This is a genomic window from Bacillus sp. AFS023182, from assembly GCF_002560575.1.
GTDB classification, from domain to species: domain Bacteria; phylum Bacillota; class Bacilli; order Bacillales; family Bacillaceae_G; genus Bacillus_A; species Bacillus_A arachidis.
On record NZ_NTRO01000083.1, the window covers coordinates 1 to 55,370 of the forward strand.

Sequence of the window (55,370 nt, forward strand, 5' to 3'; positions counted from 1 at the left end):
CGCCTTTTCTTCTGATGGGGGTTCACTTTCTTTTGCTTCCTGCTTCGCTAACGCAACCTCTACGGCATGGTGTTTTGCTTCCTCTATACTGACCTCGCTATCTTTTGGTAGCGCTTTCTTCTTTTCTTCTTGTACTCCATTAGACATTTCCATCTCATGCTTAGCAGCAAGCCGTTTCCGCGCTTCTTCTTTCGCATGTCTTGCAGCCTCTTTTTTCATATCCTCTATCTCTTTATTTGAATCGCTCATCTATTCGTCACCTGCTTTCCAGTCTTTGCTTCGTAACGAATCTTCTCTTTCAATTTATTAATCCCATAAATTAAAGCCGCCGGGTTCGGGGGACAGCCTGGAATGTACACATCTACTGGTACGATTTGGTCCACTCCTTTCACAACAGCATACGAGTTCACATATGGACCACCAGCTGTTGCACAGGACCCCATTGCAATAACCCATTTTGGTTCCGGCATTTGGTCGTATAAACGACGCACAATTGGCGCCATTTTCTTTGTTACTGTTCCTGAAACAATCATGACATCTGATTGCCTCGGCGATGTTCGAAAAAATGATCCAAATCGATCTAAATCATAATGTGATGAGCCAACTCCCATCATTTCAATCGCACAGCATGCAAGTCCAAATGTCATCGGCCATAAAGAATTGCTCCTTGCCCATCCCTTTACTTGCTCTAATGTCGTAAAGAAAATATTCCGCTCTAATTCCGCCCGTTCCTGTGGATGTAATTCTTCGAAATTTATAGCCATTGTAACACCTTCTTTTTCCAAGCATATGCCAGGCCAACAAGCAACATAATGACAAAGATTAACATTTCAACAAGCGCAAACAAACCAAGCTTGTCATATGCGACAGCCCACGGATATAAAAATACAGTTTCCACATCAAAAATTACAAACAATAACGCAAAAATATAATAACGAGCATGAAAACGAACATTTGCATCATGATAAGGTTCCATTCCGCTTTCATACGTCGTTCCCTTTGCTGCGCTTGGTTTATGTGGGCGCAGCAGCTTGCCTAATGTAAGAGCCACTACTGGTAGCAATATGCCCAATAGTAAAAAGATGCCAACAATCATATAACTATTTTCATATACATTCGCCACCCTGAAACCCTCCCCCTTAAATTCGGAACAAGTTCACTTAGTAAACAATATGTCTCATCTGCATCATTTATTATTTTTAAATTTTTCTAAATAATGAGATTATTGTCATTATAACAAACTTCAAATTCCCATGTCGATATATCGAGGAAAAGAAACGTTATTGAAACTTATACTATTAAAAATTTCTACAAGAAAAATGATTGTTATCATAAAAAAAGAAGTACATATTCGTACCTCTTTTCTCTATGTATTCGTATTATGATTCACTCTTTGATATCTTTTGATAAAAATGAGCTGTTGTTGTACTAAAGTATGGAGAAAGCCAAAGAAATCCAAGTCCAAAAGGAATAAATGCTAATATTGCCCAACCGATAAAGCTAAGCCATAAAAGAAATAAATCCATTTTATGTCCCTTCATGATTTTTTTACTTTCCTTCATCGCTTGTAAAGCACCATATTCCGGATGATCGATCATCACATAATATGTCATTGCATATGAAAAATAGGCAATAATAATAGCAACGAATGAAATAAATAATAGAACAAACAGGGCAATAACTAACCCTTCGCCAGAACCTCTTCCACTTTCTTCTAAGAAACCCACAATAAATAGTAAAACGAGTGGAATCCACATTCCAGAATATAAACAGATTAAGAGCATTGCCTTTATCGTATTCATCATTCTTTTAAAACCACGAAACCCCTCAAATAAAGCATCTATTGTAGCCCCTTGTCTTCTGCTAATCTCTAACGACACGTTCGTGTAGCCATATGCTGTGATTCCGTATATCCCAAGGCTAACAATTACCATTAAAAAATAATAAAGACAAAAAACAGCAATAAACCCCATCGTCACTGTTTCTTCTTCCAATAAATTGATTGAATCACCAAATGACGCCAGTACAATTCCAAAAGTAATCATAACAATAAAGACTGCAATTGCTGATATAACATAACTTAAAATAACATATAAAAGTGTTGAACCTACACCAAGCCCCCATTTCCCTTTTAATGATTGTAAAGCTTCTCGTTTCATGTCACCAATCACTTTCTCATCTCCTTCTCCCATCCAAATTGGACCACCCACATACTTCACTCTATAAGCAGAATAATTATACCAGTTTTGGAAATAATTTTGGATCATATCATTTTAAAAAATACAGTACAATATAATCCTTTTTATTTCAATAACACTTTGACAAAATAAAAAAATCCGTAAAGNNCTTTACGGATTTTTTTATTTCATATCAGAAACATTCAAACGGTTAACCGCACGTTTTAGTGCAAGTTCTGCACGCTTGAAGTCAACATGTACTTGTTTATCTTGCATACGTTGCTCAGCACGACGCTTCGCTTCGTTTGCACGATGAATATCGATATGGTTTGCTTCTTCAGCAGATGGTGCTAATACTGTCACTTTATCTGGACGAACTTCGATAAAGCCACCACTTACCGCTACATAATCAGTGTGACCGCCATTTTTCAAACGAACCGCACTAATTTTTAGTGGTGCAACAGTAGGAATGTGACCTGGTAAGATCCCCATTTCCCCACTTTCTGCTTTCACGCTTACCATTTCTACTTCTTTTTCGTAAACCGGTCCATCAGGAGTTACAATACTGACTGGAAATGTCTTCATAATTCGTCCCTCCTAAGGCCTTACGCCATCATTTTCTTCGCATTTTCAATAACTTCTTCAATGCCACCAACTAAGCGGAATGCATCTTCTGGAAGGTCATCATATTTTCCTTCTAGAATTTCTTTGAAACCACGAACTGTTTCTTTTACAGGTACATAAGATCCTTTTTGACCTGTAAATTGCTCCGCTACGTGGAAGTTCTGTGATAAGAAGAACTGAACACGACGAGCACGATGTACAACTAATTTATCTTCTTCAGATAACTCGTCCATACCTAAGATAGCGATGATATCTTGAAGCTCTTTATAACGTTGTAGAGTTTGCTGAATTTGACGAGCAACTGAATAATGCTCTTCTCCTACGATTTCCGGAGAAAGCGCACGAGATGTAGATGCCAATGGATCTACCGCTGGGTAAATACCCATTTGTGTTAAACGACGCTCTAGGTTTGTTGTTGCATCTAAGTGAGCGAACGTTGTAGCTGGTGCTGGGTCAGTGTAGTCATCGGCTGGTACATATACCGCTTGGATAGACGTGATAGACCCTTTATTTGTAGATGTAATACGTTCTTGTAATTGACCCATTTCAGTTGCAAGTGTTGGTTGGTAACCTACCGCAGATGGCATACGACCAAGAAGGGCAGATACTTCAGAACCCGCTTGCGTGAAACGGAAGATGTTATCGATGAACAATAGTACGTCTTGTCCTTGCTCATCACGGAAATGTTCAGCCATTGTTAAACCTGTTAATGCAACACGTTGACGTGCACCAGGTGGCTCGTTCATTTGTCCGAATACCATCGCTGTTTTCTTAATTACGCCAGAATCGCTCATTTCATGGTATAAGTCGTTACCTTCACGAGTACGCTCACCTACACCAGCGAATACAGAGATACCACCGTGCTCTTGTGCGATGTTGTTAATTAACTCCTGGATTAATACTGTTTTACCTACACCGGCACCACCAAATAGACCGATTTTACCACCTTTAATGTATGGAGCAAGTAAGTCTACTACTTTAATACCAGTTTCAAGAATTTCTACTTTTGTAGATAGCTCTTCGAATGCAGGTGCTTGACGGTGAATTGGATCACGGCGTACATCCGCTGCAACTTCACCATCTAAGTCAATTGCATCACCTAATACGTTAAATACACGACCAAGTGTTGCATCACCAACTGGAACAGAAATTGGTTTACCAGTATCCTCTACTTCTGTACCACGAACAAGTCCATCTGTAGAAGACATTGCAACCGTACGAACTGTGTCATCACCTAAGTGAAGTGCAACTTCTAAAGTTAAGTTAACTTCATCTTTTTTAATTCTAAGGGCATTGTAGATTTCAGGTAGCTTTCCGCCGTCAAACTTAACGTCTACAACCGGACCCATGATTTGCGTAACGCGCCCTTTGTTCATCGGGTTCCCTCCTAGCTTTCTCTAAATTAGCCAGCTTTTTATGAGCAGTCGGCTTTCATTTTTTATTAGTGTAGCTTAGGCGACTCTTATAATAGAGCCGCTTCCACCTTTTATTCAATCTAGCTCCAGCGGTTAGAATGCTCGGTGGCTTCGCTTTTTCCTACGAGGCAAAAGCTCCATCCCCCTCCCATTCTGAACGAACCGCTTCTACTTTATATTACTATTCTAGCGCTGCTGCTCCACCAACGATTTCCGTAATTTCTTGCGTAATCGCTGCTTGGCGAGCACGGTTGAATGAAAGTGTAAGTGTATCGATAACTTCCATTGCGTTGTCTGTAGCACTCTTCATTGCTGTCATACGCGCTGCGTGTTCACTTGCTTTACCGTCTAGTAATGCACCGTAAACTAAGCTTTCTGCGTATTGTGGCAATAATACTTTTAAAATATCTTCTTCAGAAGGTTCAAACTCATAAGCTGTCGTCGGTTTGTCCGACTTCACGTCCGTAAGCGGTAAAATTTTATTTTCCGTTACTTCTTGTGAAATTTTACTTACGAAATGGTTGTAGTAAATATACAGCTCATCATAAGCGCCATCTGCAAACATCGCAATTGCTCGAGAAGCAAGGTCTTTAATATCCGTAAATGACGGGTGGTCAGATAATCCAACTACTTCATCAATAATATTAAAGCCACGACGTTTTAAATAATCACGTCCTAGTCGTCCAAGCACAATAATTGAATATTGGTTTGAATCCATATTATGACGTTCGCGAATTACGTTACTTACCGTACGTAATACGTTACTGTTATAACCACCTGCTAGTCCGCGATCAGACGTGATAACGATGTATCCTGTACGTTTTACAGGACGCGCTGTTAACATTGGATGATTAATTCCTTTGCTACCTTGCGCAATACTCGCTACTACTTCTTGAATCTTTTCCATATACGGAACGAAAGATTTAGCATTTTGTTCTGCACGGTTCAATTTCGATGCAGATACCATCTCCATCGCTTTCGTAATTTGACTCGTTTTCTTAGTCGAGTTAATTTTCGCTTTTATATCGCGTAAAGATGCCACAGGTTTTCACCACCTTTTTTCCGGAAGTTGGCACGATTAGTAAGAATCCTTGTCGTTCATCTTTCTAATCTACGTTGCAAGATCTTCTTGCTCATGATTGAAGGAAAAGAATAGGTGCACCTACTCTTTTCCTTTACATAACCGTTAGCAATTCCCTAAAGAATCACCTTTTATATAATCTAGCTCCAGTGGCTAACAAGCCACTTCCGCCTTTTATTATTCAGAAGCTACGAATACTTTCTTAAATCCGTTGATTGCTGCAGCAAATTTCTCGTCATCCGCAAGTTTTTTTGTTGTACGGATTTCGCTTAATAATTCAGCTGCATTTGAATCTAACCACGCATGGAGTTCTTCTTCAAAACGAGTGATATCTACTACTGGGATATCATCTAAGAATCCACGTGTTAGAGCGTAAAGAATGATAACTTGTTTCTCTACTCGCAGTGGTTTGTGTAATCCTTGTTTTAATACTTCAACTGTGCGAGCACCACGGTTTAATTTCGCTTGTGTTGCTTTATCAAGGTCAGAACCGAACGCAGCGAACGCTTCTAACTCACGATAAGATGCAAGGTCAAGACGAAGTGTACCTGATACTTTACTCATCGCTTTAATCTGAGCAGCTCCACCAACACGAGATACCGAAGTACCTGCATCGATCGCTGGACGTACACCAGAGAAGAATAAATCAGATTGTAAGAAGATCTGTCCATCTGTGATAGAGATTACGTTTGTTGGGATGTATGCTGATACGTCCCCTGCTTGTGTTTCGATGAAAGGTAAAGCTGTTAAAGAACCGCCGCCTTTTGCATCACTTAATTTTGCTGCACGCTCTAGTAAGCGAGAATGTAAGTAGAATACATCCCCTGGATACGCTTCACGACCTGGAGGACGACGTAATAGTAATGAAAGCTCACGATAAGCAGCCGCTTGTTTCGATAAGTCATCATATACTACTAATACGTGTTTACCATTGTACATGAACTCTTCACCCATTGTTACACCAGCGTAAGGAGCTAAGTATAATAATGGAGCTGGTTGAGAAGCTGATGCTGTTACAACGATTGTGTACTCTAACGCACCGTGCTTACGTAGTGTTTCTACTACGTTACGTACTGTAGATTCTTTTTGTCCAATTGCAACGTAGATACAAATCATATCTTCATCTTTTTGGTTCAAGATTGTATCAAGTGCAACTGCTGTTTTACCTGTTTGACGGTCACCGATGATTAACTCACGTTGACCACGACCAATTGGTACAAGAGCATCGATCGCTTTAATACCTGTTTGAAGTGGCTCATGAACAGATTTACGATCCATTACACCTGGTGCTGGACTTTCGATTGGACGAGTTTTTGTTGTATTGATTGGGCCTAAACCGTCTACTGGTTGACCTAATGGGTTTACAACACGACCAATTAGTTCTGCCCCTACTGGTACTTGCATGATGCGACCAGTACGACGAACTTCATCACCTTCACGGATTTCTGTGTAAGGTCCTAAAATAATGATACCTACGTTGTTTTCCTCTAAGTTTTGTGCTAGTCCCATAACGCCGTTAGAGAACTCTACAAGTTCACCAGCCATTACGTTATCAAGACCATGAGCACGCGCGATACCGTCACCAACTTGGATAACTGTACCAACATCACTAACTTCGATTTCAGACTGATAGTTCTCGATTTGTTGCTTTATCAGTGCGCTAATTTCTTCAGCTCTGATGCTCATGTGCTTCACCCCTATCTATTCTTCATAAGTTCACGCTGAATACGTGCTAACTTTCCTTGTAAACTACCATCATAAATGCGATTTCCAATGCGTACTTTAATGCCGCCTAGTAAATCTTCATCTACAACATTTTTAATACGAATTGCATCTTTTCCTGTTCTCTTTGCGAATGATTCTGCAATGCTAAGCTTTTCATCTTCTGATAGCGGACGAACTGAATATACAGTTGCATCAGCAACGTTACGCTCGTCATTAGCAAGAACAACATATTCATTTGCAATTTCAGGTAGAATTTCAATGCGTTTGTTATCAATTAAAATATATAACGTATTTAAAATTGATTCAGAAACAGAAGAGAATACGTTCGAAAGGAACGTTTTTTTCTGCTCCTTTGAAATGTTTGGTTGTGTTAAAAAGCTATGTAGTTCTCCGTTTTTTACAAAAACGTTTTGTACAAGGCGTAATTCCTCTTCAAACATTTCTAATACGTGTTTTTCTTTTGCAATTTGAAAAAGAGCGACAGCATAACGTTTTGCTACAATCTCATTGCTCATCGCGCTTCTCCTACTTCTTTAATATAATCGCGAATTAACTTCACTTGGTCTTCTTCTTTTAATTCTTTCTCAATTACTTTAGAAGCAATTTGAACAGATAAAGAAGCGACTTGTTCTTGCAGAGCAGCAATTGCTTGCTCTTTTTCGCGTTGAATTTCTTGTACAGCAGATGCTTTGATAGATTCTGCTTCTTCTTTTGCAGCGGCAACAATACCATCTTTTTGATCTTCTGCTTGTTTTTTCGCTCTTTCGATTAACTCTTGTGCTTCAACACGTGATTGTTTTAACATTTCACGTTGTTCTTCTACTAACTTTTTCGCCTCTGCATTATTTTGTTCTGCAGCGTCGATTTCGCTAGCAACATGCTCTTCACGTTCCTTCATAATTCCCATCAAAGGACCCCAAGCAAATTTACGTAGCATTACTAATAAAATTAGGAAAACGACCAATGTATAAGCGATCGTTCCAAATGGAATGGCAGCTCCTAACATTAAAGTTGGCACAAGGATTCACTCCCTTCGTGATATCTAAATTTACTATATGAAAAAAAAAGACATACATTTCGTTCATAAAGCAATGGCGAAGAAAGTCCAAAAACACTCTTCGCCATCTATGTAAGGGGAGTCTCCCTTATTTGTTCATTACGATGAATGCAATAACTACACCGATGATTGGAAGTGCCTCAACTAATGCAACCCCGATGAACATAATTGTTTGAAGTGCGCCTTTTAATTCTGGTTGACGAGCAACACCTTCGATTGTACGTGATACGATAAGACCGTTACCAATACCTGCACCTAATGCTGATAAACCAATTGCAATTGCAGCTGCGATTACACCTAAACTCATTTAATTTGTCCTCCTTTGTATTATAAAAAAATAGATTTTTTTACTTACTTATTAAAGTATATTAATGGTCATGACTTACTTTATGAGCCATGTAAACCATCGTTAACATTGTAAAAATGAACGCTTGGATTGAACCAACGAACACACTGAATCCCATCCACGCTAACATCGGCACAATAGCACCTAATGCTCCAAGTACTGTACTTCCACCTAATTTAGCAAGTAATCCTAACAAAATCTCACCTGCATAAATGTTACCGAATAGACGAAGACCTAACGTTAATGTGTTAGCAAACTCCTCAATAACCTTTAAAGGAAATAAGAATGACATAGGTTGGAAGAAACCTTTGACATATCCTTTTGTACCCTTCATCTTAATTCCATAATAATGGGTGAGGGTAACTACCATCACGGCTAATGTTAATGTAACTGCTGGATCAGACGTTGGCGATCTCCACCATGCAATGTGTTCACCAGCCTCAGTTGTTGAATACATGAATGGTAAACCTAGCATGTTTGATACGAAAATAAACATCATAAGTGTTACGCCAAGTGTTAAAAAGCGCCCACCTGTTTTCCAGTCCATTGTACTGTTAATGATCCCTTTCACGAAGTCTAAAATCCATTCCATGAAGTTTTGCATTCCGGTAGGACGAAGAGCTAAGCTGCGAGTTCCAATAACAGCGATTAAAAAAACAATAACTGCTGAAATAGTGACCATCATAACTGATGATAAATCGAACGTTAAACCTAGAAATTCAACTAATTTACCGTGTTCCACTAGTAATTCACCTCTCTTCCCTGCTCTTATACTCTAAATAAAGAAAATCTATGATCATGACAAGATATCCTGTCAGCAATCCTACACCTAAGCTCCACATCGCAATTAAATGCTGATATTTTGCCGCAAATAAAATTAATAATCCAATCGTGGCAAATCTCGAATATGTACTGACAGCCGTTGCTTTAAATTTCACGTTCTCTCCATTGGTAACGCGATCTAATAGCTTGTCTGTTCTACGTGCAATGATGCGCAAACTAAGAAAACTGAAAATCGTTCCGATAATCAGCCCAAGAAATACATCCTTGTAAGAGGTAAATCCCCATCCTAGCACTAGAAGCGCAAGCAAGTAGTACATATATTTCTTTTGTCTTTGGACAAGTCCATGTACGTCTATCATCATTGCTCTCCCGAATAATAATGTCGAATGAGTCGAATCATTGCGTAAATCCCTGTTCCTAATCCTAGCAATAAGCCTAGAATGAGAAACAACGGAAACGTTCCAACCTTACTATCAATCCATTGCCCACCAAAAATTCCAACAAGAATGGAACCGACTAGCTGAGCAAGAATTCCTGACATTAAAGCATATGCTTTGACTGGGTTGCGATCGTTTTTTTGCAAGGATTCATCCCTCCAATATGTAACCCTCATTCACGATGTGTTAATAATAACTCATTTTTTTGTATAAATTCTATACAAAATAAAAAGTTTACTTTTTTGTCACGGAATAGATGCAAATTTGTCACTGAAAGCCCTACCATCCATCCCCGTAGTTAGCATACAATAGGGTATTAGCACTGTCAACGAGAAATCGTAAAAAATCTAAAAATTTGAGTATTAGTCATTTCCTGCCAAAAATGAAAACGTTCCCCTTCTAAATACTGGCCAAAGATATCAAATTTCTTCAAGTTTTCTCCTTATAATAGAAGAAAAAGTTCACAAGTTTGTCACGATTATATTTTTACGATATAACGTTTTTCCTCTACAATACAGAGCTTATTAGACGTTCGACTTCTATATTATATGTGAAAGATATGCAAGTTATGTTGCATATACAAAAAATACCATCGCCCCTCCCCTCTCCATGTTTTTACATAAAAAAAGACGAGCAGGAACCCCCTCTCGTCTGTTGTCTTACTTCGTTCCAAATAAACGGTCACCAGCATCGCCAAGACCTGGAACAACATAACCATGGTCATTTAATTTCTCATCTAATGCCGCTACATAAATATCAACATCAGGATGTTCTTCTTGTACTACTTTTACTCCTTCTGGTGCAGCTACGATACACATTAATTTAATTTGCTTCGCACCGCGCTTTTTCAGAGAGTTAATTGCTTCCGCCGCAGAACCACCTGTTGCTAACATCGGATCAAGTACGATAAAGTCACGTTCTTCTACATCCGTTGGAAGTTTCACATAGTATTCTACCGGTTGCAATGTTTTCGGGTCACGATATAAACCAACGTGTCCCACTTTTGCTGCTGGGATTAATTTCAGAATTCCGTCTACCATCCCTAAACCTGCACGTAAAATCGGAATTAGACCAAGCTTTTTACCAGCGATCACTTTTGTTTTCGCTTTGCTTACAGGGGTTTCAATCTCGATTTCTTCAAGTGGAAGATCACGTGTAATTTCAAATGCCATTAAGCTTGCTACTTCATCCACTAATTCACGAAATTCTTTTGTACCTGTATTTTTATCGCGAATATATGTAATCTTATGTTGAATTAGCGGGTGATCAAATACATACAGTTTTCCCATGTGAATCTCTCCTTAAGATGATATTCATGCGTGTGCACACGCCGTTTTACACTATTTACGATTGTAAAGAAAACGCTACTAATATTCAAGGGCAAATTTGGAAAAGTTTCAATTTGATTATGAACATACCTAATATCTTTACCATTTATGGAATTCGTATCCTTCATTATATATCCAAAATTTATTCACGTTTTGTATACATACTAAAAGAGTACTGTATGCTCTTCTGTCCATCATTATTACTTTTCTACATTATGAAGCAAATCTTCATCACATTACATCCCGAAAACTATATATTGAAATTTAGATTCAGAAATAAAAAAGACTGTTAAAACAAGATGTGTTTTAACAGTCTTCATTCAATTTATTATAGACCTGTATACATTGGGAATTTTGCTGTTAATGCTTCTACACGTTTACGTGCTTCTTCTAATGCCGTTTCATTCTCATGATTTTTTAACGTATGAGCAATGATTGCTGCAATTTCATCCATTTCTTCTAAGCCAAACCCGCGAGATGTTACCGCCGCTGTACCAATACGTACACCGCTTGTTACAAATGGGCTTGCTGTTTCAAATGGGATTGTGTTCTTGTTTACAGTAATACCAACTTCATCTAATATGTGCTCTGCAACTTTACCTGTAATATCTAGGTTACGAACATCGATTAAGATAAGATGGTTGTCCGTTCCACCAGAAACAAGTGTAAGTCCTTCTTTTTGAAGACCTTCCGCTAGGCGCTGCGCATTATTAATGATGTTTTGTGCATATATTTTAAAGTCTTCTTGAAGTGCCTCACCAAACGCAACAGCTTTCGCAGCAATTACGTGCATTAGTGGTCCACCTTGAATACCAGGGAAGATTGATTTATCAATTTGCTTTGCAAATTTTTCTTCACATAAAATCATACCGCCGCGTGGGCCACGTAATGTTTTATGTGTTGTTGTTGTAACGAAATGTGCATGTGGTACTGGGTTCGGATGTAAGCCTGCTGCAACTAAACCTGCGATATGTGCCATATCTACCATTAAGTATGCACCTACTTCGTCTGCGATTTCACGGAATCTCTTGAAATCGATAACACGAGGGTATGCACTTGCACCTGCAACGATTAATTTTGGCTTGTGTTCTTTTGCTTTTGCTAACACATCATCATAATTGATGCGGTGTGATTCAGCATCTACGCCATATTCTACGAAATTGTATTGTACCCCACTGAAGTTAACAGGGCTTCCGTGTGTTAAGTGACCACCGTGGGATAAGTTCATACCAAGTACTGTATCGCCTTGCTCTAAAATCGTGAAGTATACAGCCATGTTCGCTTGTGCACCAGAGTGTGGTTGAACGTTTACATGCTCTGCGCCAAAGATTTCTTTTACACGATCACGTGCGATATCCTCTACTACGTCTACATGCTCACAACCGCCATAGTAACGTTTACCAGGATATCCTTCCGCATACTTGTTTGTTAAAACAGAACCTTGCGCTTCCATTACAGCTTCACTTACGAAGTTTTCTGAAGCAATTAACTCAATCTTTGAACGCTGTCTTCCTAGTTCTGCCTCAATTGCAGCAAATACTTTTTCATCTTGACGTTTTAAATGATCCACCAAAATCCCCCTTTTCTGAACGAATTACACCGATTCCCAACAGTTTTTTCTTATTTATTCAGAAAAAACGAAAATTCAAGTTGTAATTCCTTCGAACCTTCATGTTTTCAACTACATTCTAACATGACTTTCTATATCATAAAAGAAAAAAAGACCGAGTTCGGTCTTTTCTTTTTATCCTTTATGAAGTCAGACTACATACGTCTTTATGAAAGATACTGTATCCCTGTTTCTTCTACTTCCGCATGAACGGGCAGTAAGACCTTCACCTCAAAATTCAGCAAAAGCAAAAGGTTAAGTGGGGAATCAACTGCCCGTAAAGGTCCGATTGGTCGAGCTAATAATCAACGAGAGATGAAGCCCCCCACTGATTAAAATTTTACTTTATTTTTAGCTACAAGTAACTGTTTCTTCTACTTCCGCATATACAGCACGTGCCCCACCAATAAGTTTCGCACGTGTTTTGGCCATCGTTACGTGCGCACTTCCAATCTCTTTTACACGTGTACGAATTGGAACTGCAACATGTTTTAGATGCATACCAATAAATGTATCACCGATATCCATACCTGCATCTGCTTTTATAAACTCCACTACTACAGGATCCTTTAGATTATGATAGGCGTATGTTGCTAATGCACCACCAGCTGATCTAACAGGCGTAACGGTTACAATTTCAAATTGATACTTCATTGCTACTTCTCTCTCTACTACTAAAGCACGATTTAAATGCTCGCAACATTGGAATGCCAATTCTATGCCAGTTTGCTCTTGAAATTGTTTTAGTTCAGAAAAAATCGCTTCTGCCACTTCCATCGTTCCTGATGTTCCAATTTTCTCTCCTAGCACTTCGCTCGTGCTACAGCCCACTACAAAAATTTGCCCGCTTTGTAAAGAAGCTTGCTCTTGAAAATCAGAAAGCGATATTTGTAGCTGCTCTTTCACCTTTACTATTTCCGTCATGACGCCTCTTCCTTTCACAGGTTGGTTCAACAAATGATAGTATGTCCTAATAAAAGATTACTTCGCTTCGTATGTTTTAATTTTCCCTACGCGATTTTCGTGACGTCCACCTTCGTAATCAGTTGTCAGCCAAATTTTTGCAATATCACGCGCTAAACCAGCACCAATCACACGCTCACCCATCGCTAACATGTTTGTATCATTATGTTCTCTTGTTGCTTTTGCACTAAATGTATCATGTACTAACGCACAGCGAATACCGTGTACTTTATTTGCTGCAATTGACATACCAATACCTGTTCCACAAACTAAAATACCACGGTCTACTTCACCATTTGCAACCATTTCTGCCGCTGGAAATGCAAAATCAGGATAATCAACAGATCCTGCTTCACATTCACATCCTAAATCAACATATTCAATATTTAGCTCTTCTAATAAACTTACGATTTCTTTGCGGATATTCATTCCACCGTGATCAGATGCTACTACTACTTTCATTTTGACCCCTCCAAAATTTTAGTGAAACTTCTATCAAGTAGGGTTCTTCCCCCCACTGATGAATGATTGCAAAAAAACTGATACTCACTTGCTCATTCCGAGCAAGATCATCTCCAATATCGTATTATACACGAAACATTAACCTTCTGAATGTTTTTCCAATAAAGTTTGTATAAGTTCTTCCATCTCTACTAATGTTGATTGATAAATAGATAGAGAACCACCAAATGGGTCTGAAATATCTTTACTTGTACCTTCTACAAATTTATATAATGTATGCACTTTCTCCCCCGCATTCGGATAGTACCCAAGCACAAGTTGCTTATGGCTTTCCGTCATCGTGAGAACCATATCCGCCCACTCAAGTAATTCTTCCGTTATTTGCTGCGAAGCATGCGCTATTTTAACCCCTTTTTCTGCCAATGCATCTTTTGCATGTAAAGATGCGTCACTTCCAGGATTGGCAAAAACACCAGCAGACTTCGCCTCAAACTTCCCTTCTCCATAGTGACGAAGCAACGCCTCTGCCATTGGGCTACGACATGTATTTCCAGTGCAAACAAACAACACTCGCTTCATCTAAGCTCCCTCCTTATGGTGAATGTCCTACACTCATCATAACGTAGATTACAATGGAACAAAAGAAATGTGAATATACAAAAGGCGCATTTCTCCTTTATTTTTTCTTAGAGAAATACGCCCTATCCACATATATGTGAAACCCTAGTTCCAAGTGCCCTCAATATAGTACCATACATAACTGAAACATCCCACGAAAAAAACTTATAACTAAATAAATTAAGGAATCCATTTCATATGAAATAGATTCCTTACAAAACATCATTATTTCATTGTAACTTTCATTACTTCAGTTGCACCTTTTGTAGCTGATACGCCTATAGTTGTATGAATAGATTCTGTTGCATCCGTGTTTGTAATAACGATTGGAGTAATTGTGCTTTTTGCTTTTTCGCGAATTAATTCTAAATCGAAAGAAATTAATTTGTCGCCAGCTTTCACAGCTTGTCCTTCAGATACGTGAGCTTCGAAACCTTCGCCTTCCATTTTTACAGTTTCTAAACCAACGTGAATTAAAATTTCTGTACCATTTTTCGCTTTAATTCCAACAGCGTGTTTTGTATGGAATAATTGTACAATTTCACCGTCTACTGGTGATACAACTACACCTTCAGTTGGAACGATTGCAACACCGTCACCCATCATACGACCAGCAAATACTGGATCTGGTACTTCTTCAATATTTTTCACTTCTCCAGTTAATGGAGCTACGATTGTTTCTGCATTTGTTTTTGAGCCAAGACCAAATAATTTTTTAAACATAGGATGGTCCTCCTTATAATTAGATTAAAAATGTATAGGGTACTCCCTAGTAAAGATTGCGATACATGTAAGACTTCATACTTCAAATATTATAGTGTAAAAACGCTTTCGAAAAAAATTGCGTACTTACTAATAGAGCCTTATTGTATCGCCTTGTAAAATTCCAGTCAATTCAAATTGTCTGAATAACAATAATAGAAATAAACTTCTTACGTATATTTTCTCCTTTTTTTCACAACTCGTCTAGAGGTCTTTACAACATTTTATTTTTTGTTATTGATTTGTAAAATTTCTTTATGTTTTTTTCGAAAGTAACTTGACTAAAGTAAGTAACTAATTTATTATAACTTACATAAGGTAAGTAAATAACTTTTTGGAGGTTTTATAGATGATGAACATCGGTCTTCTTATTATTCGTCTTATTATTGGAATTACATTCATGGGCCACGGTGCTCAGAAATTATTCGGTTGGTTTGGTGGTCACGGCCTAAAAGGAACAGGCGGCTGGATGGAATCAATTGGCTTACGCCCTGGCGTATTCATGGCATTTATGGCTGGTGCAACTGAACTATTAGGCGGTTTCTTATTCGCGGCAGGTATCTTCACTTGGGTTGGCTCATTATTTATCGTTGGTACAATGCTAGTTGCAATCTTTACTGTACACGGAAAAAATGGCTACTGGGTAACACAAAACGGTTTTGAATATAACATGATCTTAATCGCTATCGCAGTTGGTGTTGCATTAACTGGGCCTGGCGCTTATGTTTTACTTTAATTAATCATTTTGGTTTCAAGGTATTTTTTTACACCATCGGAATATACATTTGCAGTTAGATTGATAAATTTCTAACACTCAAGCTCATTAAAATAGTAAGACCACCAAGTAAAAAAACTTGGTGGTCTTTTGTTGTCCTTACAACTTTAATCCGTATAGATTTTCATTACTTTATCTTTCCTAAAATAGTAGATAATTATCTTCTTAAGGATTTCTACCAATATTCCTTCCTTGTACTCACCAATTCCCTTTTTATGTTTTGCATATGAATGTATTTCATAAGTTTTTCATCGCGTCAACTAGCGAATTATTGAAATGAAAACAATCATAGTAATTTAGTTGGGACTGTTGTGTCATAAGCCTAAGACATAAAAGTCCCAACTTGATGTACATACGATACAAAGTCCCCAACTCAGTAGAAACAAAACTCATAAAAAGAGTGCTTATAATGAGCCTCCATTGCCATTAAACTAAGCTTAAATAAAAATTAATTTAACTAGATTTTCTTTTGTAATAGTCTTGTGAAACTTTCTCATAAAACGCCGCTTTTGTAGTATAAAAATATGGGATTAACCACAAGAAACCGATTCCTAAAGTAAAGACACTTAATATAAACCAGCCAATAAAACTTAAACACATTACGAAATAATCCATTTTATTTCCGTTCATCATACGGCGACTTTCAGCAATAGCTTGGTTCATTGAAAATTCTGGGTGGTCATTTAAAATAAAGTAGGTCATGGTATAAGAGAAACATTTAACAATTCCCGGAATGATAAATAACAATATCCATAAAGCCAGATAGATACTAATTAGTAAATGTATTAAAATTGATTTAATGTATTTTTTGACCCCTGTACACCATTCAAATAATTGCCCAATTCCAACTGTTTTTTCTCGAACTGTATTTAAAGCAAGATGATAGGCACCTAGAGTTAAAGGGCAAACCATTAGTATTACAATAATATCTATCACAAGCGATTCTATCACTTCGCTCCAGCCACAAGTCCATAGGAAAGGAAACGTAAGGATCAATGTAATCCCTACTGCTAATCCCCATTTTCCATCAAGCTCATCAAGTGCTTGTTCTTTCAACTCACTAATCATGTAAGAAGCCTCCTAAATCTAATGAGTATTTTAACTCATACCAGTATACAACTCTCGTAGAGATTACAATAGCAATTTAGAAAATATATATTTAATTCAGCCTAAATTAACATAAGGTTTGTTCCGTTAAAGGTGTAACGAAATAATAAAGTCATTTCATTCTTCCCATCAATGCAGAGAGTTGAAATTCTTTAAAAGTTAATGCTTGTTTGGATTATTTTTCTTAATAAATTCTTTTCGTCAATTGATTCACCTATCGCTTAATTTTTCGATGTATCAGGTACATCATGCCGAACACCTTCGCCAATAAGATGAATTTAGCCAGTTCCATTCACTCGACATCCATCTATTAAATAAAAAATATTAAGTATGCCATGTAAAATTGCGGCTGACGTTACAGAAAGACTCTACTCTCTTGTATATTTCAAAATCATTGATTACAAAAACCGTCAAAAAAAATTTTTTTAGCAGGAGTTTCCCTCCATTATCTTGTAAACAAACAAAGAAGTATTCATATCAAGGAAGGGAGATTCTAAATATGCTTTCGATTAATCCAAATGAACAAACAGAAAAAGATAATTACAAATTATTAACGGGGAGTATTATTCCGCGCCCAGTCGCATTCGTTACTTCTATAACAAAAGACGGGGTTTTGAATGGAGCTCCATACAGCTATTTTAATATTGTTGCTGCTAATCCACCGCTCATCTCAATTTCTGTGCAGCGAAAAGGAGGAGAGCGAAAAGATACTTCTCGAAACGCAATTGAGAAAGGTGAATTTGTTGTACATATTTCCGATGAATCCTATGTGGAGGCCATCAACGAAACTGCTGCAAACCTCCCTCCAACTCAAAGTGAAATTGAATTAGCTAAGCTAACCCCTATCGAAAGCGATGTCATCTCCGTACCAGGTGTAAAAGAAGCAAATATTCGAATGGAATGCGTATTAGAACAAGCCATCCCACTAGGAGGAACAGAAGACTCTCCCGCATGTGACCTACTAATCGGCCGCATTGTCCGTTTCCACATCGCAGAACATTTATATGAAAACGGACGTATTCACGCAGAAGAACTAAAACCAATAAGCCGACTAGCCGGACACAACTACGCCAAATTAGGAGAACAATTTGAGCTTGTAAGGCCAATTTAAAAGCGAAAGCGGCTCGCTCATTTTATAACACAAAAAGACCAGCCTAGGCATCACACAAGCTGGTCTTCTTCTATATATTATACTTCCCCGCGCTTTTTCTCTAACACAGGCGCACTTTCCTTTTTCGGATTCCCAAGCTTTATAACAAAGAAATAGAGCGAAAGTAATGTAATAAGAAAAACGATTACAAATGGGTAAGGAGAATAAAACATACGAGCTGCTTCTGTTCTCCCCTGAATGAATTTTAAAGAATCTATATTTAGAAATTCCGCAAACATTTGTACACCGAGCACACTAAACCAAAATACGAAAAAACTAATAATAATACCAAAAACTTGTTTTATCCTTGTCATTCCTATCATCCTTTTTACCATATAAGATTTTCCATTAGAATAACAACTGTTAGAAAAAATGTTTTGTACAGAAAGGAATTAATTTATATTCACCGTTCACGAATGAATCTAGTTTAGTCCAGCACTGTTATTTGTAAAATAACCGCAAAACAACAAGCATGTGTAACTATCTTGAAAAAAATATAAACAAAACAGATGTACCATTTTCTTATATCGTAGCAAGATTATATTGGAAAAAGAAGACATAATCCAAAACCAACAAGAATGATACCCCCGATTACTTCACCGTACATACCAAGTAAACGCTTTGCATGTCTTCCAATTAGTAAACCACTCCAGGCTAATATCATACTAACCAGTCCAAATAGTAAGATTGTTACAATCATTTGTGCTCCGTAAATCCCAAGGCTGAGCCCAACCGAAAAACTATCAACACTCACACTAAACGCAAATACAAGTAAACTTATCCCCACCGGAGCAGATCTTGTCTCTTCCCCTTCTAAAATTGCAGAGTATACAATATAAAACCCTAATCCAATTAATAAAATAGCCCCGGCAACAGTTGCCATATGACCAAATGTCTCCGATAAAAAACGTCCTAGTATCATACCAAGAAACGGCATAACAATATGAAACACCCCTATTGTCATACCGATATACATGATTTGTCGCATTCTAAGGGCTACCATCCCCATGCCGAGGCTTACAGAAAATGCATCCATTCCTAAGGCAAATGCCATTATAAACAACGGTAGTATTTGTTCGATCGTCATTCTCGTCCCTCCTCGGACTCGCTACTTCACAATATGCTCATCCGAGGAAAAATAGAATCTACGAATTTCTTCTAGATAACTTGAAACTTCCAGCAAAATCTTTACAGGATACCTTCGTTTCAATTGTTCAATCTTCTCATCACGAGTTATGAAAACAAAAGGTAAACCACACTCGTTTTCTCCTTCTGGTTTCACTTGGCATGTGGCTAAAAAAGGTGGTAACCGCTTCTATACATAAGCGGATCCTCTCTCCCACCTTAAAAAATAGGTTTTTATCTCATTTTTCAACCCATCTACTCTTCAATAATAATATGATGCCCCGCTGCTTTCGTTAGACGGTTCATAATTGCATTTCCAATTCCTTCATTCGGAAATGACTCACTAAAAATCATATCCACTTTACTAGCATCGAATGTTCGAAGCACATCGTATAATTTCGTCGCAACGCTTGCTAAATCACTTCGCATACCACAAGATAACACAACATCTGCTTTATACACATGTTGATTCTCTTCTGTCGTTAATACACCGACTGCATAACCTTCACTTTTCTTCTTATCCACAAGCTGTTGAATAAAATCACGTGATCCTTCTACAATACTAAGTGGTGCTTTCGGTGCATAATGGGTATATTTCATTCCTGGCGCCTTCGGTTTCTCTTTTTCATCTTTTAGCGCAGGATCCAAAGAAACTGTTCCGATCACGTCTTCTAATTGCTCCTTCGTAATCCCGCCTGGACGTAAAATCGTTGGCACGTCACTTGTACAATCTATTACTGTTGATTCAACGCCAACACCTGTTGCACCGCCGTCAACAATACCAGCAATTTTCCCATTTAAATCTTCATATACGTGAGATGCAAGTGTTGGACTTGGGCGTCCAGAACGATTAGCACTTGGCGCTGCGACAGGTACATTTGCTTCCTCAATAAGAGCAAGTGCCACTGGATGATCCGGCATTCTCACTCCAACCGTATCTAAGCCCGCTGTAACCTTCTCTGAAATCCCATCTTTTTTAGGCAAAATAATCGTTAATGGCCCCGGCCAAAAATGCTTCATTAATTCTTCCGCAACCGGCGTAATTTCTCTAACAATTTCTCCTAATTGTGATTTTGCACCAATGTGGACAATAAGTGGATTATCACTCGGTCTGCCTTTTGCTTCAAAAATCTTCGCAATCGCTTCATCATTCATCGCATTTGCTCCTAGTCCATAAACCGTTTCAGTTGGAAAGGCAATTGCTTCATTTTCTCTTAATAATCTTGCTGCTTCTTGTAATTGTGGATAATCTTTTTTTATTTCCACAACATTATCCACAACCCACATATTTGTATGCATTTTTTCACACGTCCTTTTCTTCCATGAAATACTTGTCTATTGTTAGTTTACTATGACATTTATCCAAAAGACAAACAAGGTTTATCCACAAAATGTGGATAAACCTAATTAATCCGTGGATAACTTTGTGAATAGCTGACAATTTAGTATTATTACATCCTGCTGTTTTATATTTTCACAAAAATGTTCTAGTTGCTGAATATCATCTGACACTTGATCTTTTTCCACAGATATAAAGTTGAAAAACTGAAATATAGTCACAGATTGTGGATGATTTGTGAGTAAATATACTTGCCAGATATTTTTCTCTTTCATATACTGCAAAAACATTTCAAAAAAATATAAGAAAGTCTCATTATCCACAGCAGGTGTGAACAAACAAGAACGAATGAGTGCGTTCTCTCCTTTTTGTTCATAACCAATGACAGCCTGGATTTCTCCGTTATCTTCCATTATCATAAATTGCCCGTATAACTCATTTATTTTATCATCTTTTTTATTAGCTTGTCCGAAAAAAGAATGTAACCTATCAACATCATCTTTTGTAGCAAAATAAGTTTTTTTCACAGCAAATCCCTCCTCATTTCTATATATGGGGAAGGATTCAAAAATAGTACTTATTTAGAAAATAATGAGGAAAATACTTCTACAATAAATAATTTAACTTCTGGCTTGTCCTCTTGCTCTTCTACTTCTACTGTTTCAATTGTTTGCTCTTGTTTCTTTTCAGCCGTTTTTTCTGTTTTTTCCACCAGCTGTTTTTCTTCCTGTTTCACGCTTTTTTCTTGCGCAGGCTTTTTACTTGTCTCTTTCACAGCAGTTTGCACTTTTGAAGCAACCTCTTTTTTCGATGTTTCTTGTCCTATTGTTTGCTTCGATACTTCTTCTTTTTCTTCCTTCAGTGCTACTGGTTGTTCTTCCTCATCAATTGATTCCGCTTTTACAACATGCTCTTCTTTTTTTACCGCTGATCCACTTGAGAAGTCTAGAAAACACATCGGTGGGAATAACACGCACCACCAATTTGCACCTTCACCCTTTCCAATTGAAATGAGTACTGCTTCATATTCCCCTGCTGGATAAATAAAATTCCCATATACTTTTGTAGGAAATTTAATGTTTTTCCCAAATGTAACTTGAAAGGATTCTTTACTTCCTTCTCGCTTTAATGTTTCAGCAACTGTTTTTTCAATTTCCGGGATGTGACTTTGAATGACACGACGTGCATCCTCAAATGATTTCAAATCTGCTACCCAGCCATCAATTTGTGCTTTTACTTCGTCGCGCACTTTACGCTTTAACGCTTGATCTTTATCTGAATCGCTATTTGCTAAAATACGTAATCGTACAGCTTCTTTCGGGATAACAGTATTCCCCTTCGCATCAGCTTTCATATATCCAAACTGCACAAGTAGCTGTGCACCAATTAATAATAAAAGAAAATAGGCAATCACTTGTTTTTTCATGTCTTTGCACCGTCCCTTCTGGTAAACAGTGTAGACACACTTACCTCTTTCTAAACTATTAAATTCTAAATCTATAGAAAAACTTTCGAGGATATAAAACCTTTCTTTGTGGATGGGAAAGAGCATCTAGCCATGTACAGATGCGGTCAGGGCCTTTTCCTACCCCGTTCCACATGAAAACAAAAGGAGAAAACGAGTGGAGAACTTCTTTTGTTTTCATAACCGTGATGTATATGCAACAAATCAACATAAAAAAATGGAGTAAGGTTCTACCTTACTCCATCTCTGCAAAGACCATACGATCTTTTCCGTTAATATCAAAGACAACTTCTACATCTGCATGTGGGAATGTCTGTTTCAATAATTCTTTTACATCCTCACCTTGCCCTACACCTATTTCAAAAGCAACAATCGCTTTCTTGTGCAAAACGTTTGGCAACTCTTCCATAAAACGACGATAAAAATCAAGTCCATCTTCCCCGCCTACAAGTGCACGCTTTGGTTCATGCTCTTTTACAACCGGAGAAAGACCTCTCCAGTCTTCTTCTGGAATATAAGGCGGATTGGAAACAACAACATCTAATTTTTGTCCTGTTTCATAAAACGGTGATAATAAATCACCATGATAGAAGGTTACATTGGCGCCTAATGCTTTTGCATTTTCTTTCGCAACTTCAATCGATTCCTGCGCAATATCTACTGTATATACATGAAGATTTTGATTTTCTAAGGCAAGTGTAATTGAAATAGCTCCACTCCCCGTACCAATATCAGCTACATGTAGTTCCCGCTTCCCAAACATACGCTGGACTCTATCTAGCACACCTACTATAAGCTCTTCTGTTTCTGGCCTCGGTATTAACACCTCTTCATTTACAAAAAACGAACGACCATAAAACATTTCATATCCAATCATATATTGAACAGGAATCCCATCAACGTGTTTGTGAATAAATTCCGTAAAAGTCTTCTCTTGTTCCTCAGATATTGCTTCGCGCATATTCATCATTAAACCTGTTCGGTTCGTCTTTAATACATGACAAAGGACGATTTCTCCCGCATTTTCATCTCGCCCATTTTCTTGTAAAAAAGAAGAAGCCCATTTCAGGGCTTCATAGACACGCATTACTCAGCTGCCTCCATCTTTTGCGCTTGATCTTCCATCACTAAGGCGTTAATGAAATCATCTAACTTACCTTGTAAGATTTGATCTAGCTTTTGAATCGTTAAACCGATTCGATGGTCTGTAACACGGTTTTGCGGGAAGTTATACGTACGGATACGCTCTGAACGGTCTCCCGTACCAACAGCTTGCTTACGGTTTTGATCGTACTCAGCCTGAGCTTCTTGCCTAAACTTATCATAAACACGCGCACGTAATACTTTCATTGCTTTTTCTTTGTTCTTAATTTGTGACTTTTCATCCTGACAAGATACAACTACACCAGTCGGTAAATGCGTTAAACGTACCGCTGACATCGTTGTATTAACACTTTGTCCACCAGGTCCACTAGAAGCAAACGTATCAACACGAACATCTTTTTCATGAATATCGATTTCCACTTCTTCCGCTTCTGGTAATACAGCTACAGTTGCTGTAGAAGTATGGATACGTCCCCCAGATTCTGTTTCCGGAACACGTTGCACACGGTGTGCACCATTTTCAAATTTCAATTTTGCGAAAGCACCTTTACCGTTGATCATAAAGATAATCTCTTTATATCCACCTAATTCTGTATAGCTTGCCTCGATAATTTCAGTTTTCCAACCTTGCACCTCAGCATAACGGCTATACATACGGTATAAGTCACCGGCAAATAAAGCAGCCTCATCGCCACCAGCAGCACCACGTACCTCTACGATAACGTTTTTATCATCGTTCGGGTCTTTTGGAACAAGTAAAATTTTCAGACGCTCTGATAATTCCTTCTCTTGCCTCTCTAGCTCAGAAACTTCTTCCTTTACCATTTCACGCATGTCAGCATCTAACTTATCTTCTAACATTGCCTTCGCGTCTCGTAATTGCTCACGAACATCTTTATATTCACGGTACACCTCTACTGTTTCTTGAATATCAGATTGTTCCTTTGAATATTCACGAAGTTTATTCGAATCACTAATAACCTCTGGATCACTTAATAATTCGTTTAACTTCTCATAACGATCTTCTACAGCTTGCAAACGATCTAACACACCATTCACCTCAACATCCTAGTATCTAATACAAATAGTATATGGTACTTAATCAAAAAAACGCAAATTATTATTTTAAAAGCGCAGGCGGCTCGCTTAGTTCTGACACACAAAGAGCTTGCCCCAATCTTCATCTATTTTCGAAAAAAACCCGCCCTATGTAGCGAGTTTCACTTATCTTTGTTTTGTAGGTACCGCATGACAATGACGGCAACGCGGCTCATATGACTCTGAAGCTCCAACTAAAATAATTGGATCATCAAAAGAAGCTGGTTCATTATCAATCAAGCGCTGTGTACGACTTGCTGGAGATCCGCATACAGAACAAACTGCTTGCAGCTTCGTTACATATTCGGCAATCGCCATCAGCTGAGGAACTTGTCCAAATGGTAGACCACGGAAATCTTGGTCTAAACCGGCTACAATGACACGATAGCCACGATTTGCCAATATTTGCACCACTTCCACAATGTCCCCATCAAAGAACTGCACCTCATCAATTGCAATAACGTCCATTTCTTCTGTTATATGATTAAATATATCTTTTGAAGCTGAAACAGGAACTGCTCTTACCTTTAATCCATTATGTGAGACAACATCTTCTTCACTATAACGGTTATCAATACATGGTTTAAATACAATCGCCTGTTGCTTTGCAAATTGCGTACGACGTACGCGGCGGATGAGCTCTTCTGATTTCCCAGAAAACATACTTCCGCAAATCACTTCAATCCAACCGTTTTGATTTATTAAGTACATGGAGCTCTCCTTTCATCTACTTTTTATCCAAAGTAGGGTAAAGGTTTAATATTTTCGCAAAAAAAACAGACAAGCGAATAGATACACTTGCCTGTTTTATGTTTTTTATTACTTAAGACCGTATTTCTTATTGAAGCGGTCAACACGTCCGTCTGCAGTAGCAAACTTCTGACGTCCAGTGTAGAATGGGTGAGAATCAGAACTGATCTCAACTTTTAGTAATGGATAAGTGTTTCCATCTTCCCACTCAATTGTTTCGCTAGAACCTTTAGTAGATCCGCTTAAGAATTTGAAGCCTGTGTTTGTGTCCATGAATACAACTTTCTTGTAATCTGGATGGATTCCTGCTTTCATTCTTTTCATCTCCTTCCGCCCTGAATCATTTTCGAAACAGAGTTTTTCATCTTTAGCTGCAATCACAACTATATTGATGAAACACATATGATGAAATTATAACAAGGCTAACTTCATTTTGCAACTACCTGTTTTTGTCTTTTTAAAATAAAAGTGCAAGCGGCTCATCCAGCTCTGATTGGCTAAATTTCTCTCATAAAAAAGCATGGAAAAACTCGCTTAGTATAAAAATAAGCGAGTCATCACCGTTTCCCTTTACTTCGTTGTTACATATCTTTTTGAGTCCGCAACAATGTTTTGTAAAAATTCTTCATTTGTTTTCGTTTGACGCAGCTTACGTAAGAAGCTCTCAACAAAGTCTGGTGTATCACGCATTGTTTTACGAATACCCCATAGCTTGTCTAGATGTTCTTTAGGAATTAATAGATCTTCTTTACGTGTACCAGAGCGGCGAATATCAATCGCCGGGAAGATACGACGTTCAGCTAACGAGCGATCTAAATGAAGTTCCATATTACCAGTTCCTTTAAATTCTTCGTAGATTACATCATCCATACGAGAACCTGTATCAACAAGTGCTGTTGCTAAAATCGTTAAGCTACCGCCCTCTTCGATGTTACGAGCTGCCCCGAAAAATCGTTTTGGTCGATGGAACGCAGCTGGGTCTATACCACCCGACAATGTACGTCCACTTGGCGGGATAACGAGGTTGTAAGCACGTGCTAAACGGGTAATACTATCCATTAAAATGATAACGTCTTTCTTATGTTCTACAAGACGCATCGCACGTTCTAATACAAGCTCAGCTACCTTAATATGATTTTCCGGCACTTCATCGAACGTAGAACTTACAACATCACCTTTGACAGAACGTTCAATATCCGTTACTTCCTCTGGACGCTCATCAATTAAAAGCACAATCAGTTCCGCTTCCGGATGATTTGTTGTAACACTGTGAGCAATTTCTTTTAACAGTATCGTCTTACCAGCCTTAGGAGGCGCGACAATTAAACCACGTTGTCCAAATCCAACTGGTGCGATTAAATCCATGATGCGTGTTGATAATTTCTTTGTTTCTGTTTCCAATTTCATTTGACGATTTGGATATAACGGTGTTAATGCAGGGAAATGCACACGCTCTTTTGCTGATTCCGGATCATCACCATTTACCGCTTCAACTTGTAACAATCCAAAATAGCGTTCATTTTCTTTCGGAGGTCGTACTTTACCAGAAACTTTATCTCCATTACGCAAATCAAAACGACGAATTTGCGAAGCTGAAATATAGATATCTTCTGAGCTTGGAGAATAGTTGATCGGACGTAAAAATCCGAATCCTTCTGATTGAATAATTTCTAGTACACCTTCCATGAAAAAGAAACCTTCTTTTTCTGCGCGAGCTTTTAATATAGCAAAAATTAACTCTTTCTTTGTTAATTTGCTGTAATACGAAATCTTAAATTCTTTCGCAAGCTCATATAATTCTTTTAACTTCATGTTTTCTAATGCTGCAATTGACAAATTCATTCAGACACCACACTTTAATATTATTCTCTTTTCACATGGGTAAAGGGAAAAAATACGGAAGGCAAATACATAATAATGAAAGGCAATAAGTTCAAGTAGGATAATATCCACTATTGTAACCCTTTTATCTAGTTTTAATCAATACGTTGTAACACAAATACAAGAAGCGAAGACAAGAAAAGTTGTCTCCGCTTTTTATATCGCTTCTGTTTTTTTCTTTACACCATTTGGATGAGGGCAAAATCAAAGCTGATTGAGCCATTTTCACTTTTTATTTAATCCAGCTCCGGCAGCTAGAATGGTCGGTGGCTTCGCGTCTTCCTACGAGGCAAAATACGCCTCTTCGTCAGAAGCTCCATCCCCCTTCCATTCTGATCAAGCTGCTTCCGCTTTTTATTTAATAACCAAATTCGGTTTTTTATTTAAGCTGTGACGTCCGTCAACAAAGCGAACTGTCCCAGATTTTGCACGCATAACAAGGGATTCTGTTGTACCAACGCTACCTTTAAATTGAACGCCGCGTAGTAATTCTCCATCTGTTACACCTGTTGCTGCAAAGATTGCATCGTCACCTTTTACTAAGTCCTCCATACGAAGAATACGATTAGTATCTTCAATACCCATCTTTTTGCAACGAGCTAATTCTGCTTCGTTTTGAGGGAGAAGTTTCCCGTGAATTTCTCCACCTAAACATTTTAATGCAACTGCTGCAAGAACGCCTTCAGGTGCACCACCAGAACCGAATAAAATATCAACACCTGTACGATCAAATGCTGTATTAATCGCTCCTGCTACATCGCCATCATTAATCAATTTAATACGAGCGCCAGCTTTACGAATTTCTTCAATAATCGCTTGGTGACGTGGTCGGTTTAGCACTGTTGCAACAACATCTTCAATATCTTTATTTTTTGCTTTTGCAACGGCACGTAAGTTATCAATAATAGGTGCATCAATATCAACTGCACCTACCGCTTCTGGCCCAACCGCGATTTTATCCATGTACATGTCAGGAGCATGTAACAAATTACCGTGATCCGCAATCGCAATAACAGCAAGTGCATTCCAGCCTCCAGCTGCTACAATATTTGTTCCTTCTAACGGATCAACCGCTACATCAACACGTGGACCGTATCCTGTACCTAATTTTTCCCCGATGTACAGCATTGGCGCTTCATCCATTTCTCCCTCACCAATTACAACTGTACCTTTCATCGGAATTGTATCGAATACATCACGCATTGCAGATGTTGCTGCACCGTCTGCTTCATCTTTTTTGCCGCGTCCCATCCAACGCGCTGATGATAATGCTGCAGCCTCTGTTACACGTACTAACTCCATAGATAAACTTCTTTCCACAATAATCCCTCTCCTTTAAGTCTTAATATTTATGCCGTATTTTGTGAACTGTTTCTTTCTATGAAAACTCCCCCATTTAACTCCTTTGGATCTTAAAGTAGGGGTTTCTCGTGCATCTTAACAGATCATTAACACGAGTGGAGTTGACATAGTTGCCTAATGGCTCAACCCCTCTATTCCATTAGCAAATACCTTTGGAACTACTTTTTTTGTACACAGCGTTCAAGAATGCAGTTACTAACAATGCTACTCTATCCCCAGACCTATTCCTTAAGGATAGAGTTCTCTTTCTTGTTTTTTCATAAAGAGCAACTTCCGTCAGCAGCGATTTTCGTTCCCCACTAACGAAAGCGCCACCACTTTGCCTTTATTCTGCAATAACAGTACATTGCTAGCAATCATTGCAATTTATGCATTTTTCATTTCTTCAATCTCTTGCTGCGTCATTTGTTCTCGCCAAATGTTTGCACCAAGACCTTTAAGCTTGTCTACTATATTTTCATAACCTCGGTCAATATGCTCAAGCCCTGTCACTTCTGTAATACCATCAGCCATTAATCCTGCAATTACAAGTGCAGCACCTGCTCGTAAGTCGCTCGCTTTTACCTTTGCTCCTTGTAACGAGACAGGCCCAGTCACAATAGCAGAACGGCCTTCTACCTTAATTTGTGCATTCATTCGGCGCAATTCATCGATATGTTTGAAACGAGCGCCATAAATCGTATCCGTTACAACTCCCGTACCATGCGCCTTTGTTAAAAGAGTTGTAAAAGGTTGTTGCAAATCTGTCGGAAATCCTGGATACACAAGTGTTTTTATATCAACTATTCGGAGTTTACGATTCCCATTCACCGTAATTTGATCATCGTTCGTCTCGACTTGTACACCAGCTTCTCGTAATTTTGCGGTGATTGACTCTAAATGTTGCGGGATTACATTATCAACTGTTACTTCTCCACCAGATGCCGCTCCTAAAATCATGTACGTACCTGCTTCAATTCGGTCTGGAATAATAGAATGATGACAACCGTGAAGAGAATTCACACCATCAATGCGAATTACATCTGTACCAGCACCTTTAATTCGTGCTCCCATACTTGTTAGTAATGTCGCTACATCAATAATTTCTGGTTCTTTCGCAGCATTTTCAATCACTGTTCTACCTTTTGCACGCACAGCTGCTAGCATAATGTTAATTGTTGCTCCTACACTCACAACATCTAAATAAATACGAGCTCCTCGTAATTCATCCGCTCTTAAATAGATTGCACCTTGCTCATTTGTCACATGTGCACCTAATGCCTCAAATCCTTTAATGTGCTGATCGATTGGCCTTGGTCCTAAGTGACATCCACCAGGAAGCCCAATTACAGCTTTTTTAAAGCGGCCAAGCATAGCGCCCATCAAGTAATAAGAAGCACGTAATCTTTTTACCTTCCCATTTGGCAAAGGCATAGCAACCATTTTGGAAGGATCAATTGTCATCTCTTCCTCCTGATTGTATGTTACAACTCCTCCAATTTCCTCTAGTAGATCTCCTAACATCTTCACATCTGAAATATTAGGTACACCACCGATGGTCACTGGAGTATCAGCTAGAATGGTCGCTGGAATTAGAGCAACAGCACTATTTTTTGCACCGCTCACGCGAATTGATCCATTTAAAGGTCGTCCACCTTCAATCAGCAACTTTTCCATGTTGAGCTCCCTTCTTGTGAATGTATTTACTTTCAGCTCCCCTTTCAAAGAAAACAGAAAGCCTTGCCTTAAGAATCTCATTCGTTCAACAAACTATCAATAAAATATTCTCTAGTCTAAACTTAACAAGCAGTAAGGCCTCACCAAAAAAATAATGATATTTTAAGTGAGTAGATGAAGACTAACTGCCTGTCAAGATTTGTTCATCACTTACTTTAGATACGTTATTACATTTATTAATAGGACTATGCACATTCTGTTCCACTTTTATCTTTAATAGAAGTAGAAAAATCCTTTAGTATATAAGAAATGTAGAAATTTAATTAATCTTAAGACTTGTTCACGCTTTCATTATACAACGAAAGGAAACCGTCTAAAAGACTAGACGGTTTCCAAAACGGAATTTTATTCTTACGCTTTACCGTTAGAACCGAATTCACGAATTTTACCAACAACAGTTGCTTTGATAGCTTCGCGGCCAGGTCCGATAAATTTACGAGGATCGTAAACTTCTTGGTCTTTGTTTAATACTTCGCGAACAGCTTTTGTAAACTCGATTTGGTTCTCAGTGTTTACGTTGATTTTTGAAGTACCTAAAGAAATAGCTTTCACGATATCAGCAGTTGGGATACCAGTACCACCGTGAAGTACTAAAGGTACACCAGTGAAGTCGCGAACTTGTTCCATTTCTTTGAATCCTAAGTTAGGCTCACCTTTGTAAGGACCATGTACAGAACCTAAAGCTGGAGCTAGGCAGTCGATGCCAGTTGCTTCAACAAGGTGTTTACACTCTTCAGGATCAGCGTAGATAACGCCTTCAGCGATTACGTCGTCTTCTTGTCCGCCAACTGTACCAAGTTCAGCTTCTACAGATACGTTACGAGCGTGTGCGTATTCTACTACTTTTTTAGTAGTTTCTACGTTTTCTTCGAATGGATGGTGAGAAGCGTCGATCATTACAGATGTGAAACCTGCATCGATTGCTTCTTTACATTTTTCGAAGCTTGAACCATGGTCAAGGTGAATCGCTACAGGAACAGTGATGTTCATTTCTTCGATTAAAGCTTTAACCATAGCTACAACTGTTTTGAAACCAGTCATATGACGAGCTGCACCCTCAGATACACCTAGGATTACAGGAGATTTTTCTTCTTCTGCAGCAGCTAAAATAGCTTGCGTCCACTCTAAGTTGTTCATGTTGAATTGACCAACTGCGTATTTTCCTTCTAGTGCTTTGTTTAGCATTTCTTTCATGGAAACTAAAGGCATGGTGAATCCTCCTAAAAAACGTTTTTTGTATCCGATAAGTTCTTATCGCTGGTAGTATGACCAGAATAAGGTAAAATATGTATATCTACATACCGGACTTTTTTCTACACTCAATAGGATAACAACTTGTATCCAAAAACTCAACTGTATTCACCTGCTCATCAGCCCATGTAAACGCTTTTTTCCATTTTTTTTATAAAAAATTCATTTTTTAAGCCTGTACAGCAATTTCATTTCGTACTGCTTGACGAATTTCGTCAATATCAAACGGCTTAGCAAAGTGCATGAGAGCCCCTAGATCTTTCGCTTCCTGAATCATATCAAGCTCTCCGTAAGCAGTCATTAAAATAACTTTAATATCTTCATTAATTTCTTTTACATGTTTTAAAATCTCTATACCATCCATACCTGGAATTTTCATATCTAAAATAACTAAATCTGGATTATCCTTTTTCACGATATCTAAAGCTTGAAATCCATTTGCTGCTTGGAACGTTTGATAACCTTCTTTTTGGAACACTTCATGCAATAACACACGAATGCCGTATTGATCATCAACGATTAAAATTTTCCCTTCCATAATCCCCAACCTTTCTGTGTAAATACAAGATTAAAAGCTTCTTATATCCTATTCGATTATTTTCGCTACTGTTTACCAAATTCCTTCCTGTTCTTTCTTATTTTATCGTCTACTATTTTGTTATGCTACCCCTATTACTTCGCCTTTCTAAAAAAATAAGCTATAATGAAAGCCGCCTAACACAATCGAAAGGAGCAACACAATGTTAAAAATTTTTTCTACTCAATTGAGCGGCTATTTTACACGAATTTCTCAAACAGAAGAGATGAATATAGAAGATAGTGCCCGTCTACTTGCCCAAGCTTTAGTTGGCGATGGCATCGTTTATTTACACGGTACACAAGAAATGGAGGGCGTAGTTCTTGAAGCACTGCATGGCGCAGAATCACTCAAACAAGCAAAACGCTTAATAGAAAACGGTAACCAAGCAGACGTTACTTCCGCAGACCGCGTACTTCTTATCAGTCGTTTTTCAACAGATGAGGATATCATTTCATTGGCTAAAAAGTTACAAGAAGAGGGTCATTCTATTGTTGGTATTTCAGCTATTCAAAATGGCGATGTCTCACTAGAACAATTTACAGATGTACATATTGATACAAAATTACTAAAAGGTTTGATTCCCGATGATGAAGGCAACCGTTACGGTTTCCCTAGTTTAATCTTATCTCTCTTTGCTTATCACGGTTTAAAATTTACAATTGATGAAATGATAAACGAATATGAGTAAAGGAAAAAGGCGTCCGAGTTTGGACGCCTTTTTTTATTACTTGCTTTCTTTATTCGTAATAGAAGCTTTTACGAAATCACGGAACAACGATTGTGGACGGTTTGGACGAGATACAAGTTCTGGATGGAACTGTGCTGCCACGAACCAAGGATGATCTTGTAATTCAATGATTTCTACTAAACGACCGTCTGGGCTTGTACCAGAGAAAATGAATCCAGCGCCTTCCATGTCTTTACGGAATTCGTTGTTGAACTCATAACGATGACGATGACGCTCATATACAACCGGTTCGTTATACGCATTGTAAGCATTTGTTTCTGGAGTAAGCTTACATGGGTATAGACCAAGACGAAGTGTACCACCTAAGTCTTCTACATCTTTTTGTTCTGGTAATAAGTCAATAATTGCATAAGGTGTGTCAGGGTTAATTTCAGAAGAGTTAGCTCCTTCTAATCCTAATACGTTACGTGCGAATTCGATTGATGCAAGTTGCATTCCTAAGCAAATTCCTAAGAATGGAACTTTATTTTCACGTGCATATTGAATTGCAGCGATTTTCCCTTCTACACCGCGGTCGCCGAAGCCACCTGGTACAAGGATACCGTCTGTATCGCCAACTAATTCTTTTACGTTTTCTGCTGTTACGTGCTCAGCGTTTACCCATTTCACTTCTACATCTGTATCAAATGAATAACCTGCATGGCGAAGTGCTTCTACAACAGAAATGTATGCATCTTGAAGCTCTACATATTTACCAACAAGAGCGATTTTTGTTTTCTTAGATAGGTTGCGTACTTTTTCAACTAATGCAGTCCACTCTGTCATATCTGCAGCTGGGTTGTCTAATTTTAAGTGATCGCAAACGATTTGGTCCATATTTTGCTCTTGAAGAGATAATGGAACTGCATATAATGTATCTGCATCGCGCGCTTCAATAACTGCTTTTGTATCAATGTCACAGAATAATGCTAGCTTGTCTTTCATATCTTGAGAAACAGGCATTTCTGTACGAACAACGATAATGTTTGGCTGAATACCTAAGCTACGAAGTTCTTTAACGCTATGTTGCGTTGGCTTTGTTTTCATTTCACCCGCTGCTTTTAAGTACGGGATTAGTGTACAGTGAATGTACATTACGTTGTCACGGCCAATATCGCTCTTAATTTGGCGAATTGCTTCTAGGAATGGTAGAGACTCGATATCACCAACCGTTCCCCCGATTTCCGTAATAACAACGTCCGCATTTGTTTCGCGGCCTGAACGATATACACGCTCTTTAATTTCATTTGTAATGTGAGGAATAACTTGAACTGTTCCTCCTAGATATTCACCGCGACGCTCTTTTTGAAGAACTGAAGAGTAAATTTTACCTGTTGTTACGTTGCTGTATTTGTTTAAATTAATGTCGATGAAACGCTCATAGTGACCAAGGTCTAAATCTGTTTCTGCGCCATCATCTGTTACGAATACCTCACCGTGTTGGTATGGGCTCATTGTCCCCGGGTCTACGTTAATGTATGGGTCAAACTTTTGAATTGTTACGTTTAAACCACGATTTTTTAAAAGTCTTCCAAGGGATGCTGCTGTAATTCCTTTTCCTAAAGAAGATACTACACCGCCTGTTACAAAAATATACTTAGTCATGAAAGTACTCCCTTCTACTTTGTTGTTATATAATCACCGTTGCAAAGCGCAACGTATGTAGATAACACTGTATCTATCTTATTGTTAGACTCTTTTTATTTTCTAAACAAAAAACAAAAAAGAAAATTGCTCCCCTCATTACAAAAAGTAATAAGTAGGGAGCAATTTTCTTTTATATTTACACTTAAAAAGTATTATCGTCCTGTTTTAAAGAGCCCAAAAATGATTCTACATGGACGATAATGAAAAGTCAAGAACTACAGTTCTTCCTCTTCCTCTTCTTCTGTTTCATCGTACTCGAGTTCTTCGTCAGCGAATTCTTCATCTTCTTCATCTTCTAAGTCATCAAGATCATCGTCTTCATCAAGAACCTTGTCCAAATCTTCTACATCATCATCGTCTTCGTTTTCATCATCGAAGTCTTCTTCACTGAAGTCTTCGTCTTCTTCAACGTAGTCATCAAAGTCATCTTCTTCAACCTTGCGCTTTTTCTTAGGTTTTGGTTGAGGTAGAATTTCCTCATCGATTTGCTCGTATGGGTACCAGCTACGTAGTCCCCAACGGTTTTCTCCTAAATTGATGAAACGTCCATCAATATTTAAATCTGTATAAAATTGTGCGATCTTCGCAGCAACTTGTTCTTGAGATAGTCCCAGCACTTGAGCAATTTCTTGAACCAAATCATGGAATGACGTTGCCTGTCTTTTATCCTCTAAAACACTATGTACAACTTCAATCATGGAAAATTCTTTTAGCTCTTCTGGTGAATATTGCTTAAAATCCACTTATGCGGCACTTCCTTTCTTAAAATATAATCCTATATATAACGGCCTGTTTAAAAAAATCCATACTATTCATTATAAACAAAACTCCAACAAATATGCTACAAAAAAAATGGGAAACTTTTATAAGGAGTCATTAAAAGTGATTATAGGCCATTATTTACGAGATTAAGCTGTAAGAACGATATAAATCCATTGTGATTTTCAAGCATATAAATTGCGGCTATAAATACAAAAGTGGATTTCCTCTCATTTTCCCCTCCTGATTTCACCCAGCATGGGGCTAAAAAAGGCTCTGACCGCTTCTATGCATGGCCGGATGCTCTCTCCCGCCTAAATAAAGAGAGTTTTATATTTATATAACCTTCTATTTCGGAAGCATATGCGCTCCATGTAAAACATACCTAATCTGCATTTCTGTATATTCCTCTAGCGTATAAAGCTTTTGTAACGCCCAACGTCTAAATCCCCACATTTGTCCTTGAATGAAAATATTATGAGCGAGCAGCTGTATTTCCTTTTTTGTTAATGTAAATGTGCCGTTTCTCGTGCACTGTTCTAAAATATTTTCAAACATCCCCACCATTTGGAACTCTTTTTCTAACACGTATGGAAGAGACTCTTTCGGTAAAAAACGAACTTCTTGATACATAATTAATACTTCTTCTTGTAACTCATCCATCACTTTAAAATAATTCGTAATTGCTATTCTTAAACTTTCAATACTTCCTTTTTCTGTGCACACTACTTTTTCTAATCTTTCTTTTACATGTTCGTAAATACTATCACATACTAGATATAAGACATCATCTTTCGTACGAATATATTCATAAAGTGTCCCAATACTAAACCCCGCCGCTTTTGCAATCTCTCTCGTTGTTGTACGCGGAAATCCTTTTTGTTTAAAAAGCTGCACAGCTCCTTTGATCATCTGTTCACGCCTTAGCGCAACCAGCTTCTCATCCTTTACAGATGCATGTACATTGTGCTTAACCATCCCCTTCACCTCTCTTTATTATTTGGAAGGAAAAAGCGTAGGAAGCCCCCCTACGCTCTTTCTCTTATTTTGTTAACATACGAGAAATCACAAGTCTTTGAATTTCTTGTGTTCCCTCATAAATTTGCGTAATCTTCGCATCGCGCATAAAACGTTCCACTGGATAATCTTTCGTATATCCATATCCACCAAATACTTGCACTGCTTCAGTCGTTACTTTCATCGCTGTATCGCCAGCAAATACTTTCGACATCGCCGATTCTTTTCCGTATGGAAGTCCTTCTGATTCTAGCCAAGCAGCTTGATATGTTAATAGGCGCGCTGCTTCTACATTTGTCGCCATATCTGCTAATTTAAAACCGATTCCTTGTTGCGCGGCGATTGGCTTCCCAAATTGGTGCCTTTCTCTCGCATAATCCACAGAAGCATCTAAAGCGCCTTGCGCGATACCAACGGCCTGTGCAGCAATCCCATTACGTCCGCCGTCCAGCGTCTGCATTGCAATTTTAAACCCTTGTCCTTCTTCGCCAAGTAAGTTCTCAGCAGGGATACGGCAGTCTTCAAACATGATTTCTGTTGTTGGTGAAGAGCGAATCCCAAGCTTGCTCTCTTTCTTACCAACTGAAAATCCTGGTGCATCACTTTCTACAATGAATGCACTTGTACCGCGCTGTTTCGATTCTGGATCAGTTAATGCAAAGACAACGTAAATATCAGCGATTCCCCCATTTGTAATAAAAATTTTGGACCCATTTAAAATGTAATGATCACCATCGCGCTTTGCCGTCGTTCTCATCCCGCCTGCATCTGAACCAGAACCTGGCTCTGTTAAACCGTATGCGCCAATTTTCTTTCCTTCTGCCATCGGACGTAAAAACTTTTGTTTTTGCTCTTCTGTTCCAAATTTAAAAATAGGCCATCCAGCAAGCGAAGTATGAGCAGACAACGTTACACCTGTCGAAGCGCAAACACGTGATAACTCTTCTACCGCAATCACGTACGCTAAGTAATCGCTTCCAATCCCGCCGTATTCTTCAGGCCATGGAATTCCTGTTAAACCAAGTTCTGCCATTTGGTCAAATAAAGCACGGTCAAATCGTTCTTCTTCGTCGCGCTCAGCAGCTGTTGGGGCCACTTCATTTCTCGCAAAGTCCCGAACCATTTTTCTTATCATTTCGTGTTCTTCTGATAATTTAAAATGCATGTTTCTTCCTCCCCACTCTCTTCCCTCTATAGTGCACGGCTAATAACAAGCCTTTGTATTTCACTCGTTCCTTCGTAAATTTCACAAATTTTTGCATCACGGAAAAATCGCTCAACTGGATAATCTTTCGTATAACCGTAACCACCAAATACTTGCACCGCTTCAATTGCGACATCCACCGCTGTTTTCGAAGCAAATAACTTTGCAATAGATGCTTCTTTCCCGCACGGAAGTCCTTGCGCTCTGAGCGATGCTGCCCTATACACAAGTAGCCTCGCTGCTTCTACGCTCGTAGCCATATCTGCTAGTTTAAAGCCAAGTCCTTGCTGCGCGGCAATCGGCTTCCCAAATTGCTGACGTTCCTTCGCATAATCCACTGCACATGTTAGCGCTGCCTCAGCAATTCCAAATGCCTGTGCCCCGATACCAATGCGGCCAACATCTAAATTTGCCATCGCGACTTTAAAGCCTTGTCCTTCTTCACCAAGTAAGTTCTCTGCTGGCACCTTCATATCTTCAAATGTTAATTGCACGGTACGAGAACCAAGCAGTCCCATCTTATGTTCGTCTTTGCCAACGATTAAGCCTGGTGTATCTTTTTCTACAATAAACGCCGAAATCCCGCTTTTTCCTGCATCTGGATTCGTAGAAGCAAATACGATATATGTATTTGCCTCGCCGCCGTTTGTAATAAATACTTTCGATCCGTTAATGATATAGTGGTCACCTTGTTTTATGGCCCTTGATTTTAAGCTACCTGCATCTGAACCCGCATTCGGCTCCGTTAAAGCAAATGCACCTAAATATTCACCTGTCGCCAGTTTAGAAACATATTTCTGTTTCTGTTCCTCTGTTCCAAAATATAAAATTGGGTTTGTTCCAACCGATGTATGTACCGCTAAAATAACACCAATCGTCGCGCTAACTTTTGATATTTCCTCAATCGCTAAAATGTAAGAAATGAAATCCATTTCCGCGCCACCATATTTCGCCGGCGCTGGAATCCCCATAAGTCCAAGTTTCCCCATTTTCGTCAAAATTTCTCTAGGGAACACCCCTTGTTCCATACTTGGAACAAAGGGGGCGATTTCCTTTTGCGCAAAATCCCGAACCATTTTCCTCATCATCTGCTGCTCTTCCGTAAAATGAAAATTCATACGCCCCGCCTCCATTTGCTATATATCCTCTTTCACCTTCCTGGTAAGACCACTACTTTGTCAAAAAGAGGGAGATCTACCTTATCTTCCTTACTCGTATACGTAGAAACCGCGTCCTGTTTTTCTTCCTAACCACCCTGCATTTACATACTTACGTAATAATGGACATGGGCGATACTTACTATCTCCTAGTCCTTCATGCAGAACTTCCATAATGTATAAACACGTATCTAAGCCGATAAAATCCGCTAACGTCAGTGGTCCCATAGGGTGGTTCATACCAAGCTTCATTACTTCATCAATCGCTTCTTTTGTCGCCACACCTTCATATAGCGTATAAATCGCTTCATTGATCATCGGTAATAAAATACGGTTAGAAACAAATCCAGGGAAGTCATTTACTTCAACAGGTACTTTTCCGATTTTCTTTGTAATGTCTTCGATTGTTTCGTATACCGCATCGTCTGTTGCAAGCCCGCGGATAATTTCAACAAGCTTCATCACTGGAACTGGATTCATAAAGTGCATACCGATTACTTTCTCTGGGCGGTTTGTTACCGCTGCGATTTCGGTAATTGGTAAGGAAGATGTATTTGTTGCCAAAATTGTATGTTCTGGTGCAATTTCATCTAAATTCGCGAAAATTTTCTTTTTAATATCCATTTTCTCAACGGCTGCCTCAATGACAAGATCCGCTTCTTTTACACAATCCAATTCAAGCGTCGCAGTAAGACGATTTAAAGTTGCTTCCTTTGACTCTTCATCCATGCGTCCTTTTTCTACTTGGCGTGCTAAGTTTTTTGTAATAATGGATAATCCCCGATCTAATTGGTCTTGCTTCAAATCTTGCATATACACATCATAGCCTGCCATTGCACACACCTGTGCAATACCTGAACCCATTTGCCCCGCACCGATTACCACAATTTTTTGTACACTCATTTTTTCTCCCCCTTTTTATTAATGAACCTCAATCATAATCGCGTCGCCTTGACCGCCACCGCTGCAAATCGATGCAATTCCAATTCCACCGCCGCGCTGCTTCAGCGCATGAATAAGCGTTACAATAATCCGTGCTCCGCTTGCTCCAATTGGATGACCCATCGCAACCGCGCCGCCATTTACGTTAATTTTCTCCGGATCAATTCCTGCAATATTTGCACTCGCAATTGCAACTGCTGCAAAGGCTTCGTTAATCTCAAATAAGTCAATCTCATCCACAGTCTTACCTGTTTGTTTCAAAAGTTCGTTAATCGCATAACCTGGCGTTCTTGGGAAATCCTTCGCTTCTACTGCAATGGCTGTATGCGCTAAAATTGTCGCTAACGGTTTTCTTCCTTCTTGCTGCGCTCTGTCTTCGCTCATTAATACAAGCGCTGCCCCGCCGTCATTTAATCCAGGTGCATTCCCAGCTGTTACTGTTGCTGCCGGATCAAATACAGGTTTTAATTTTGCTAACTTTTCAATTGTTGTATCCTCACGTGGCGCTTCATCTTTTGTAACAACAATCGGATCTCCTTTGCGCTGCGGTACTGAAACAGGAACGATTTCTTCTTCAAATCTTCCTTCTTTTTGCGCAGCAACTGCGCGCTGATGACTACGGTACGCCCATTCATCTTGCGCTTCGCGAGAGATTCCATCCTCCTTCGCGACTTCCCCGCCATACACGCCCATATGTATACCAGAAAATGAACATGTCAAGCCATCTACTATATTTAAATCAGCAACTTGATTATGTCCCATCCGATATCCCCAGCGGGCACCTTGTAGAATATAAGGACTATTGCTCATCGATTCCATTCCACCCGCTACAATAAGCGTTTGATCCCCAGTGCGAATAACTTGATCCGCTAACGTCACAGCACGCAGTCCCGATGCACAAACTTTATTCACTGTTTCTGTACGAGTTTCCCAAGGAAGTCCAGCTTCTCTTGCTGCCTGGCGCGAAGGAATTTGCCCCTGTCCGCCTTGAATCACCGCTCCAAATATAACTTCTTCAACATCATTTGCAGCAACATTCGCTCGTTCAAGCGCAGCTTTAATCGCAATTCCTCCAAGTTCCGTTGCTTTAACATCCTTTAAAGATCCCCCAAATTTTCCAACCGGTGTTCTTGCAGCACTTAAAATAACTGTTCTTACCACGTTTATTTCCCCCATTTCTTTTTTTCGGCGCTGAGCGCACGCTCGGTACTCCTACGCTGAGAAGAGGTGCAAATCTTGCACCTCTTTCTAAAGTTGTATAGATTCTTACGTACTACATAGCTTCTTTTTTAGGTCCAATTACAGAGCGTTCTAAAATTTCTGTTACATCAAGTGTCTGAACTTGCTCTTCTACTTCTTTTGCTTTCGTACCGTCACTAATCATCGTTAAGCAATACGGACATCCTGTACCAATAATTGACGGTTTCACAGCAAGCGCCTGCTCTGTACGGGCAACGTTAATGCGCGAACCTGTTGTTTCTTCCATCCACATAAGTCCGCCGCCTGCGCCGCAGCACATGCCAGTTTCACGATTACGCTCCATTTCAACAACTTTCACACCTGGAATTGCTTTTAAAATACTACGCGGTGCTTCATATACTTCGTTGTATCTTCCTAAATAACAGGAGTCATGATACGTAATCGTCTCTTCAATACGGTGAACCGGCTCTAGTCGCCCTTCTTTCACCCACTGCGCTAATAATTCTGTATGGTGATAGACTTCTGCTTGTAAGCCAAAGTCTGGATACTCATTTTTAAATGTGTTATAGGCATGCGGATCAATCGTAACAATTTTCTTCACACCTGCTTTTTCAAACTCTTCAATGTTCTTTGTGGCCATCTCTTGGAATACGAACTCATTTCCAAGGCGTCGTGGTGTATCTCCAGAGTTCTTTTCTTTGTTACCAAGAATCGCAAATGATATGCCTGCTTTATTCATCAGCTTCGCAAACGATATCGCAATTTTCTGACTGCGATTATCATACGATCCCATAGAGCCGACCCAGAATAAATATTCAAATTCTTCGCCAGCTTTCGTTTTCTCTTTCACAGTCGGAACCGTTACTTCATCATCACCTTGTCGCCATGTTTCACGCTCTTTACGATTCAGCCCCCACGGATTTCCTTGGCGTTCAATATTTGTCATTGCACGCTGCGCTTCCGCATCCATCTTTCCTTCTGTTAAAACAAGATAACGACGTAGATCAATAATTTTATCAACATGCTCATTCATAACAGGGCACTGGTCTTCGCAGTTACGGCACGTTGTACATGCCCAAATTTCTTCTTCTGTAATGACATCCCCGATTAAACTCGGATCATATGAAAGCGCCGTAGCAGCTGACTCCTGTTGTCCTTGACCAGCCGTCATCATCGCTAACTGATTTCCTTGAGTATTGTTAAATGCAACTGCTGGAACCCACGGTACCTTTGATGTCACCGCTGCCCCCTTATCAGTTAAATGATCGCGAAGCTTTAAAATTAAATCCATTGGCGACAGCATCTTGCCTGTCCCTGTTGCCGGGCACATACTCGTACAGCGTCCGCATTCTACACAAGCGTATAAATCAATAAGTTGTGTCTGTCTAAAGTCTTCAATTTTTCCAACACCAAATGTTTCTTGTGTTTCATCTTCAAAATCAATTTTTTCAAGTTTTCCTGGATTAGAAAGACGGCTAAAAAATACATTGGCCGGTCCAGCAATTAAATGAGCGTGTTTTGATTGTGGTACATAAACTAAAAATGTTAACAAAATAAGTAGATGCACCCACCAAGAAAAATAGAACACCGAAATGGCTACGGTTTCATTTATTCCCGAAAAAACGTAAGCGATTCCAGAAGCAATTGGTTCGCTCCATGAAAGTTCCTCACCGTGCCATATAATGCCCATGCCGTTACCAAGTAGTACAGAAAGCATTAAGCCTCCAATAAAAATAAGAACAAGGCCCGATTTAAAATTACGTTTTAAACGAACAAGCTTTTCAACATATCTTCTATGAAAAGCCCAAAAAACTGCGATTAAAATCATAAGTGTGACAATTTCCTGGAAGAATGTAAATGCAGGGTATAGTGGTCCAAGTGGAAGATGTGATCCTGGTGCGAGTCCTTTCCAAATGAAGTCAATTGCTCCGAATTGGACAAGAATAAATCCGTAAAAAAACATAACGTGCATGATGCCGCTTTTTTTATCTTTCAGCAATTTTTTTTGGCCGAAAACGTTGACCTTCAGGAGATCCCATCGCTCTTTAAAGCGGCGGTCAAATTCTACTTTTTTTCCTAGCTGTATGTAGGCCATCCTCGTCCGTATAAGATATACAAACAAATATCCCGCATAAGCAATAACAGCAATGGCAGCCAGCCAATTAATGATCAGTAAACTATTCATTTTTATGCTACCCCTCTCTTTGTAAGCCTTCTTTCTTTTAGAATCTTCGAAAATAAATAATTTTCTGAATTATATCCTCTATCCTCATTATATAATGAGTGAGCATTCAGTCAACAGTTTTTTGTTATACAACACAATATTTTTTCATAAAGCTGTTTATTTAGGTGAAACTATAAAAATGAATTCGCAGGAGGTAATTTGATAATGGTCTTTTTATCTCTCTTACTAATAGGCTTAATCATATGGGTCTCACTCGACTTTTTGCTCGGAAGAACACATCATTTAAAAAAAGTAAAGCCCCGCCCTTTTCCTTTACGACGCGGCAATTTTAAATTGTATACATGGGGAACAAATTTATATAATGATTTATTTCTGGATATACAGGAGGCAAAACACCATATACATATTCTATTTTTCATTGTCAAAAATGATGAAATTAGTCACACCTTTTTACAACTTCTCACTGAAAAAGCAAAACAAGGGATAGAAGTACGTCTACTTCTCGATCGTATAGGAAGCCATCATTTATCAGATGAGGCGATTCGCTCAATGCGACAACACGGTGTATCTTTTTCATATTGTCATAAAATCAAGATCCCTTTTCTCTTTTTTTCTGCAAACCAAAGAAATCATAGAAAAATTACGATTATCGATGGGAAGATTGGCTATATTGGGGGATTCAACATCGGAGAAGAATATTTAGGGCGTGATCCAGAACTTGGCCTTTGGCGTGATTATCATTTACGCCTAACTGGAGAAGGCGTACAAGATTTACAAAAACAATTTTTGCACGATTGGCGCGATGATACGAATGAAGATTTACTAGAAGAAGTGGTGCTTTTTCCTAAACAACTACCAGGTCCTATATTGCACCGCTTTATCCCAACAGACGGTGCTTATTTACAGGAAACATTTGTATCACTGATTGAAAGTGCAAAAGAAGAATTATACATTGGCACACCCTATTTTGTTCCGGGAAAAATAGTAATGAATGCATTATTACAAGCAAAGAAACGAGGTGTTCGCATTACGATTCTCGTTCCTAAAAAAGCAGACCACCCGCTCGTTCGCGAAGCTAAACTACCATACTGCCGGAAATTGATGAAGGTAGGATGTAACATTTATGAATTTCAACAAGGTTTTTTTCATGCAAAAATTATTATGGTAGATAATCATATTTGTGATATCGGAACAGCTAATTTTGATATGAGAAGCTTATATATTAATCATGAAATAAATTGTCTCCTGTATGACTCAGCTTTTATACAAGAAATTAAGGTTCAAATTAGCAAAGATATCGAAGGGTCTACATTGCTTACTTGGAAAGATGTCTCCTCTCTTTCCCTTGTTGATAAAGGAAAAGAATGGATTGGAACGTTACTAGCATTTTTCTTATGAAATGAAACTTTTAATAATTAACGGAGGTAGGGCAGATGATTATGCGCTTTGGGTATGTCTCACATGCAGTCGCTTTGTGGGACTGTTCCCCTGCTAAAACAATGACATTTACAACGTGGAAAAAGCTTGGCAAACAGGAACGAGAAGAAAAATTATATAACATTACAATGCAAAACCTTATGCATACATTACGTATCCTGCATTACAATATCGCACATGAAATTCCATTATACCGATTATCATCTTCTATCGTCCCACTCGCCACCCACCCTGAAGTTGATTTTAATTATATCGATATATTTACACCATTTTGGCGTAAGATGGGGGAATTAATTCGAGAGTATAACTTACGAGTCAGCTTTCATCCAAATCAGTTCACATTATTTACAAGTGAAAAACCTCATGTTACAGACAATGCGGTTTTAGATATGATGTATCACTATAACGTATTAGATGCAATGGGACTCGCAGACTCTTCCTACATTAACATTCATATTGGAGGTGCATACGGCAACAAAGAGAAAGCTTTACTGCGCTTTCATGAAAACTTAAAAAAGCTCCCTTTCCATATCAAACAGCAAATGACACTTGAAAATGATGATAAAACCTATACAGCCTCTGAAACATTGGCCGTTTGTAAGCAAGAAAGAATCCCTTTTGTATTTGATTATCATCATCACATGGCAAATCTTTGTGATGAACCATTAGAGACACTACTACCAGCTATTTTCGAAACATGGAATCATACAAATACCATTCCTAAGATCCATATTTCTTCACCAAAATCAGAGAAGGAATTCAGATCACACGCTAATTATATTGATGCTACATTTATAAAACCCTTTTTACACATCATGAGAGAACTAAATCAAGATTTCGATATTATGATTGAGAGTAAACAAAAAGATTTAGCACTTTTTCAGTTCGTAGATGAACTTGCTTCTATAAGAGGAGTGAGACGAATAAGCGGTGCAGCGTTACAATGGTAATTGTAACGCTGTTTCACGATTCTCTTCTCTTTAGTGTGATTGCCGAAGGTGTTAAGAGCAAGGAATAATAATCATTCTTACATACCTAAACCTTTGACTACACATTCAAGAGCTTTGAATTATCTAACACTTTTATCCCTAACAAAAATAAAGAACCCTCACTTGGGTTCTTTTTTTATCTTAATGTTCAAATGGCATATCTGAAGCTAATTGTACTTGTTCCTGTTGATTTGTTAATGCGTGATCTTGACTCACTCCGAATGCAATACCAGCTAGCATTGCCATTGCCATTAAACCGCATGCAAGAATTTTTTTCATCACTCATCACCCTATGCTCTATTTTCTTTAAATATATCATGAAATAATTTCTTTTAAAAATGCAATTATGCATATTCTCTTATGGTTTCATTATTTAAAAATATAGAATGAAACTTCCATCAGTGGGAGTACTCTTCATTCCACACTGATTGTTAGCCCTCACCGACTGGGCTTTTACGGGCAGTTATCTTCCACCTATCTTCCTCTTTTCTCTCTTAATCTTGAAGTGGGGGAATTACTGCCCACGAATAGCGGGATAAATTTAATCAGCTAGAGAATATTGTCTGTTCATTACGATCAGCTAATCCCATTTTTGCTAATAATATCTCTTTTTGAGAATGTAAATCTAGTAAATCAAAAAATAATAAAGCCTTTTCATAAACAACTGTAATTTCACTTGGCGGATAAATTAATTTCTCTAAGCACTCTCCCTTTTGATAGTACAGTTGCCCAAGAAGCTGCATACTCCCAATAAGTCGCGACGTTTCAATTGCTTTATCTACTTGCTGAAGCGACTTTGCATATTCATTATTTAAGCATAAAGCTTTCGCATAATTATATCGAACCTTAACAACAAAATCTTGATCACTCTGCAATGACTCCAGCTGTTGTAAAATATCTTGAAATAATGTAATAGCTTTTTCTAAATGGTTATTTTCTGCATAAATAATAGCAATCGAATTTTCGATATATAAATTTTGAAACACATCTACCCCAACATATTGCCGATGGATTATATTTTTCAGCTCTGAGATGCAGTATTCAAAATTGACTTTCTTTAAAGCATAAGAAGATAAATGATAATACCATAGAAGAAATTGCTTAAATTCAGGATGACATTCTTCTTTCTTTAACTCCTCTGAAACAATTTTATGAATTTCATCATACTGCTTTTTCTTACACAATAATTGAATTTGATTCTTAAACTTTTTCTTTCTTTCGAGGTCAGAATAAAGAAGAACCTCATAAAAATGAATAATGGGAACCCTTAGCTTTGCTGCAATCCCTTGCAGTATATCCATACTTGGATATACCGTTCCTGACTCAATCCTGCTTACTTCTGATTGATGACATATATTCTCAGACAACTGCTTTTGTGTTAAACCTCTTAACATTCTAATTTTCTTTATTTCAGCTCCCAGCTTTTCTGCGTGCATAATAGCTCACCATCCCATTACAGAAATCTAACTTTTAAGTTGTCATACCACTACAATAATAGTTTTTCGGCACTTTTAGACATGAAATATTGCATAATATATATCATTTAGCACACCTTTCTTGTAAATCATCTTATACAAATACAAGACTCCAAATGTTAGAGATGAATAATATAAAAATTGCTAGTATATTCCTTACTTCTGTTCTATTCTACCCCTTATCATGTAGCAGCAATTATCGTGCCCCAAAAATTGATAACAATGAAGTGAACATTGAAGTTACTCAACCTAGCTTGATAATTAGTAAATAAACTGAACCACAAAACGTAACAATAGGAAATATTGCTAAAAATACTTAAAAGATGAAGTACAAGAGGTTAACGCGTAACAAAAACAAGTTACCACTGAAAAGATGTTGAATTTCAACCTACAAGAAAATCAAACCGAAGTATGTCTTTCCCAATCATATAAAAATGATGAAATATATGACCAAGACATCATTGCTCAAGTAGATAAACATGGGGTAATTAAGACAATTAGTGGTAAGGTTACCCAAAATCTAGAACAGCAACCTAATCTTACTATAACAAATTTTTTGTCGAAAAATGAAGTAAAATCTATATTATGTCATAGACTTTACATTTTAGTGATAGAGGTTCAAAAAAAAAAGAATAAAAAGATGTTTACCACTATAACCGGTAAACATCTTTTTTTATATCCATCCCTTTTCTTCCGCAATCGTAATTGCTTCAATTCGGTTTTTCGCACTTAATTTTGTTAACACATCTGAAATATAGTTCCTCACAGTACCAGATGAAAGATACAATGTCTTCGCAATTTCATTTGCTGTTTTTCCCTCTTTTGCTAAGCGAAGCACATCTTTTTCACGATCTGATAACGGATTTTGTTCTTGCCATAGCCCAAACATTAATTCAGGAGAAATCTCTCGTTTCCCCTTCATCACATTACGAATCGCTGCCGCTAAATCTTCACTTGGACTATCCTTTAATAAATACCCATGAACCCCCGCTTTCATCGCTCTTTCAAAATAACCTGGGCGTGCAAATGTTGTTAAAATCATTATTCTACATGAAGATTTCTTCTTTTTCTGCAATTCTTCCGCAACATCCAACCCGCTCTGAATTGGCATTTCAATATCCATAATACTTACATCCGGCTGCAACTTTTCAATTAATTTTAAAGCTTCTTCACCGTTCTCTGCTTGCCCAACCACTTCAATGTCGTCTTCTAAATCAAGCAGAGCCCCGAGTGCCCCCCGAAGCATTCTTTGATCTTCAGCAAGAATAATTCGAATCATGCTCTCACCTCATCTTTTCCTGTTCTAATTACAATTGGAACTTTCACTATTAAAATCGTCCCTGGATGCAGCGCCTTTAGTTCAAGTCCTCCATCAATAAGTGCCAGACGTTCTTTCATACCTAAGATACCATTCCCATCATGACTCTGCTTTTGTAATCCCACTCCATTATCTTTCACCTGCAAAATCAGTTCTCCTTGCGTTTCAAATAAAGAAACCGTACATGCCGTCGCCTTACTATGCTTTACAACATTCGTTACTGCTTCTCGCAAACACATCCCTAAAATATTTTGTTCAAGCGGTGATAATGCACCGCTATTCGCTTTCTGCTTTACCTCTAGTGAAATATTAGCAGCTTGCAGAATCGCCTTTATTTGCTCAAGCTCCTCTTCAACTGTAATCATTCGCATATCAGAAATTAATTCCCTAAGCTGCTTTAAAGCTATGCGAGATGTTTGCGTTATCTCCTTTGCCTCAAGACTAGCACGCTCTGGATTTTTCACAATCAGCTTCTCAACAAGCTGACTTTTTAAAGTAATAAGAGATAACGTATGTCCTAGCGTATCGTGAAGGTCCCTTGCAATTCGCTGACGTTCTTCACGTTTTACTAAATCTTTAATTTGTTCATTGGCTTCGTTTAATTGCATTTTCAACATTTTTTTTTGATTAAAGTTACGCATACCAAATGGTGTAAGAAGCATTAAGATAAACATTGGAATCATATTGATTAAACTAGTCTTGGTTAACTGATCTATATTCACAAATAAAAAAGTACCGATCATTACTACTAAAAGGGCAAGTAATACTCGAAATGATTTTTTTGTTGGTGCAAATCCTATTGCACTGGCAGTGTAAAATCCAAAAAATATCATAAATGGATTATAAATTGCAGAGAATATGAATATAATTACAATTTGAACACATGCCCATAAAATAAATGTCTCTTTAACAAAATAAAGTTGACGGTATGCAATGACAAAAACCACTAGCATACTGATTCCAGCTAAAAGCCTCCAACCCGATTCTTGCGTTAAATTGTAAATCGGAAATAGTAGATACACAAACCACATATATGGGAAAAAACCCATATGTTTTGGAAAAAATTCAAACTGCTTTTTTTCTGTCATTTATACCGCTTCCTGTCTCTTTCTTATATATATTGATATTACAACAAAGATAAGGAAATAACCTCCTAAAATCGCGATATTTTCCCATCCTATCGATTTACCATCAACAATATCCCAAGCACCGCTTCCAAAATGATATGTTGGTGTCCATTCCCCGATTGTTCTTAGTACCTTTGGAAAAACTTCGATCGGCATCCATAAACCACCTAACACCGCTAAACTCATATTTAAAATGTTAGCAAGCCCCGCAGCTGCATCTGCTTTCTTAATGGAACCAATAACCGTTCCTAGCGCTAAAAATGGTGTGACACCTAGTAATAACCACAATCCAGCACCTATCCATTGTCCAACCGTTAACTCTACGTTATTAATTAGCATACCTGCAATAAAGATCACAAGTATTGAAAATGCATTTACCACTGTTTGAGAAATAATTTTAGCCGTTAAATATGCACCCTCTGGAAGTGGCGTGATTTTTAAAAGATGTGTCCACCCCTGCCCCTTTTCTTGTGAAAGTCTCACCCCGAAACTAAAAAGTGCTGTTCCTACAATACTGAAAGTAGCCATCGAAATTAAATAGTGTGCTTTCCAAGCATCTCCGTTTTGTGGTACTTGAATGACATTCGTAAAAATGTAATAGAACATCACTGGCATTAATAGTGAAAAAAAGATAAATAATTTATTGCGGAATGTACGTAAAATCTCTATTTTGCATTGCATCCATAATGCCTTCATGCGATTCCCTCCTTTTGATTTGCAACAAACTGTTCAAACGCCTCGTCAAGGCTTCCACGTTCAACAGAAACATCTGTAATAGGTAAGCTCTTTTGATAAATTGCTTGCAATGTAGCATCCGTATCATCCGTTGTGAGAATAACACGCTGTTCATGAAACTGTACTGCTTTAACATGCGGTAATTCTTTCAGCAAATCTGTAGGGATTTTTTCTTTTGCATAAAATGAAATGGTTTTTTGAGAAATCGTTGCCTTCATTTCCTCTGGAGTCCCATCCGCAATGATTTTTCCGTTTGCAAATAATAAAATGCGATCTGATAGTGCATCAGCTTCTTCTAGATAATGCGTTGTTAAAATAATCGTTTTCCCTTCACTTGCTAACCTTCGAATCGTTTCCCAGAAAGCCTTTCTAGATGTGATGTCCATGCCTACAGTCGGTTCATCTAAAAATAATAAATCGGGATTTCCAGCAAGTGCGAGCGCAAAATTCAAACGTCTTTTCTGACCACCTGATAACTTTTCACACCGCTGTTTTTTTTCTGATTCTAAGTTTGATAACTGAAGCAATGTATCTTTTGCAACTGGATTCGTATAGTAACTACGAAACAAATCAATTGCCTCACCAACTGATATACTATCAATCACGCTCACCTCTTGCAGCATGGCACCAAAGCGATTGCGAACATCTCGATGCTTTGGACTTTTCCCAAATATAGAAACACTTCCTTCTGATGGATCCTTTAATCCAAGCATCATTGAAATCGTTGTTGTTTTCCCTGCACCATTTGGTCCAAGAAGCGCAACAATCTGCCCCTTCTCTACATGAAATGAAACATTATTTACAGCCTTTTTATGTTTAAATGTTTTTGAAACATTATTTACTTCAATAACCTTTTCCATCTCTCCACCTCCGTCATTCCTTATATTTACATTGTATAAATTGGAAGAGATGGAAAACAGTAAAATACGTCATGATATGAATATGACAATTGTCATAAAGTGAAAATTTCATAAGCAGGCAAGTTTATCTCTACAGATTATTAGCACTCACTAATTGGGTATTAACTGGTAGTTTACCTCTCACCTTCCTTCTCTGCTTTCTCCGAGTTTTGAGGTGGAAGTATTTTCAGGGGACTATCTCTATGAGATCACATCCCCCTTCAAAGCGCCCCAAAAAGCATATGAGCCGCACGCCAGTAGCAGGACAAAAATAAACATGATACAATCGTGTAAGATATATATTCGAGGAAGGACAGTGGTTTTTTTTATGATCATTCGTAATGAGAAGGATTTAGAAGGTTTACGAAAAATTGGCCGTGTTGTTGCGCTTGCACGTGAAGAAATGAAAAAGCAAGCGAAGCCAGGTATGACAACGAAAGAACTTGATTTGATCGGCAAAAAAGTATTAGATGAGCACGGTGCCATTTCTGCACCTGAAAAAGAATATGATTTTCCAGGTGTAACTTGTATTAGTGTAAATGAAGAAGTTGCCCACGGTATCCCAAAAGATCAAGTATTAAAAGAAGGCGACTTAGTAAACGTTGATGTGTCCGCGGCACTTGACGGTTATTATGCGGATACAGGTATTTCTTTTGTTCTTGGGCAAGATGAAGAAAAAGAAAAACTTTGCCAAGCTGCAGTAGACGCATTTTGGGCAGCAATGAAAAAAGTAAAAGCTGGTTCAAAACAAAACCAAATCGGTCGTGCAGTTTCTAACTTTGCCCATAAAAATGGCTATGCTGTTATCCAAAACTTAACAGGTCATGGTATCGGGCTTAGCTTACATGAGGCACCAAACCATATTTTAAGCTACTATGATCCAATGGATAACGCGCTTCTTAAAGATGGGCTTGTTATAGCTGTAGAGCCTTTCATTTCCATGAAAGCTGACCATATTATTGAACGCGGTGATGATGGCTGGACATTTGTAACACCAGATAAAAGCCTTGTTGCACAATGTGAACATACAGTTGTCGTAACACGTGGTGAGCCAATTATTTTAACTGAACTGTAAAGGATAAAAGGAATGCAAATAGCGTTCCTTTTCCTATACAAAAAAAAGAGAAATCAAACTGATTTCTCTTTTTTCATATGGATGCCTTACATCTACAGATGATCATCATGCAATGTGGAAACATGACAATTATCGTTTTCAAAAGGTTCTGGCATGAGAAAAAGAAACCCCACCATAGATTTCTTTTTCTCTTCTACATAATCTAAAATTTGGGTACACTAGACATGCAATTTAGGGGCTTTCAAAACAAGAAAGCGAACCTTTGTCTAAAATGATAGCATATACATTCTCTCTAAAAATATGCAAATATGCATATGAAACTATTCTATATAAATCTATTTCAATTTTTCGACATCTAATTGAAAAAGCGACGTGCAATTCTTTTCTCTCTGTTTTCATTTGGCTTTACTTTTATTTCTCAACCTAAATTGATTGAAGATACAAAAAACAAGAGATAAAATAAAGTCGTTATCCGTCTTCTTTTGTCATTCATATAGAATAGAAGAATAGGAGAGGAATATATGAAGAGAACATTGAAACAAAAAATAGTAAGCTCTTTGCTTGCTGCAACACTCGCTGTCAGCCTAGCTCCAATTGGACAAGCAAAAGCTGATTCCCCAACAGAAACTATCAAAACTCCATCTATTACAGGACAAGTTGATGCTAACCGCGCAATCGAACACATCCGTTTTTTATCAAAAACAATTGGCCCGCGCCCTGGTGGTACACAATCAGAAAAATGGGCTTCTCGCTATGTTGGGCTGAAATTACAGTCAATGGGATATGAAGTAGAATATCAACCATTTTCTGTACCAGATCAATATGTCGGATTTATTGATTCTCCTTTATCTCGTTCAAAAAATTGGCAAGCAGGGGCTGCCCCGAATGCTTTAATTTCTACTGAGGCTGTTACCGCTCCCCTCATTTTTGTACCAAATGGGACAAACCTAGACGAAATTCCAAATGAGGTAAACGGGAAAATTGTCTTATTTGAAAGAGGTGCCACAGTAGCAGACTACAACAAACAAGTAGAAAATGCCGTTACAAAAGGTGCAAAGGCGGTCCTCTTATATAGTTTAATTGGCGGCCGCGGTAACTATGGACAAACTTTCAATCCAAGATTAACTAAAAAACAGTCAATCCCTGTATTCGGTCTTGCATATGCACAAGGTAATGCCTTCAAAGAGGAATTAACGAAAAAAGGGAGTGAAATCCTTTCTTTAAAAGCACGACATGAATCAAACCTACAATCTCTAAATGTTATCGCGAAAAAGAAACCAAAGAACAGCACTGGAAATGAAAAAGCTGTTATCGTAAGTTCCCATTATGACAGTGTTGCTGGAGCACCAGGAGCAAATGACAATGCCTCTGGAACCGGCTTAGTATTAGAATTAGCTCGCGCATTTCAAAATGTAGAAACTGACAAGGAAATCCGTTTTATTGCTTTTGGATCAGAAGAAATGGGACTAATTGGATCTGAACATTACGTTGACAACTTATCACAAACAGAACGCGGTCGCATTTTAGGTGTATTCAATGCTGATATGGTCGCAACAAACTATGAGAAAGCAAAAAATTTATATGCAATGACTCTAGATGGATCTACGAATCTTGTAACGGATGCTGCACTAAATGCTGGTAAACAATTAAATAATGACCTTGTTCTTCAAGGAAAATTCGGTTCTAGTGACCATGTACCGTTTGCTTATGCTGGCATCCCTGCAGCTCTGTTCATTTGGATGGGAGTAGATAGCTGGGACCCGCTTATCTATCATATTGAAAAGGTATACCATACACCGCAAGATAACGTTCTAGAAAACATTTCACCTAAGCGTATGAAAATCGCTTTAGATGTCATTGGTACTGGTGTTTATGATGTTCTTCAAAAAACAGCTATACAAACAGGGCAGAAAGCTGCTTAATTATCATCAAAGCCACCATTTAGAACTGGTGGCCTTTTTATATTGAAATAAATATGCATAAATACATCTCTATTTCAATATATTATCATGTATAATAATAACTATAACAATAATGATTATAGCTAATAAGAATGCATTTCTATTATGAAAAAGATGATACTTGCAGGTACATTAACTTTTGCCGGACTGGCAGGAGTTGCTGCTTTTGTTTCAAAAACAAAAGCTACCGCTGCAACCATTCAAGAACAAAACTTTACCAAATATTATTTCTAATTTCGACATAAAAATAGCTATACAGTCATCCAAAACGTAATGGAACATGGCATTGATCATAAGCTTACATGAGGTACCAAATCCCATTCTAAGCTTATGCTTCAATAGATAATGCACTTCTTAAAGATGGTTTTTTTATCAATTTAGAGCCGTTTATCTCCGTGAAAGTTGACCATATTATTCGCTGATTGAGCCCGATTTGAAAACGCTCTCTTTTCCCGATAAAAAAACCCCTTCAGGTTGCATTCTTTCCTTCACCTTATCGTGAAGTTTTTTGAATACCTACCTAAAGGGAGTAATATCAATAGTAATTTTTTAATTTGTGTACTACTCAGATTACAGTGTAATCAATAATCTAAAGCTTTTTTATTATTTTACTCGCTGACGAGCGAATAGAATTCCACCTAAAAGGAACAATACCATACCTCCAAGAATTGAAATCATTTCCGCTGATGTTCCTCCTGTGTTAGGAAGTAATGTCGGCTTATCATTTTCTGTAGTAGGTGGAACTTTTGAATCGTTATTTGTGTTTGGATCTTTTGGATCTGTACTTGGATCTTTCGGATCTGTGCTTGGATCTTTCGGATCTGTGCTTGGATCTTTCGGATCTGTGCTTGGATCTTTTGGATCTACGATTTTTGTATTCGTGATGTCATAACCATTTACTTCAGATTTGTATCCGTCTACTGCTTGTTCTTTTACTTCATACTTGTAAGCTACACCATTTTCATCATATGCTGCTAAATCTTTAAACGCATATTTCCATTCACTTGCTGCGCTTACTTCTTGTGTTGCGATTACTTTACCATTTTGTAGTAGGTCTACTTTGATCATTTCTGGACGTTCTTTCGCATTATCGTCTTTCCATGTTTTCTTACCACTAACTTCCGTTTTCTCCATATTCTTGTAGGTATTCGTAATTGTTGTTCCTTCTACTTTTGTTTCGTAGTCGTTTACTTTTACTTCACCTACTGTGTACTTGTACTCGTTTCCTTGTTCATCGTACTTCGGCAGATCTTTAAAGTTGAAATTCCAGTTTCCAGCTTGATCTGCTTTTACTTCTTGTGTTTTCAACTCTGTACCATTTTGAAGTAGTTGAACTGTGATACTTTCTGGGCGTTTACCAAACTTATTGTTGTAATCGTCCCATACTTTCTTACCACTAACTTCTATTGTTTCTGTATTCTTGTAA

The 55,370-nt window shown here is 38.2% G+C and carries 57 protein-coding genes and 3 pseudogenes; 8 read left to right on the forward strand and 52 right to left on the reverse strand.

Going from position 1 to position 55,370, the window contains the following annotated elements; translation table 11 throughout:
- The 21 genes and pseudogenes from CN288_RS25200 to CN288_RS25310 all read right to left on the reverse strand — a co-directional run.
- Positions 1 to 249, reverse strand: a pseudogene (locus CN288_RS25200) (NADH-quinone oxidoreductase subunit C); the annotation flags it as partial.
- Positions 246 to 764: an NADH-quinone oxidoreductase subunit NuoB gene (nuoB, locus tag CN288_RS25205; RefSeq protein ID WP_017153544.1), complete on the reverse strand. Its 519-nt coding sequence runs from the start codon at positions 762 to 764 to the stop codon at positions 246 to 248. The gene nuoB and the pseudogene CN288_RS25200, both read right to left, overlap by 4 nt.
- The gene (locus tag CN288_RS25210; protein ID WP_026591866.1) at positions 755 to 1,123 is read right to left on the reverse strand and encodes an NADH-quinone oxidoreductase subunit A; all 369 of its coding nucleotides are present in this window, start codon (positions 1,121 to 1,123) and stop codon (positions 755 to 757) included. Before CN288_RS25210 ends, nuoB begins: the two co-directional genes overlap by 10 nt.
- A gap of 256 nt (positions 1,124 to 1,379) precedes the next feature.
- Positions 1,380 to 2,192: a DUF975 family protein gene (locus tag CN288_RS25215; protein WP_098303376.1), complete on the reverse strand. Its 813-nt coding sequence runs from the start codon at positions 2,190 to 2,192 to the stop codon at positions 1,380 to 1,382.
- Positions 2,193 to 2,360: 168 nt separating this feature from the next.
- A complete protein-coding gene (gene atpC, locus CN288_RS25220; RefSeq protein ID WP_026591864.1) occupies positions 2,361 to 2,762 on the reverse strand; it encodes a F0F1 ATP synthase subunit epsilon in 402 nt (133 codons plus the stop codon).
- A 20-nt stretch (positions 2,763 to 2,782) separates the two neighbouring features.
- On the reverse strand, positions 2,783 to 4,177 hold the full coding sequence (atpD, locus tag CN288_RS25225) for a F0F1 ATP synthase subunit beta (RefSeq protein ID WP_026591863.1): 1,395 nt from the start codon (positions 4,175 to 4,177) through the stop codon (positions 2,783 to 2,785).
- Between the two features lie 220 nt (positions 4,178 to 4,397).
- Positions 4,398 to 5,258, reverse strand: coding sequence for a F0F1 ATP synthase subunit gamma (atpG, locus tag CN288_RS25235; protein ID WP_026591862.1), 861 nt, complete (start codon positions 5,256 to 5,258; stop codon positions 4,398 to 4,400).
- Positions 5,259 to 5,474: 216 nt separating this feature from the next.
- A complete protein-coding gene (gene atpA, locus CN288_RS25240) occupies positions 5,475 to 6,983 on the reverse strand; it encodes a F0F1 ATP synthase subunit alpha (protein WP_026591861.1) in 1,509 nt (502 codons plus the stop codon).
- 11 nt (positions 6,984 to 6,994) lie between these two features.
- Positions 6,995 to 7,537, reverse strand: coding sequence for a F0F1 ATP synthase subunit delta (locus CN288_RS25245; RefSeq protein WP_026591860.1), 543 nt, complete (start codon positions 7,535 to 7,537; stop codon positions 6,995 to 6,997).
- The gene (gene atpF, locus CN288_RS25250; protein ID WP_026591859.1) at positions 7,534 to 8,040 is read right to left on the reverse strand and encodes a F0F1 ATP synthase subunit B; all 507 of its coding nucleotides are present in this window, start codon (positions 8,038 to 8,040) and stop codon (positions 7,534 to 7,536) included. The genes CN288_RS25245 and atpF overlap by 4 nt, the downstream gene beginning before the upstream one ends.
- Before the next feature lie 127 nt (positions 8,041 to 8,167).
- The gene (gene atpE / locus CN288_RS25255) at positions 8,168 to 8,386 is read right to left on the reverse strand and encodes a F0F1 ATP synthase subunit C (protein WP_000052064.1); all 219 of its coding nucleotides are present in this window, start codon (positions 8,384 to 8,386) and stop codon (positions 8,168 to 8,170) included.
- A 61-nt stretch (positions 8,387 to 8,447) separates the two neighbouring features.
- Positions 8,448 to 9,167, reverse strand: a complete 720-nt coding sequence (atpB, locus tag CN288_RS25260; protein ID WP_026591858.1) for a F0F1 ATP synthase subunit A — start codon at positions 9,165 to 9,167, stop codon at positions 8,448 to 8,450.
- A gap of 7 nt (positions 9,168 to 9,174) precedes the next feature.
- Complete coding sequence (locus tag CN288_RS25265; protein ID WP_000567602.1) at positions 9,175 to 9,567, reverse strand: ATP synthase subunit I; 393 nt, start codon at positions 9,565 to 9,567, stop codon at positions 9,175 to 9,177.
- Entirely contained in the window at positions 9,567 to 9,791 is a 225-nt protein-coding gene (locus CN288_RS25270; protein WP_141528010.1) for an AtpZ/AtpI family protein, read from the reverse strand. Before CN288_RS25270 ends, CN288_RS25265 begins: the two co-directional genes overlap by 1 nt.
- 26 nt (positions 9,792 to 9,817) lie before the next feature.
- Positions 9,818 to 9,931: a DUF4024 domain-containing protein gene (locus tag CN288_RS25275; RefSeq protein ID WP_081811022.1), complete on the reverse strand. Its 114-nt coding sequence runs from the start codon at positions 9,929 to 9,931 to the stop codon at positions 9,818 to 9,820.
- Between the two features lie 373 nt (positions 9,932 to 10,304).
- A complete protein-coding gene (gene upp, locus CN288_RS25280; RefSeq protein ID WP_003202275.1) occupies positions 10,305 to 10,934 on the reverse strand; it encodes a uracil phosphoribosyltransferase in 630 nt (209 codons plus the stop codon).
- Between the two features lie 367 nt (positions 10,935 to 11,301).
- Positions 11,302 to 12,543, reverse strand: coding sequence for a serine hydroxymethyltransferase (gene glyA / locus CN288_RS25285; RefSeq protein ID WP_141528011.1), 1,242 nt, complete (start codon positions 12,541 to 12,543; stop codon positions 11,302 to 11,304).
- A gap of 390 nt (positions 12,544 to 12,933) precedes the next feature.
- Positions 12,934 to 13,506 (reverse strand): TIGR01440 family protein, encoded by a 573-nt coding sequence (locus CN288_RS25290; protein WP_098303379.1) that lies wholly within the window; start codon positions 13,504 to 13,506, stop codon positions 12,934 to 12,936.
- Positions 13,507 to 13,563: 57 nt separating this feature from the next.
- Positions 13,564 to 14,007 (reverse strand): ribose 5-phosphate isomerase B, encoded by a 444-nt coding sequence (rpiB, locus tag CN288_RS25295; protein WP_026591855.1) that lies wholly within the window; start codon positions 14,005 to 14,007, stop codon positions 13,564 to 13,566.
- 138 nt (positions 14,008 to 14,145) lie between these two features.
- Positions 14,146 to 14,586: a low molecular weight protein arginine phosphatase gene (locus tag CN288_RS25300; RefSeq protein WP_026591854.1), complete on the reverse strand. Its 441-nt coding sequence runs from the start codon at positions 14,584 to 14,586 to the stop codon at positions 14,146 to 14,148.
- A 264-nt stretch (positions 14,587 to 14,850) separates the two neighbouring features.
- The gene (locus CN288_RS25310) at positions 14,851 to 15,348 is read right to left on the reverse strand and encodes a PTS sugar transporter subunit IIA (RefSeq protein ID WP_026591853.1); all 498 of its coding nucleotides are present in this window, start codon (positions 15,346 to 15,348) and stop codon (positions 14,851 to 14,853) included.
- A 388-nt stretch (positions 15,349 to 15,736) separates the two neighbouring features.
- Here CN288_RS25310 and CN288_RS25315 point away from each other — a divergent pair, with 388 nt between their 5' ends.
- Positions 15,737 to 16,123, forward strand: a complete 387-nt coding sequence (locus CN288_RS25315; protein WP_026591852.1) for a DoxX family protein — start codon at positions 15,737 to 15,739, stop codon at positions 16,121 to 16,123.
- Between the two features lie 492 nt (positions 16,124 to 16,615).
- Here CN288_RS25315 and CN288_RS25320 read toward each other — a convergent pair whose 3' ends face one another.
- Entirely contained in the window at positions 16,616 to 17,230 is a 615-nt protein-coding gene (locus CN288_RS25320) for a DUF975 family protein (RefSeq protein WP_026591851.1), read from the reverse strand.
- Positions 17,231 to 17,483: 253 nt separating this feature from the next.
- Positions 17,484 to 17,667: pseudogene (locus CN288_RS30115) on the reverse strand (CPBP family intramembrane glutamic endopeptidase); the annotation flags it as partial.
- A 101-nt stretch (positions 17,668 to 17,768) separates the two neighbouring features.
- On the opposite strand from CN288_RS30115, the gene CN288_RS25325 reads away from it, so the two are divergent.
- Entirely contained in the window at positions 17,769 to 18,380 is a 612-nt protein-coding gene (locus CN288_RS25325; protein ID WP_098303380.1) for a flavin reductase family protein, read from the forward strand.
- 77 nt (positions 18,381 to 18,457) lie between these two features.
- Here the strand turns inward: CN288_RS25325 and CN288_RS25330 are convergent, their stop codons facing one another.
- The 14 genes from CN288_RS25330 to spo0F all read right to left on the reverse strand — a co-directional run bounded on the left by CN288_RS25330 (position 18,458) and on the right by spo0F (position 32,048).
- Entirely contained in the window at positions 18,458 to 18,733 is a 276-nt protein-coding gene (locus tag CN288_RS25330) for a DUF3935 domain-containing protein (RefSeq protein ID WP_026591849.1), read from the reverse strand.
- A 224-nt stretch (positions 18,734 to 18,957) separates the two neighbouring features.
- On the reverse strand, positions 18,958 to 19,506 hold the full coding sequence (locus tag CN288_RS25335; RefSeq protein ID WP_090695483.1) for a manganese efflux pump MntP: 549 nt from the start codon (positions 19,504 to 19,506) through the stop codon (positions 18,958 to 18,960).
- Between the two features lie 293 nt (positions 19,507 to 19,799).
- Positions 19,800 to 20,843, reverse strand: coding sequence for an L-threonylcarbamoyladenylate synthase (locus tag CN288_RS25340; RefSeq protein ID WP_098303381.1), 1,044 nt, complete (start codon positions 20,841 to 20,843; stop codon positions 19,800 to 19,802).
- Between the two features lie 108 nt (positions 20,844 to 20,951).
- Entirely contained in the window at positions 20,952 to 21,410 is a 459-nt protein-coding gene (locus tag CN288_RS25345; RefSeq protein ID WP_026591846.1) for a mechanosensitive ion channel protein, read from the reverse strand.
- Between the two features lie 50 nt (positions 21,411 to 21,460).
- Positions 21,461 to 22,309 (reverse strand): stage II sporulation protein R, encoded by an 849-nt coding sequence (spoIIR, locus tag CN288_RS25350; protein WP_098303382.1) that lies wholly within the window; start codon positions 22,307 to 22,309, stop codon positions 21,461 to 21,463.
- A 274-nt stretch (positions 22,310 to 22,583) separates the two neighbouring features.
- Entirely contained in the window at positions 22,584 to 23,435 is an 852-nt protein-coding gene (gene prmC / locus CN288_RS25355) for a peptide chain release factor N(5)-glutamine methyltransferase (protein ID WP_026591844.1), read from the reverse strand.
- Complete coding sequence (prfA, locus tag CN288_RS25360) at positions 23,435 to 24,502, reverse strand: peptide chain release factor 1 (protein ID WP_026591843.1); 1,068 nt, start codon at positions 24,500 to 24,502, stop codon at positions 23,435 to 23,437. The genes prmC and prfA overlap by 1 nt, the downstream gene beginning before the upstream one ends.
- Positions 24,503 to 24,676: 174 nt before the next feature.
- On the reverse strand, positions 24,677 to 25,261 hold the full coding sequence (locus CN288_RS25365; RefSeq protein WP_026591842.1) for a thymidine kinase: 585 nt from the start codon (positions 25,259 to 25,261) through the stop codon (positions 24,677 to 24,679).
- A 108-nt stretch (positions 25,262 to 25,369) separates the two neighbouring features.
- Entirely contained in the window at positions 25,370 to 25,615 is a 246-nt protein-coding gene (locus CN288_RS25370; RefSeq protein WP_026591841.1) for a type B 50S ribosomal protein L31, read from the reverse strand.
- A gap of 255 nt (positions 25,616 to 25,870) precedes the next feature.
- Entirely contained in the window at positions 25,871 to 27,142 is a 1,272-nt protein-coding gene (rho, locus tag CN288_RS25375) for a transcription termination factor Rho (protein WP_026591840.1), read from the reverse strand.
- Positions 27,143 to 27,535: 393 nt separating this feature from the next.
- A complete protein-coding gene (gene glpX / locus CN288_RS25385; RefSeq protein WP_026591839.1) occupies positions 27,536 to 28,501 on the reverse strand; it encodes a class II fructose-bisphosphatase in 966 nt (321 codons plus the stop codon).
- A 408-nt stretch (positions 28,502 to 28,909) separates the two neighbouring features.
- Positions 28,910 to 30,199, reverse strand: a complete 1,290-nt coding sequence (murA, locus tag CN288_RS25390; protein WP_026591838.1) for a UDP-N-acetylglucosamine 1-carboxyvinyltransferase — start codon at positions 30,197 to 30,199, stop codon at positions 28,910 to 28,912.
- 411 nt (positions 30,200 to 30,610) lie between these two features.
- Positions 30,611 to 31,468: a class II fructose-bisphosphate aldolase gene (locus tag CN288_RS25395; protein ID WP_026591837.1), complete on the reverse strand. Its 858-nt coding sequence runs from the start codon at positions 31,466 to 31,468 to the stop codon at positions 30,611 to 30,613.
- A gap of 211 nt (positions 31,469 to 31,679) precedes the next feature.
- Positions 31,680 to 32,048 (reverse strand): sporulation initiation phosphotransferase Spo0F, encoded by a 369-nt coding sequence (gene spo0F, locus CN288_RS25400; RefSeq protein ID WP_026591836.1) that lies wholly within the window; start codon positions 32,046 to 32,048, stop codon positions 31,680 to 31,682.
- 202 nt (positions 32,049 to 32,250) lie between these two features.
- On the opposite strand from spo0F, the gene CN288_RS25405 reads away from it, so the two are divergent.
- Complete coding sequence (locus tag CN288_RS25405) at positions 32,251 to 32,778, forward strand: DUF2529 domain-containing protein (RefSeq protein WP_026591835.1); 528 nt, start codon at positions 32,251 to 32,253, stop codon at positions 32,776 to 32,778.
- Between the two features lie 36 nt (positions 32,779 to 32,814).
- On the opposite strand, the gene pyrG is transcribed toward CN288_RS25405, so the two are convergent.
- The 8 genes and pseudogenes from pyrG to CN288_RS25445 form a co-directional block, all read right to left on the reverse strand.
- Complete coding sequence (pyrG, locus tag CN288_RS25410; protein ID WP_090695112.1) at positions 32,815 to 34,422, reverse strand: CTP synthase; 1,608 nt, start codon at positions 34,420 to 34,422, stop codon at positions 32,815 to 32,817.
- A gap of 257 nt (positions 34,423 to 34,679) precedes the next feature.
- Positions 34,680 to 35,207: a DNA-directed RNA polymerase subunit delta gene (gene rpoE / locus CN288_RS25415; protein WP_026591833.1), complete on the reverse strand. Its 528-nt coding sequence runs from the start codon at positions 35,205 to 35,207 to the stop codon at positions 34,680 to 34,682.
- A gap of 364 nt (positions 35,208 to 35,571) precedes the next feature.
- Positions 35,572 to 36,201: a TetR/AcrR family transcriptional regulator gene (locus tag CN288_RS25420; RefSeq protein ID WP_026591832.1), complete on the reverse strand. Its 630-nt coding sequence runs from the start codon at positions 36,199 to 36,201 to the stop codon at positions 35,572 to 35,574.
- A gap of 64 nt (positions 36,202 to 36,265) precedes the next feature.
- Positions 36,266 to 37,405 (reverse strand): acyl-CoA dehydrogenase AcdA, encoded by a 1,140-nt coding sequence (gene acdA, locus CN288_RS25425; protein ID WP_026591831.1) that lies wholly within the window; start codon positions 37,403 to 37,405, stop codon positions 36,266 to 36,268.
- 26 nt (positions 37,406 to 37,431) lie between these two features.
- Positions 37,432 to 38,562 (reverse strand): acyl-CoA dehydrogenase, encoded by a 1,131-nt coding sequence (locus CN288_RS25430; protein WP_098303391.1) that lies wholly within the window; start codon positions 38,560 to 38,562, stop codon positions 37,432 to 37,434.
- Between the two features lie 90 nt (positions 38,563 to 38,652).
- Positions 38,653 to 39,504 carry a 3-hydroxybutyryl-CoA dehydrogenase gene (locus CN288_RS25435; protein WP_090695116.1) on the reverse strand — a complete coding sequence of 284 codons (852 nt, stop codon included), beginning with the start codon at positions 39,502 to 39,504 and terminating at the stop codon, positions 38,653 to 38,655.
- 18 nt (positions 39,505 to 39,522) lie between these two features.
- A pseudogene (locus CN288_RS25440) lies at positions 39,523 to 40,807 on the reverse strand (acetyl-CoA C-acetyltransferase).
- 9 nt (positions 40,808 to 40,816) lie between these two features.
- Positions 40,817 to 42,928 carry a (Fe-S)-binding protein gene (locus CN288_RS25445; RefSeq protein ID WP_090695122.1) on the reverse strand — a complete coding sequence of 704 codons (2,112 nt, stop codon included), beginning with the start codon at positions 42,926 to 42,928 and terminating at the stop codon, positions 40,817 to 40,819.
- Between the two features lie 204 nt (positions 42,929 to 43,132).
- On the opposite strand from CN288_RS25445, the gene cls reads away from it, so the two are divergent.
- Together cls and uvsE are read left to right on the forward strand one after the other, a co-directional pair.
- Positions 43,133 to 44,326: a cardiolipin synthase gene (cls, locus tag CN288_RS25450; RefSeq protein ID WP_098303385.1), complete on the forward strand. Its 1,194-nt coding sequence runs from the start codon at positions 43,133 to 43,135 to the stop codon at positions 44,324 to 44,326.
- Positions 44,327 to 44,361: 35 nt separating this feature from the next.
- Entirely contained in the window at positions 44,362 to 45,315 is a 954-nt protein-coding gene (uvsE, locus tag CN288_RS25455) for a UV DNA damage repair endonuclease UvsE (protein ID WP_098303386.1), read from the forward strand.
- A gap of 180 nt (positions 45,316 to 45,495) precedes the next feature.
- On the opposite strand, the gene CN288_RS25460 is transcribed toward uvsE, so the two are convergent.
- From CN288_RS25460 to CN288_RS25495, 6 genes are all read right to left on the reverse strand, one after another.
- Positions 45,496 to 45,633 (reverse strand): quorum-sensing peptide PapR, encoded by a 138-nt coding sequence (locus CN288_RS25460; protein WP_026591824.1) that lies wholly within the window; start codon positions 45,631 to 45,633, stop codon positions 45,496 to 45,498.
- A 266-nt stretch (positions 45,634 to 45,899) separates the two neighbouring features.
- Complete coding sequence (locus CN288_RS25470) at positions 45,900 to 46,790, reverse strand: helix-turn-helix domain-containing protein (protein WP_098303387.1); 891 nt, start codon at positions 46,788 to 46,790, stop codon at positions 45,900 to 45,902.
- A gap of 712 nt (positions 46,791 to 47,502) precedes the next feature.
- Positions 47,503 to 48,108: a response regulator transcription factor gene (locus CN288_RS25480; protein WP_026591821.1), complete on the reverse strand. Its 606-nt coding sequence runs from the start codon at positions 48,106 to 48,108 to the stop codon at positions 47,503 to 47,505.
- Positions 48,105 to 49,235, reverse strand: a complete 1,131-nt coding sequence (locus CN288_RS25485) for a sensor histidine kinase (protein WP_098303388.1) — start codon at positions 49,233 to 49,235, stop codon at positions 48,105 to 48,107. The genes CN288_RS25480 and CN288_RS25485 overlap by 4 nt, the downstream gene beginning before the upstream one ends.
- A complete protein-coding gene (locus CN288_RS25490) occupies positions 49,236 to 49,970 on the reverse strand; it encodes an ABC transporter permease (protein ID WP_026591819.1) in 735 nt (244 codons plus the stop codon).
- A complete protein-coding gene (locus CN288_RS25495; RefSeq protein ID WP_098303389.1) occupies positions 49,967 to 50,869 on the reverse strand; it encodes an ABC transporter ATP-binding protein in 903 nt (300 codons plus the stop codon). Before CN288_RS25495 ends, CN288_RS25490 begins: the two co-directional genes overlap by 4 nt.
- A 316-nt stretch (positions 50,870 to 51,185) precedes the next feature.
- On the opposite strand from CN288_RS25495, the gene map reads away from it, so the two are divergent.
- From map to CN288_RS29905, 3 genes are all read left to right on the forward strand, one after another.
- Positions 51,186 to 51,983, forward strand: a complete 798-nt coding sequence (map, locus tag CN288_RS25500; RefSeq protein WP_026008493.1) for a type I methionyl aminopeptidase — start codon at positions 51,186 to 51,188, stop codon at positions 51,981 to 51,983.
- 521 nt (positions 51,984 to 52,504) lie between these two features.
- Positions 52,505 to 53,905, forward strand: a complete 1,401-nt coding sequence (locus tag CN288_RS25505; protein ID WP_098303390.1) for a M28 family metallopeptidase — start codon at positions 52,505 to 52,507, stop codon at positions 53,903 to 53,905.
- Positions 53,906 to 54,049: 144 nt separating this feature from the next.
- The gene (locus CN288_RS29905) at positions 54,050 to 54,178 is read left to right on the forward strand and encodes a hypothetical protein (RefSeq protein WP_255260058.1); all 129 of its coding nucleotides are present in this window, start codon (positions 54,050 to 54,052) and stop codon (positions 54,176 to 54,178) included.
- Between the two features lie 369 nt (positions 54,179 to 54,547).
- Here the strand turns inward: CN288_RS29905 and CN288_RS25510 are convergent.
- A partial coding sequence (locus CN288_RS25510) for a Cna B-type domain-containing protein (RefSeq protein ID WP_141528012.1) occupies positions 54,548 to 55,370 on the reverse strand: 823 nt, incomplete at its 5' end.

What these genes read in the sequence shown, in the direction of transcription:
- acdA (WP_026591831.1), bottom strand. Translation starts at nt 37,405, where the DNA reads ATGCATTTTAAATTATCAGAAGAACACGAAATGATAAGAAAAATGGTT.
- CN288_RS25430 (WP_098303391.1), bottom strand. Translation starts at nt 38,562, where the DNA reads ATGAATTTTCATTTTACGGAAGAGCAGCAGATGATGAGGAAAATGGTT.
- CN288_RS25405 (WP_026591835.1), top strand. Translation starts at nt 32,251, where the DNA reads ATGTTAAAAATTTTTTCTACTCAATTGAGCGGCTATTTTACACGAATT.
- CN288_RS25335 (WP_090695483.1), bottom strand. Translation starts at nt 19,506, where the DNA reads ATGACGATCGAACAAATACTACCGTTGTTTATAATGGCATTTGCCTTA.
- CN288_RS25300 (WP_026591854.1), bottom strand. Translation starts at nt 14,586, where the DNA reads ATGAAGCGAGTGTTGTTTGTTTGCACTGGAAATACATGTCGTAGCCCA.
- CN288_RS25505 (WP_098303390.1), top strand. Translation starts at nt 52,505, where the DNA reads ATGAAGAGAACATTGAAACAAAAAATAGTAAGCTCTTTGCTTGCTGCA.
- spo0F (WP_026591836.1), bottom strand. Translation starts at nt 32,048, where the DNA reads ATGGAAGGGAAAATTTTAATCGTTGATGATCAATACGGCATTCGTGTG.
- uvsE (WP_098303386.1), top strand. Translation starts at nt 44,362, where the DNA reads ATGATTATGCGCTTTGGGTATGTCTCACATGCAGTCGCTTTGTGGGAC.
- CN288_RS25330 (WP_026591849.1), bottom strand. Translation starts at nt 18,733, where the DNA reads ATGACAAGGATAAAACAAGTTTTTGGTATTATTATTAGTTTTTTCGTA.
- CN288_RS25370 (WP_026591841.1), bottom strand. Translation starts at nt 25,615, where the DNA reads ATGAAAGCAGGAATCCATCCAGATTACAAGAAAGTTGTATTCATGGAC.
- rho (WP_026591840.1), bottom strand. Translation starts at nt 27,142, where the DNA reads ATGAATTTGTCAATTGCAGCATTAGAAAACATGAAGTTAAAAGAATTA.
- CN288_RS25395 (WP_026591837.1), bottom strand. Translation starts at nt 31,468, where the DNA reads ATGCCTTTAGTTTCCATGAAAGAAATGCTAAACAAAGCACTAGAAGGA.
- CN288_RS25320 (WP_026591851.1), bottom strand. Translation starts at nt 17,230, where the DNA reads ATGATTAGTGAGTTGAAAGAACAAGCACTTGATGAGCTTGATGGAAAA.
- CN288_RS25325 (WP_098303380.1), top strand. Translation starts at nt 17,769, where the DNA reads ATGCTTTCGATTAATCCAAATGAACAAACAGAAAAAGATAATTACAAA.
- CN288_RS25445 (WP_090695122.1), bottom strand. Translation starts at nt 42,928, where the DNA reads ATGAATAGTTTACTGATCATTAATTGGCTGGCTGCCATTGCTGTTATT.
- CN288_RS25495 (WP_098303389.1), bottom strand. Translation starts at nt 50,869, where the DNA reads ATGGAAAAGGTTATTGAAGTAAATAATGTTTCAAAAACATTTAAACAT.
- upp (WP_003202275.1), bottom strand. Translation starts at nt 10,934, where the DNA reads ATGGGAAAACTGTATGTATTTGATCACCCGCTAATTCAACATAAGATT.
- nuoB (WP_017153544.1), bottom strand. Translation starts at nt 764, where the DNA reads ATGGCTATAAATTTCGAAGAATTACATCCACAGGAACGGGCGGAATTA.
- map (WP_026008493.1), top strand. Translation starts at nt 51,186, where the DNA reads ATGATACAATCGTGTAAGATATATATTCGAGGAAGGACAGTGGTTTTT.
- spoIIR (WP_098303382.1), bottom strand. Translation starts at nt 22,309, where the DNA reads ATGAAAAAACAAGTGATTGCCTATTTTCTTTTATTATTAATTGGTGCA.
- rpiB (WP_026591855.1), bottom strand. Translation starts at nt 14,007, where the DNA reads ATGAAAGTAGTAGTAGCATCTGATCACGGTGGAATGAATATCCGCAAA.
- CN288_RS29905 (WP_255260058.1), top strand. Translation starts at nt 54,050, where the DNA reads ATGAAAAAGATGATACTTGCAGGTACATTAACTTTTGCCGGACTGGCA.
- CN288_RS25215 (WP_098303376.1), bottom strand. Translation starts at nt 2,192, where the DNA reads ATGGGAGAAGGAGATGAGAAAGTGATTGGTGACATGAAACGAGAAGCT.
- atpC (WP_026591864.1), bottom strand. Translation starts at nt 2,762, where the DNA reads ATGAAGACATTTCCAGTCAGTATTGTAACTCCTGATGGACCGGTTTAC.
- atpD (WP_026591863.1), bottom strand. Translation starts at nt 4,177, where the DNA reads ATGAACAAAGGGCGCGTTACGCAAATCATGGGTCCGGTTGTAGACGTT.
- atpA (WP_026591861.1), bottom strand. Translation starts at nt 6,983, where the DNA reads ATGAGCATCAGAGCTGAAGAAATTAGCGCACTGATAAAGCAACAAATC.
- murA (WP_026591838.1), bottom strand. Translation starts at nt 30,199, where the DNA reads ATGGAAAAGTTGCTGATTGAAGGTGGACGACCTTTAAATGGATCAATT.
- CN288_RS25460 (WP_026591824.1), bottom strand. Translation starts at nt 45,633, where the DNA reads ATGAAAAAAATTCTTGCATGCGGTTTAATGGCAATGGCAATGCTAGCT.
- prmC (WP_026591844.1), bottom strand. Translation starts at nt 23,435, where the DNA reads ATGCGTGTCTATGAAGCCCTGAAATGGGCTTCTTCTTTTTTACAAGAA.
- cls (WP_098303385.1), top strand. Translation starts at nt 43,133, where the DNA reads ATGGTCTTTTTATCTCTCTTACTAATAGGCTTAATCATATGGGTCTCA.
- pyrG (WP_090695112.1), bottom strand. Translation starts at nt 34,422, where the DNA reads ATGACTAAGTATATTTTTGTAACAGGCGGTGTAGTATCTTCTTTAGGA.
- CN288_RS25470 (WP_098303387.1), bottom strand. Translation starts at nt 46,790, where the DNA reads ATGCACGCAGAAAAGCTGGGAGCTGAAATAAAGAAAATTAGAATGTTA.
- CN288_RS25490 (WP_026591819.1), bottom strand. Translation starts at nt 49,970, where the DNA reads ATGAAGGCATTATGGATGCAATGCAAAATAGAGATTTTACGTACATTC.
- CN288_RS25290 (WP_098303379.1), bottom strand. Translation starts at nt 13,506, where the DNA reads ATGACGGAAATAGTAAAGGTGAAAGAGCAGCTACAAATATCGCTTTCT.
- CN288_RS25435 (WP_090695116.1), bottom strand. Translation starts at nt 39,504, where the DNA reads ATGAGTGTACAAAAAATTGTGGTAATCGGTGCGGGGCAAATGGGTTCA.
- CN288_RS25275 (WP_081811022.1), bottom strand. Translation starts at nt 9,931, where the DNA reads ATGGTAGGGCTTTCAGTGACAAATTTGCATCTATTCCGTGACAAAAAA.
- CN288_RS25245 (WP_026591860.1), bottom strand. Translation starts at nt 7,537, where the DNA reads ATGAGCAATGAGATTGTAGCAAAACGTTATGCTGTCGCTCTTTTTCAA.
- CN288_RS25365 (WP_026591842.1), bottom strand. Translation starts at nt 25,261, where the DNA reads ATGTACTTAATAAATCAAAACGGTTGGATTGAAGTGATTTGCGGAAGT.
- CN288_RS25480 (WP_026591821.1), bottom strand. Translation starts at nt 48,108, where the DNA reads ATGATTCGAATTATTCTTGCTGAAGATCAAAGAATGCTTCGGGGGGCA.
- CN288_RS25485 (WP_098303388.1), bottom strand. Translation starts at nt 49,235, where the DNA reads ATGACAGAAAAAAAGCAGTTTGAATTTTTTCCAAAACATATGGGTTTT.
- CN288_RS25340 (WP_098303381.1), bottom strand. Translation starts at nt 20,843, where the DNA reads ATGCATACAAATATGTGGGTTGTGGATAATGTTGTGGAAATAAAAAAA.
- CN288_RS25265 (WP_000567602.1), bottom strand. Translation starts at nt 9,567, where the DNA reads ATGATAGACGTACATGGACTTGTCCAAAGACAAAAGAAATATATGTAC.
- CN288_RS25420 (WP_026591832.1), bottom strand. Translation starts at nt 36,201, where the DNA reads ATGGTTAAGCACAATGTACATGCATCTGTAAAGGATGAGAAGCTGGTT.
- atpE (WP_000052064.1), bottom strand. Translation starts at nt 8,386, where the DNA reads ATGAGTTTAGGTGTAATCGCAGCTGCAATTGCAATTGGTTTATCAGCA.
- CN288_RS25310 (WP_026591853.1), bottom strand. Translation starts at nt 15,348, where the DNA reads ATGTTTAAAAAATTATTTGGTCTTGGCTCAAAAACAAATGCAGAAACA.
- CN288_RS25315 (WP_026591852.1), top strand. Translation starts at nt 15,737, where the DNA reads ATGATGAACATCGGTCTTCTTATTATTCGTCTTATTATTGGAATTACA.